The 53,854-nt window shown below is 67.7% G+C and carries 52 protein-coding genes and 2 pseudogenes; 20 read left to right on the top strand and 34 right to left on the bottom strand.

Annotated elements, in window-relative coordinates; translation table 11 throughout:
• Positions 1 to 77 precede the first annotated feature (77 nt).
• From FXN61_RS13735 to FXN61_RS13755, 5 genes and pseudogenes are all read right to left on the bottom strand, one after another.
• Positions 78 to 914 carry an MMPL family transporter gene (locus FXN61_RS13735; protein WP_167973873.1) on the bottom strand — a complete coding sequence of 279 codons (837 nt, stop codon included), beginning with the start codon at positions 912 to 914 and terminating at the stop codon, positions 78 to 80.
• Between the two features lie 635 nt (positions 915 to 1,549).
• The gene (locus FXN61_RS13740; protein ID WP_167973875.1) at positions 1,550 to 1,966 is read right to left on the bottom strand and encodes a hypothetical protein; all 417 of its coding nucleotides are present in this window, start codon (positions 1,964 to 1,966) and stop codon (positions 1,550 to 1,552) included.
• A gap of 305 nt (positions 1,967 to 2,271) precedes the next feature.
• A pseudogene (locus tag FXN61_RS13745) lies at positions 2,272 to 2,967 on the bottom strand (IS3 family transposase); the annotation flags it as partial.
• A 208-nt stretch (positions 2,968 to 3,175) separates the two neighbouring features.
• Entirely contained in the window at positions 3,176 to 3,499 is a 324-nt protein-coding gene (locus FXN61_RS13750; RefSeq protein WP_167973877.1) for a transposase, read from the bottom strand.
• Between the two features lie 257 nt (positions 3,500 to 3,756).
• Positions 3,757 to 4,950: an oxygenase MpaB family protein gene (locus FXN61_RS13755; protein ID WP_167973879.1), complete on the bottom strand. Its 1,194-nt coding sequence runs from the start codon at positions 4,948 to 4,950 to the stop codon at positions 3,757 to 3,759.
• A gap of 184 nt (positions 4,951 to 5,134) precedes the next feature.
• Here FXN61_RS13755 and FXN61_RS13760 point away from each other — a divergent pair, with 184 nt between their 5' ends.
• Genes FXN61_RS13760 through FXN61_RS13770 form a run of 3 tightly spaced genes read left to right on the top strand, consistent with a single transcriptional unit; the run spans position 5,135 to position 8,390 of the window.
• Complete coding sequence (locus FXN61_RS13760) at positions 5,135 to 6,751, top strand: succinic semialdehyde dehydrogenase (RefSeq protein ID WP_167973881.1); 1,617 nt, start codon at positions 5,135 to 5,137, stop codon at positions 6,749 to 6,751.
• Complete coding sequence (locus FXN61_RS13765; RefSeq protein ID WP_223165421.1) at positions 6,748 to 7,218, top strand: DUF4334 domain-containing protein; 471 nt, start codon at positions 6,748 to 6,750, stop codon at positions 7,216 to 7,218. Before FXN61_RS13760 ends, FXN61_RS13765 begins: the two co-directional genes overlap by 4 nt.
• A gap of 8 nt (positions 7,219 to 7,226) precedes the next feature.
• The gene (locus tag FXN61_RS13770; protein ID WP_167973883.1) at positions 7,227 to 8,390 is read left to right on the top strand and encodes an acyl-CoA dehydrogenase family protein; all 1,164 of its coding nucleotides are present in this window, start codon (positions 7,227 to 7,229) and stop codon (positions 8,388 to 8,390) included.
• Here the strand turns inward: FXN61_RS13770 and FXN61_RS13775 are convergent.
• Together FXN61_RS13775 and FXN61_RS52020 are read right to left on the bottom strand one after the other, a co-directional pair.
• Entirely contained in the window at positions 8,353 to 9,726 is a 1,374-nt protein-coding gene (locus tag FXN61_RS13775; RefSeq protein WP_312877710.1) for an AMP-binding protein, read from the bottom strand. The two genes, FXN61_RS13770 and FXN61_RS13775, sit on opposite strands and share 38 nt — an antisense overlap.
• Positions 9,727 to 9,740: 14 nt before the next feature.
• On the bottom strand, positions 9,741 to 9,953 hold the full coding sequence (locus tag FXN61_RS52020) for a hypothetical protein (RefSeq protein WP_246291461.1): 213 nt from the start codon (positions 9,951 to 9,953) through the stop codon (positions 9,741 to 9,743).
• A gap of 212 nt (positions 9,954 to 10,165) precedes the next feature.
• Between FXN61_RS52020 and FXN61_RS13780 the strand changes: the two are divergent.
• Positions 10,166 to 11,358: pseudogene (locus FXN61_RS13780) on the top strand (TetR/AcrR family transcriptional regulator).
• A 332-nt stretch (positions 11,359 to 11,690) separates the two neighbouring features.
• On the opposite strand, the gene FXN61_RS13785 reads toward FXN61_RS13780, so the two are convergent.
• Positions 11,691 to 11,846, bottom strand: coding sequence for a hypothetical protein (locus FXN61_RS13785; protein ID WP_167973885.1), 156 nt, complete (start codon positions 11,844 to 11,846; stop codon positions 11,691 to 11,693).
• Between the two features lie 53 nt (positions 11,847 to 11,899).
• Entirely contained in the window at positions 11,900 to 12,784 is an 885-nt protein-coding gene (locus FXN61_RS13790; RefSeq protein ID WP_246291443.1) for a peptidoglycan-binding domain-containing protein, read from the bottom strand.
• 736 nt (positions 12,785 to 13,520) lie between these two features.
• On the opposite strand from FXN61_RS13790, the gene FXN61_RS13795 reads away from it, so the two are divergent.
• From FXN61_RS13795 to FXN61_RS13805, 3 genes are all read left to right on the top strand, one after another.
• Entirely contained in the window at positions 13,521 to 13,643 is a 123-nt protein-coding gene (locus FXN61_RS13795) for a hypothetical protein (protein WP_376770642.1), read from the top strand.
• 598 nt (positions 13,644 to 14,241) lie between these two features.
• The gene (locus FXN61_RS13800; RefSeq protein ID WP_167973889.1) at positions 14,242 to 14,904 is read left to right on the top strand and encodes a DUF4386 domain-containing protein; all 663 of its coding nucleotides are present in this window, start codon (positions 14,242 to 14,244) and stop codon (positions 14,902 to 14,904) included.
• Positions 14,905 to 14,937: 33 nt separating this feature from the next.
• The gene (locus tag FXN61_RS13805; RefSeq protein WP_167973891.1) at positions 14,938 to 15,681 is read left to right on the top strand and encodes a DUF4386 domain-containing protein; all 744 of its coding nucleotides are present in this window, start codon (positions 14,938 to 14,940) and stop codon (positions 15,679 to 15,681) included.
• 9 nt (positions 15,682 to 15,690) lie between these two features.
• On the opposite strand, the gene FXN61_RS13810 is transcribed toward FXN61_RS13805, so the two are convergent.
• Genes FXN61_RS13810 through FXN61_RS13830 form a run of 5 tightly spaced genes read right to left on the bottom strand, consistent with a single transcriptional unit; the run spans position 15,691 to position 20,136 of the window.
• Positions 15,691 to 16,095 carry an HPF/RaiA family ribosome-associated protein gene (locus FXN61_RS13810; RefSeq protein WP_167973893.1) on the bottom strand — a complete coding sequence of 135 codons (405 nt, stop codon included), beginning with the start codon at positions 16,093 to 16,095 and terminating at the stop codon, positions 15,691 to 15,693.
• Between the two features lie 4 nt (positions 16,096 to 16,099).
• Positions 16,100 to 17,644 (bottom strand): glycoside hydrolase family 130 protein, encoded by a 1,545-nt coding sequence (locus FXN61_RS13815; protein ID WP_167973895.1) that lies wholly within the window; start codon positions 17,642 to 17,644, stop codon positions 16,100 to 16,102.
• Positions 17,641 to 18,651, bottom strand: a complete 1,011-nt coding sequence (locus FXN61_RS13820; protein ID WP_167973897.1) for a glycosyltransferase — start codon at positions 18,649 to 18,651, stop codon at positions 17,641 to 17,643. Before FXN61_RS13820 ends, FXN61_RS13815 begins: the two co-directional genes overlap by 4 nt.
• Positions 18,648 to 19,781, bottom strand: coding sequence for a glycosyltransferase (locus FXN61_RS13825; RefSeq protein WP_167973899.1), 1,134 nt, complete (start codon positions 19,779 to 19,781; stop codon positions 18,648 to 18,650). The genes FXN61_RS13820 and FXN61_RS13825 overlap by 4 nt, the downstream gene beginning before the upstream one ends.
• Positions 19,782 to 19,830: 49 nt before the next feature.
• Entirely contained in the window at positions 19,831 to 20,136 is a 306-nt protein-coding gene (locus tag FXN61_RS13830) for a hypothetical protein (RefSeq protein WP_167973901.1), read from the bottom strand.
• Between the two features lie 582 nt (positions 20,137 to 20,718).
• On the opposite strand from FXN61_RS13830, the gene FXN61_RS52025 reads away from it, so the two are divergent.
• Both FXN61_RS52025 and FXN61_RS52030 read left to right on the top strand, forming a co-directional pair.
• A complete protein-coding gene (locus FXN61_RS52025; RefSeq protein ID WP_246291445.1) occupies positions 20,719 to 21,501 on the top strand; it encodes a helix-turn-helix domain-containing protein in 783 nt (260 codons plus the stop codon).
• Positions 21,498 to 21,830 carry an integrase core domain-containing protein gene (locus tag FXN61_RS52030; RefSeq protein WP_246291447.1) on the top strand — a complete coding sequence of 111 codons (333 nt, stop codon included), beginning with the start codon at positions 21,498 to 21,500 and terminating at the stop codon, positions 21,828 to 21,830. The genes FXN61_RS52025 and FXN61_RS52030 overlap by 4 nt, the downstream gene beginning before the upstream one ends.
• Here FXN61_RS52030 and FXN61_RS13840 read toward each other — a convergent pair.
• Positions 21,802 to 22,266, bottom strand: coding sequence for an IS110 family transposase (locus tag FXN61_RS13840; protein ID WP_167973903.1), 465 nt, complete (start codon positions 22,264 to 22,266; stop codon positions 21,802 to 21,804). The genes FXN61_RS52030 and FXN61_RS13840 overlap by 29 nt on opposite strands.
• A gap of 335 nt (positions 22,267 to 22,601) precedes the next feature.
• On the opposite strand from FXN61_RS13840, the gene FXN61_RS13845 reads away from it, so the two are divergent.
• Positions 22,602 to 22,997, top strand: a complete 396-nt coding sequence (locus FXN61_RS13845) for a MerR family transcriptional regulator (RefSeq protein WP_312877712.1) — start codon at positions 22,602 to 22,604, stop codon at positions 22,995 to 22,997.
• 6 nt (positions 22,998 to 23,003) lie between these two features.
• Here FXN61_RS13845 and FXN61_RS13850 read toward each other — a convergent pair whose 3' ends face one another.
• Together FXN61_RS13850 and FXN61_RS13855 are read right to left on the bottom strand one after the other, a co-directional pair.
• The gene (locus FXN61_RS13850; protein WP_167973905.1) at positions 23,004 to 23,921 is read right to left on the bottom strand and encodes an NADP-dependent oxidoreductase; all 918 of its coding nucleotides are present in this window, start codon (positions 23,919 to 23,921) and stop codon (positions 23,004 to 23,006) included.
• A 92-nt stretch (positions 23,922 to 24,013) separates the two neighbouring features.
• Positions 24,014 to 24,220 (bottom strand): Lrp/AsnC ligand binding domain-containing protein, encoded by a 207-nt coding sequence (locus FXN61_RS13855; RefSeq protein WP_246291448.1) that lies wholly within the window; start codon positions 24,218 to 24,220, stop codon positions 24,014 to 24,016.
• Here FXN61_RS13855 and FXN61_RS52035 point away from each other — a divergent pair.
• Positions 24,219 to 25,301, top strand: a complete 1,083-nt coding sequence (locus tag FXN61_RS52035) for an integrase core domain-containing protein (RefSeq protein ID WP_188135022.1) — start codon at positions 24,219 to 24,221, stop codon at positions 25,299 to 25,301. The genes FXN61_RS13855 and FXN61_RS52035 overlap by 2 nt on opposite strands.
• Before the next feature lie 17 nt (positions 25,302 to 25,318).
• On the top strand, positions 25,319 to 25,474 hold the full coding sequence (locus FXN61_RS13865; protein ID WP_246291450.1) for a proprotein convertase P-domain-containing protein: 156 nt from the start codon (positions 25,319 to 25,321) through the stop codon (positions 25,472 to 25,474).
• A 390-nt stretch (positions 25,475 to 25,864) separates the two neighbouring features.
• Here the strand turns inward: FXN61_RS13865 and FXN61_RS55290 are convergent, their stop codons facing one another.
• The gene (locus tag FXN61_RS55290) at positions 25,865 to 27,154 is read right to left on the bottom strand and encodes a NucA/NucB deoxyribonuclease domain-containing protein (protein ID WP_167973911.1); all 1,290 of its coding nucleotides are present in this window, start codon (positions 27,152 to 27,154) and stop codon (positions 25,865 to 25,867) included.
• Positions 27,155 to 27,304: 150 nt separating this feature from the next.
• On the opposite strand from FXN61_RS55290, the gene FXN61_RS13880 reads away from it, so the two are divergent.
• Positions 27,305 to 30,184 carry a BTAD domain-containing putative transcriptional regulator gene (locus FXN61_RS13880; protein ID WP_167973913.1) on the top strand — a complete coding sequence of 960 codons (2,880 nt, stop codon included), beginning with the start codon at positions 27,305 to 27,307 and terminating at the stop codon, positions 30,182 to 30,184.
• A gap of 375 nt (positions 30,185 to 30,559) precedes the next feature.
• Here FXN61_RS13880 and FXN61_RS52045 read toward each other — a convergent pair whose 3' ends face one another.
• The gene (locus tag FXN61_RS52045) at positions 30,560 to 30,982 is read right to left on the bottom strand and encodes a transposase (protein ID WP_246291452.1); all 423 of its coding nucleotides are present in this window, start codon (positions 30,980 to 30,982) and stop codon (positions 30,560 to 30,562) included.
• A gap of 272 nt (positions 30,983 to 31,254) precedes the next feature.
• Positions 31,255 to 31,515 carry a transposase gene (locus FXN61_RS13890; RefSeq protein WP_167973965.1) on the bottom strand — a complete coding sequence of 87 codons (261 nt, stop codon included), beginning with the start codon at positions 31,513 to 31,515 and terminating at the stop codon, positions 31,255 to 31,257.
• Between the two features lie 117 nt (positions 31,516 to 31,632).
• Between FXN61_RS13890 and FXN61_RS13895 the strand changes: the two genes are divergently transcribed.
• The gene (locus FXN61_RS13895; protein ID WP_167973915.1) at positions 31,633 to 31,857 is read left to right on the top strand and encodes a hypothetical protein; all 225 of its coding nucleotides are present in this window, start codon (positions 31,633 to 31,635) and stop codon (positions 31,855 to 31,857) included.
• Here FXN61_RS13895 and FXN61_RS13900 read toward each other — a convergent pair.
• Positions 31,847 to 32,743 carry an SMP-30/gluconolactonase/LRE family protein gene (locus FXN61_RS13900; RefSeq protein ID WP_167973917.1) on the bottom strand — a complete coding sequence of 299 codons (897 nt, stop codon included), beginning with the start codon at positions 32,741 to 32,743 and terminating at the stop codon, positions 31,847 to 31,849. The two genes, FXN61_RS13895 and FXN61_RS13900, sit on opposite strands and share 11 nt — an antisense overlap.
• A 310-nt stretch (positions 32,744 to 33,053) precedes the next feature.
• Positions 33,054 to 35,813 carry a sensor domain-containing protein gene (locus FXN61_RS13905; RefSeq protein WP_167973919.1) on the bottom strand — a complete coding sequence of 920 codons (2,760 nt, stop codon included), beginning with the start codon at positions 35,811 to 35,813 and terminating at the stop codon, positions 33,054 to 33,056.
• A gap of 461 nt (positions 35,814 to 36,274) precedes the next feature.
• Here FXN61_RS13905 and FXN61_RS13915 point away from each other — a divergent pair, with 461 nt between their 5' ends.
• A complete protein-coding gene (locus FXN61_RS13915) occupies positions 36,275 to 36,622 on the top strand; it encodes an MmcQ/YjbR family DNA-binding protein (protein WP_167973921.1) in 348 nt (115 codons plus the stop codon).
• On the opposite strand, the gene FXN61_RS13920 is transcribed toward FXN61_RS13915, so the two are convergent.
• Positions 36,619 to 36,999, bottom strand: a complete 381-nt coding sequence (locus FXN61_RS13920) for a VOC family protein (protein WP_167973923.1) — start codon at positions 36,997 to 36,999, stop codon at positions 36,619 to 36,621. The two genes, FXN61_RS13915 and FXN61_RS13920, sit on opposite strands and share 4 nt — an antisense overlap.
• Before the next feature lie 56 nt (positions 37,000 to 37,055).
• Here FXN61_RS13920 and FXN61_RS13925 point away from each other — a divergent pair, with 56 nt between their 5' ends.
• A complete protein-coding gene (locus FXN61_RS13925) occupies positions 37,056 to 37,454 on the top strand; it encodes a VOC family protein (protein WP_167973925.1) in 399 nt (132 codons plus the stop codon).
• A 4-nt stretch (positions 37,455 to 37,458) separates the two neighbouring features.
• On the opposite strand, the gene FXN61_RS13930 is transcribed toward FXN61_RS13925, so the two are convergent.
• The 3 genes from FXN61_RS13930 to FXN61_RS13940 form a co-directional block, all read right to left on the bottom strand.
• Positions 37,459 to 38,385 carry an ABC transporter permease gene (locus FXN61_RS13930; RefSeq protein WP_167973927.1) on the bottom strand — a complete coding sequence of 309 codons (927 nt, stop codon included), beginning with the start codon at positions 38,383 to 38,385 and terminating at the stop codon, positions 37,459 to 37,461.
• A 256-nt stretch (positions 38,386 to 38,641) separates the two neighbouring features.
• The gene (locus tag FXN61_RS13935; RefSeq protein WP_167973929.1) at positions 38,642 to 38,779 is read right to left on the bottom strand and encodes a hypothetical protein; all 138 of its coding nucleotides are present in this window, start codon (positions 38,777 to 38,779) and stop codon (positions 38,642 to 38,644) included.
• Positions 38,772 to 41,609: an alpha/beta fold hydrolase gene (locus FXN61_RS13940; RefSeq protein WP_167973931.1), complete on the bottom strand. Its 2,838-nt coding sequence runs from the start codon at positions 41,607 to 41,609 to the stop codon at positions 38,772 to 38,774. The genes FXN61_RS13935 and FXN61_RS13940 overlap by 8 nt, the downstream gene beginning before the upstream one ends.
• Before the next feature lie 358 nt (positions 41,610 to 41,967).
• On the opposite strand from FXN61_RS13940, the gene FXN61_RS13945 reads away from it, so the two are divergent.
• Positions 41,968 to 42,966: a TerC family protein gene (locus FXN61_RS13945; protein WP_167973933.1), complete on the top strand. Its 999-nt coding sequence runs from the start codon at positions 41,968 to 41,970 to the stop codon at positions 42,964 to 42,966.
• Here the strand turns inward: FXN61_RS13945 and FXN61_RS13950 are convergent.
• Positions 42,963 to 44,165, bottom strand: coding sequence for a metal-dependent hydrolase family protein (locus tag FXN61_RS13950; protein WP_167973935.1), 1,203 nt, complete (start codon positions 44,163 to 44,165; stop codon positions 42,963 to 42,965). The two genes, FXN61_RS13945 and FXN61_RS13950, sit on opposite strands and share 4 nt — an antisense overlap.
• 89 nt (positions 44,166 to 44,254) lie before the next feature.
• On the opposite strand from FXN61_RS13950, the gene FXN61_RS13955 reads away from it, so the two are divergent.
• Positions 44,255 to 46,117: a S9 family peptidase gene (locus tag FXN61_RS13955; protein ID WP_167973937.1), complete on the top strand. Its 1,863-nt coding sequence runs from the start codon at positions 44,255 to 44,257 to the stop codon at positions 46,115 to 46,117.
• A 42-nt stretch (positions 46,118 to 46,159) separates the two neighbouring features.
• On the opposite strand, the gene FXN61_RS13960 is transcribed toward FXN61_RS13955, so the two are convergent.
• Together FXN61_RS13960 and FXN61_RS13965 are read right to left on the bottom strand one after the other, a co-directional pair.
• Entirely contained in the window at positions 46,160 to 46,816 is a 657-nt protein-coding gene (locus FXN61_RS13960; protein ID WP_167973939.1) for an RES family NAD+ phosphorylase, read from the bottom strand.
• Positions 46,817 to 46,844: 28 nt separating this feature from the next.
• Positions 46,845 to 47,429 carry a DNA-binding protein gene (locus FXN61_RS13965; RefSeq protein WP_167973941.1) on the bottom strand — a complete coding sequence of 195 codons (585 nt, stop codon included), beginning with the start codon at positions 47,427 to 47,429 and terminating at the stop codon, positions 46,845 to 46,847.
• A gap of 156 nt (positions 47,430 to 47,585) precedes the next feature.
• Here FXN61_RS13965 and FXN61_RS13970 point away from each other — a divergent pair, with 156 nt between their 5' ends.
• The gene (locus tag FXN61_RS13970; protein WP_167973943.1) at positions 47,586 to 48,755 is read left to right on the top strand and encodes a glycosyltransferase 87 family protein; all 1,170 of its coding nucleotides are present in this window, start codon (positions 47,586 to 47,588) and stop codon (positions 48,753 to 48,755) included.
• Here the strand turns inward: FXN61_RS13970 and FXN61_RS13975 are convergent.
• Positions 48,697 to 49,242, bottom strand: coding sequence for an HdeD family acid-resistance protein (locus FXN61_RS13975; RefSeq protein WP_167973945.1), 546 nt, complete (start codon positions 49,240 to 49,242; stop codon positions 48,697 to 48,699). The genes FXN61_RS13970 and FXN61_RS13975 overlap by 59 nt on opposite strands.
• Positions 49,243 to 49,295: 53 nt before the next feature.
• On the opposite strand from FXN61_RS13975, the gene FXN61_RS13980 reads away from it, so the two are divergent.
• Positions 49,296 to 49,826, top strand: a complete 531-nt coding sequence (locus FXN61_RS13980; RefSeq protein WP_167973947.1) for a hypothetical protein — start codon at positions 49,296 to 49,298, stop codon at positions 49,824 to 49,826.
• Here FXN61_RS13980 and FXN61_RS13985 read toward each other — a convergent pair.
• From FXN61_RS13985 to FXN61_RS14000, 4 genes are all read right to left on the bottom strand, one after another.
• Positions 49,810 to 50,703 carry a hypothetical protein gene (locus FXN61_RS13985; RefSeq protein ID WP_167973949.1) on the bottom strand — a complete coding sequence of 298 codons (894 nt, stop codon included), beginning with the start codon at positions 50,701 to 50,703 and terminating at the stop codon, positions 49,810 to 49,812. The two genes, FXN61_RS13980 and FXN61_RS13985, sit on opposite strands and share 17 nt — an antisense overlap.
• A gap of 346 nt (positions 50,704 to 51,049) precedes the next feature.
• Positions 51,050 to 51,910, bottom strand: a complete 861-nt coding sequence (locus FXN61_RS13990; protein WP_167973951.1) for an immunity 49 family protein — start codon at positions 51,908 to 51,910, stop codon at positions 51,050 to 51,052.
• Positions 51,907 to 52,356 (bottom strand): hypothetical protein, encoded by a 450-nt coding sequence (locus FXN61_RS13995; RefSeq protein ID WP_167973953.1) that lies wholly within the window; start codon positions 52,354 to 52,356, stop codon positions 51,907 to 51,909. Before FXN61_RS13995 ends, FXN61_RS13990 begins: the two co-directional genes overlap by 4 nt.
• A 24-nt stretch (positions 52,357 to 52,380) precedes the next feature.
• Positions 52,381 to 53,854 (bottom strand): DNA/RNA non-specific endonuclease (locus tag FXN61_RS14000; RefSeq protein ID WP_188135025.1); only part of this gene is annotated, 1,474 nt, incomplete at its 5' end.

Raw genomic sequence — 53,854 nt, forward strand, 5'->3', positions numbered from 1 at the left:
GGCGACGGCGTCGTTGGCGTCAAGCGCCTTCTTGAAGGCCTTGTTCGCGGCACGCATCGCGGCGATGTCCTCAGCCGTCATCTTCGGCACTGCCAGGCCCGTTCGACGGCCTGCGGCACCGTCAGACCCGATCGCGTCAGCGTGCGGAACCGGTTGAGCAGGAACAGCGAGTAGTCGATGCCGACGCCGAGGCCGATCATGAGAGCCAGGGTCGACGCCTGGGCGGGCATCGAGGTCAGGTTCCCGGCGAGTCCCACGATCTGCAGCGTCGCGAGCACCGACAGCGCCGCGGACAGCAGCGGTAGCACCGCGCCGAGGAGGCCACCGAGCGCGAGGAAGAGCACGAGGGTGGCCAGCAACAGGCCGAAGTACTCGTTGCCTGTGCTGCCGGAACCGTCGATGACCTGGGCGAATCCCCCGCCTGGAAGTACCTTCACGCCGGCGTCGGTTGCGGGCCGGGCGGCGTCCAGGACGGTCTGCGCCATGGCTTTCTCGAGCTCGGCCCTGCGGACGTCCATGCCGACCATGAACCAGCCGGTGCGTCCGTCCGCGGACAGCGAGCCTTCCTTCGCCGAAGGTGGTTTCACCGTGGTCACGTGCTCGGCGCCCTGCAGCGAGGCCGCGGTCGCTGCCAGCACACCGTCGTCCAGGCGCCCGTCCGGGTCCACCAGGATCACGGTCCCGGAGGTGAGCGGGTTCGCCGACGACGCGGTCAGGTCCCGCACCAGCTGGGCGTCGGTGCCCGGCAGGCTCACGTCGTTGTCCGTCGGTGTGCCGATCACTCGCGCGGCCGTCACCAGCGCCAGCACCAGCAGCACCCAGGCGCCGATCACGGCGAACCGGTGCCGCGCGCACGCCCGGCTCACCGCCGCGACCGCCTGGGAGGCCCGGCCGTCCTGTGCCCCAGCACTCATCGCGACAGCGTAGCCACGGACCCAGTAACTGGTCGGGCGGTTTCACGCGCCTTCACCAGGATGTAGTCACGGTCGAATTGGGGCGCTGACGGCGAGCACGGCGAAGCGCAAGGCCCCCATGCCGTTGGGTCATACGGCCCGGCCAGCGGGCCGGTAAGACGGTCCACTGTGGTCGATCACGCCGTGAAGGTGCTAGTTGCCAGGTGATTGGTATGCACATCAGCCTTGTCGCGTAGCGACCGGATCGTCCGACAACGGGTGGGCGCTGCGGCCGCCCACCCGATCTGCGGCGGCTCGTTCGCGGGCGGGGAACCGTGCAGGCTCAGCCGATCGTCACGCTCCACAGCTCGCGGGGGGTTGAGGAGGATCTCGCCACCAGGCGTCGGCTGCAAGCTCGCTACCGACTCTCGCCCGTGTCCCCACTCTGCGCAGGGAGCGCTGTCGGCTGGGTTCGGTATGGCTGCGGTTGGGTTGTGCTGCAGCGGAAGGAGTTCGTCGCGGATCGCGTGTGTGTAGATGGTGCGCATCGCGGCGAGGAGGTGCTCGCCGGTGCTGTGGCCGCCGCGGTCGGTGCGCCGGCTGGGCGTTGCGATCGCACCAAGAGTTCTGCGCCGCAGTACATCTGAAGCCGGACATCAGCGCGGCGTTCCACGGCGAAGCAACGCAATCAGTGAGCTATTTGGACAGATGATCAGTTGCTGCGCCTCCGGTGCAGCCAAGAGGACGACATTAGCGGTGGTCCGGATGCCGGTCAGATCTCGAAGGCCGGCTGGGATGAAGATCTGGTACCTGCTGTTGATGGTGTGAGGGCTGTCGGCATCAGGTTGCACAGTGATCGTGGGTCCGTGCAACTGGGCGCTGGTGGTGTAACCAGGGCTCCAGCCGAGTACGCGGAGGAGTCTGCGGGCAGGGACTCGGCCGGAGTGGTCGATCGCAGCCATGGCCAACAGCAGGTCGCCCTTGTCGAGGCACCGTGTGGTGTCGATGGAGGCGAGCGGCTGGGGTGGTTCGACCTGGGGTGGGCTGAACAGCGAGGTTGGGTGTTCGGTCATGACTGGGGTGGGTTGAGGATCGGGAAGACGGCAAGCCCGTTCGTGGGTGGGGGAGTGGCAGCCAGTGGGTGTGGCTCACGGGTGTATGCGGATAGTGCGGTCGCCAGGTCTGCGAGAGTGGGTTTGTGTAAACGGCAGTGATGTCGTCGCTGCGAGGGTGGGCGTGGCCTGCGTAGCCGCGGGCGATGGCGGGTCCGTAGTGGCGTTCGACCCAGGTGAGTGTGGTGTGGCGTAGGCAGTGGGTGGAGACGTTGCGTGCGGCGACCTGAGGTTCACCCCGAACGGTGGACAGGGGCTTACGAGAGTCAGGCAGCTGCTGGGAGTGACATCTCGTAGTCACTGGGACTGCGCATCCCGAGCTTGGAGTGCCGCCGCGTGCTGTTGTAGAACTCGATCCACTTGTCAACTGCGGCAACGAGTTCCGTCTTGGTGGCGTAGACGTGCCGGTAGTAGTGCTCGTGTTTGAACGTCGACCAGAACGATTCCGCGGGGCTGTTGTCCCAGCCGATCCCGGTCGCGCCCATCGACCGGCGTAGCCCGTGCCGCAAGCACGCCTGTGCGGTCAGATGCGCCGTGTACTCGCCGCCGCGGTCGGAATGCAGGACCGTGCCACGACATTCACCGCCCCGAGCGGCCACGGCCGCCTCGATGGCGGTGGTGACCATCCCGGCGCTGATGTGGTCGGCGACGCTGTAGCCGAGGACCGTGCGGGAGTGCCCGTCGCGGATCGCGCACAAGAACATCTCGCCCACACCACAGGACAGGTACGTGATGTCGGTCAACCACACGGCGTTGAGCCGGCCCTGGTCGAACTCGCGCTCGACGAGGTCCGGCGGGAACGACGCCGCCGGATCGGCGACCGTCGTTCTCACCTTGAACGTGCGCGGGCTGATGCCCTCGATCCCGACACTGGCCATGACCTTGGCGACGGTCTTGGCGCTGACCACCTCGCCCAGATGCCGCAACTCGGCGGTAATCCGTGGCGACCCGTAGGTCCCTTGAGAGTCCTTGTGCCTGGATGATCTTCACCTCCAGGTCCGCACGGCGTTGACGTCGCGGCGCAAATGTCGTTGCCGCACAACGCTTCACGTAGGCGTAGTAGCCGGAGGCGGACACCGTCAGCAGTCGCGCCATGCGCCGGACCGCGAAGCGTTCGCCCTCGGGCACCGCGACGCCGGCGATGTCATCCGGGGCCGGCGTACTTGGCCATCAGAGCGAACCGTTGCGGTTCTTCTGCATCGCGGCAAAGTACGCCGAAGCTTTTACCAGGAACGTGTTGTCCTTCTCCAGCTCGGCGACCTGCCTGCGCAACCGCAGCAACTCGGCCCGCTCGGCCGCCTCCAGCGGGCTCTCGCCCTGAACCTCGGCCGCGGCGACCGGCGCCGCTCGTCTTTTGACCCAGACACGCAACATCCCCGCGTCGATCCCCAGCTCGCGGGCAACCTCGCTGATCGTGCGACCGGAATCGATCACACGATGCGCAGCCTCGACCTTGTACTCAGCCGTGTGCGACCGGCGCTTACGAGGAGGCATACGGACATCCTTTCAGCAGAACCCTCGGTCCTGCTAACTCGGTGTCCACTGCCCGGGGTGAACCTCAACTGGGGATCTTGGCGGAAGATGATCCGCTGCGAGGCCCGGGTTTCCGCTGCCCCGCATGGACAAACAGGAAGGCTTGCGAGGCAAGGGAAATTGCGGCCAACTGGTGGCACAGTCTGCTGCGGATGGTTCGCTTGGCAGTTCGTCAAGTTACGCGACGGAGGGTGGCTCAAGTGGACGGTGAGGTCGGGTCAGGACTCAGGGCGGTTCGCGGTGGGGATCGTGATGAGAGTGGCCTTTGGTGAGGTGCCCTTGTTGAGGAACAGCATCGCCAGCGCGCGGATGAACTGGTCGAACAGGTAGAATCCGACGGGCATGACGGGCAGCAGTCCTTCGCGGAAAGCGATGTAGGCGGGCCACCCGGTGCGGATGATCGCCGCCGCCGCGTGGTCGCGGCGTAGTCCGAGCCAGTCGCCGATCGCGTTGCTGAGCACGTAGCGGACGAACTCGTTGAGGAATCCGCGGGTGACACCCAGGTCGATCTGCGCGGTCAGCCCGAGCAGATCCTCGGCCAGTTCCTCGCCCTCGCGCGTCGGGGCGAGGATCGGTGTCAGCACCTGCGCCGACTGTGCGTACGCGGCAGCCCAGGTCTTGGGGATGAACTCGTCCTGCACGCCCAGCAGGTGGATGGCGAGCTGCCACATGTGCAGGAACGCGTCCTCTTCCGCGGCCGACATCGGAACGCGCCATTCGCGCAGCTTCCTGTGCACGAAGGTGCCGAGGCTGTGGAAGGTGACCAGGATGTCGCCGTTGCTGATCGGGATCTGCTCGTCGTTGACCGCCTGCCACTGCGGCGACTGGGGCAGCAGGTGTCGCACCGCCGCGTGCACCAGGCGAGTCTTGTTGGCTGTCACCACGAATTGCCCGGTGGGTTCGAAAGCGTTCAACTCGCTCATGTCGTAGCCGAAGGTGAACGTCTTGGCCGCGCGGTCCTTCATGTCGGCGCCGCCCGCGGACCAGTAGACCGACTTGGCCTCACGGGGGATGACCGTGCTCATGATGCCGCTGCCGAGGCCGTACAGCAGGAACAGGTACGTGTCCTTGCGCCGGTTGAAGTCGGCGGCGAGGCGCAGCTTGGTGTGGTCGGCCCAGGGAGGCAGCTTGTTGGCCTTTTGCAGGTGTGTGGCGAGGTTGGCCGGCAGGCCGCTGGGCAAGGGGTCGTTGTTGTTCACCCACGACCGCATCGCGGTGTTGACCATCGGAACCTGGCCGTTGTCGAGAAGATCCGCCAGCAGACGGTCCACCTCGTCGTCCCAGGACCACCACGGGTCGCTGCCTGAGGTACCGCTCGTCGCAGCCGCCCCTGCCGGAGCGGCGCCGGCCACGCTCACCAGGCCCAGCGCGACGCCGAGTGTAAGGACGTTCCTCCTGCTGAGATTGCTCATTTACTTACCTGGCTTCCGTGGTAGGTAGATGTGCTGAGTTTACGGCTCTAGCGCAGCAATCAGGGCTGGTCCTCCTTGATCTGTCGCGAGAATTCTCGTTAACATAGCCAGGCTGCACCAGGCTGCCGTCCAGCGGCAAGCCGATCGCCGACCTGAATCGGTCCGCTACTCCAGAGGAGTCTCGATGGCCGCGGAGCAGACCCGGATCCCGACAACCCCGGTCGCGAGTTCTCGCCCCGCCTGGGTGACCGAAGAGCTGGTCGCACAGTGGTGTGCGTGGGTGCATCGAGACGTGACACGGCATGGGAACCCGGTGCCGGAGCCGGTGACCACTGTCGCGCCTTACGACCTGGCACCGACTCCACCGGTTCCCGCGTGTGCCGACGAAGACGTCGCGTCCGCGGTCGTGAGTGCCGCGCAGGCCCAGCGGGAGTGGGCGCGAACATCGGTTGCGGACCGTGGTGAGATCGTGCTCGCCTTCCACGACCTGCTGTTGGCGCGGCAGGGGCAGGTGCTCGACCTGATCCAGTGGGAGACCGGGAAGGCGCGGTACCACGCCTGGCAGGAGGTGGCGCAGGTCGCGACGATCGCCCGCCACTACGCGCGCCGGGCACGCCATTACCTCGGACCTCGTCGCGTGCGCGGAATGGTGCCAGGCCTGACGAAAGTCAGGGAGTTGCGAGTGTCGAAGGGCGTCGTCGGCGTCATCTCTCCCTGGAACTATCCGCTCTACCTCGGCGCCGGCGACGTGTTGCCCGCCCTGCTCGCCGGCAACGCCGCCGTCTCGAAGGCGGACTCCCGGACACCACTGACCCTGTTGTGGACCCGTGCCCTGATGGCAGAGGCGGGCCTGCCGCACGACCTGTGGCAGATCGTGACAGGTCCGGGGGACGTGGTGGGGACCGCTCTGATCGATTCCGTCGACTTCGTCTGCTTCACCGGCTCGACCGCCACCGGCCGCACAGTGGCCGAGCGTGCGGCGCGGCGGCTCATCGGCGCATCCCTCGAACTCGGCGGCAAGAACCCGCTCATCGTGCGCGAGGACGCCGACATCGCAGCCGCGGCGGCCGGCACCGTGGTGGCCGCTTTCGCCAACACCGGACAGATGTGCATCCACGTCGAACGGGTCTACGTGCACGAGGGGGTCTACGACGCGTTCCGCGACGAGCTGGTGCGGGCGACCAGTGCACTGCGGTTGGGACAGTGCTACGACTACTCGGCGGACATCGGGTCACTGGCCTCTCCGGCGCAGCTCGCGGCCGTCGAGGCACACGTCGATGACGCGGTGGGCAAAGGAGCGACCGTGCTCGTGGGCGGCCGCGCTCGTCCGGACCTCGGCCCGTTGTGCTACGAGCCGACGATCCTCGAAGGCGTCACCCCCGACATGGCCGTTTTCGGGGAGGAGACGTTCGGCCCGGTGATCTCCCTGTATCCCTACGCAGCCGACAGCGATCCCGTTGCGCTGGCCAACCAGGGGACCTACGGCCTGTCGGCATCGATCTGGTCGCGCGACACCCGCAAGGCCAGGCGGATGGCGCTGCGGATCCGCGCCGGCTCGGTCAACATCAACGACGGCGCGGCGGCCGCCGCCGGCAGCATCGAGGCCGGAATGGGCGGTATGGGCGACAGCGGGCTCGGCAGGCGCCATGGGGCCGAAGGGATCCGCAAGTACACCGAAAGCCAGACGATCGCCGTGCAGCGGCTCATGCCGCTGGGCCCGTCGCCGAAGTCGTCCGCGCAGAGCTTTGTCCACCGCACCAACCAGCAGCTGGCCCTGCTGCGCCGCTTGGGGATCCGGTGAGCGACGACACGATGGCACGGTGGGAGGCACTTCGCGCGGCGCCGGTCCCCATCGACCCGGACGAACTCGATGCCCTGTGGGCGGACCTCGAGGTCGTCGTGGCGTCAGCGCTCGTCGGCTCCTGGCACGGCTTCGCCTTCCCGACCGGACACCCCGTCGAACGGATGCTGGCGAGAAGCCGTTGGCACGGCAAGCGGTTCGCCGCGCCGCACGACGCCACACCGCTGGTCTGCCAGGCCGACGACGGCAGCCTCTACTCCGACACCAACGCGGGCAAGGGCGAAGCCAGCCTGTGGAACGTCGAGTTCCGCGGTGAGGTCACCGCCACGATGGTGTACGACGGCATGCCGGTCCTCGACCACTTCAAACGCGTGGACGACAACACCCTGATGGGCGTCATGAACGGCAAGCCGGACGTCGTGCTCGCGAACGGCCGCCACTTCTACTTCGGCTTGGAACGCGAGTGAGGACCCGGATGAGCAGTGTGATCTCCCCCGAACGATCGCTCTACGAGGACGACCACGAGCTGCTGCGCGACACGGTCCGCGCCTTCGTCGACAAGCACGCCGCACCCTACGCCGAGCGGTGGCGGGCGGAGGGCAAGGTCGACCGCGCGCTGTTCGAGGAGGCGGCCAAAGCGGGAATCCTCGGTTTCGGCATTCCCGAGGAGTACGGCGGTGCCGGCATCACCGACTACCGCTTCAACGCGGTGATCGGGGAGGAGTTCTCCCGCAATCCGGTGTCCGACGGGCTTGCCGGGGTCGCGCTGTCCAACGACATCGTCGTGCCCTACTTCACCGGCCTGGCCAATGCCGAGCAGAAGGCCCGCTGGTTGCCCGGTATCGCCGCGGGAAAGCTCATCGTCGCGATCGCGATGACGGAACCGGGAACCGGGAGCGACCTGGCCGGGATCGGCACCACCGCCGTTCGCGACGGGGACTGCTACGTGGTCAACGGTAGCAAGGTCTTCATCTCCAACGGGCAGAACGCCGACCTCGTGGTCACCGCCGTCCGCACCGGCCCTGACCGCCACAAGGGGATCAGCCTGCTGGTCATCGAGGCCGATCGCACCGGCTTCTCACGCGGTCGCAACCTCGAGAAGATCGGGCTGCACGCCCAGGACACCAGCGAGCTCTTCTTCTCCGACGTCCGGGTGCCCATCGCCAACCTGCTCGGCGAGGAAGGGGCTGGCTTCCTCGGTCTGATGCGCAACCTGCCTCAGGAGCGGATCTCGATTGCCGCCAACGCCGTGGCCTCCTCCGAGGGCGTGCTGGAACGCACCCTCGACTACGTCAAGCAGCGCAAGGCGTTCGGCCGGCCGATCGGATCGTTCCAGAACACGCGCTTCGAACTGGCCGAGATGGTCACGGCCGTCCGGGTGAGCCGGAGCCACATCGACGACCTGCTCGCCAGGCACACCCGCGGCGAGCTCAGCGCCGTGGACGCGGCGGCGGCGAAGTTCTGGACCACCGAGCAGTACGTCGACATCGTCGGGCGCTGCCTTCAACTGCACGGTGGTTACGGCTACATGCTCGACTACCGCATCGCCCACGACTACCTCGACTCGCGCATCACCACCATCTACGGAGGCACCACGGAGATCATGAAGGAGATCGTCGGCCGCGATCTGGGGCTATAGGTCCCCGGCGCTGTTCGTCCATGGTGCGAAGCACGTCCTTGGTCACCTTCCCGGCCGCGTTGCGGGGGAGTCCGGCGACCACCACGAGATCCCTGGGCATCTTGAAGGAGGCGAGCCTTCCGTCGAGGAACCCGGTCAGCTCCCGCAGGCACACCTCGGTGCCGGGCGCGACGGTGACGAACGCGACCGGCACCTGGCCCCAGCGGTCGTCCGCCCTGCCGATCACCGCGACCTCCAGCACCGAAGGATGCTCTGCGATGACGTTCTCCAGCTCGGCGCAGTAGATGTTCTCGCCGCCGCTGATGATCATGTCCTTCTTGCGGTCGACCACCCAGATGAAGCCCTCGTCGTCCTGCCTCACCAAATCACCGGAGTGGAACCAGCCTCCCGCGAACGCCTCCGCGGTCTCCTTCGGCTTGTTCCAGTACCCCTGCGTCACAGTGGGCCCGCGATAGACGATCTCGCCAACCTCGCCCGTGGCGACGTCGGTCATGGCGTCGTCGATGATGCGGTACTGGATCGTCGGGATCGGCCGGCCCACGGAGCCGAGCTTGCGCGTCGAGTCCTCGCCGCGCAGGACGCAGGTGATCGGTGAGGTCTCGGTCTGGCCGAACACCGCCACGTTCAGGGCGCCGGGGAACTTCTCGGCCATGGCCCGCAGCGTCGCCCGGCTCGCGGGCGCTGCGCCCCAGCTGATGATGCGCAACTTCAGATCGCGCTCGCCGATGTCCGGCTGGGCACAGATCAGATCCCACTGCTGCGGAACGTTGAACACCACGGTGGCACCCTCGCGTTCGTAGGCGTCCAGCACCGCCCGTGGGTCGAAGGCGCCGAGCGGGTGGATTACGACCGTGCCGCCGACCAGGATGTTCGCCACCATCGAACCCAGACCCGCGATGTGGAAGAAGGGCGCGGTCAGGAAGCCGATGTCGGAGTCGTCGAACATCTCCATCGCCCTGATGCAGGTGAGCGCTTGCAGCTGCAGGTTGCGATGGGACAGCAGCACTCCCTTCGGTCGGCCGGTGGTGCCCGAGGTGTACATGATCAGTGCCGTTGACTCCTCGCCGATGTCGGGCAGCTCAATCGGCTCATGTGCGGACAGGAACTTCTCGTACGCGGCGTGCACTCCGTCGCCGTCCGGTCCTCCGATGACGATCACCGTGCCGATCGACGCGGCGCACGGCACGGACTCGAACAGCGACAGAAGTTGCGCGTCGACGAAGATGGCCGACGGCGTGCAATCGGTCAGGATGTGGTCGAGTTCCAGTGGTGCGAGCCGGAAGCTGAGCGGGACGGCCATGGCCCCCAAGCTGTTGGCTGCGAACACGCTTTCCACGAACCACGGGTGGTTCAGGGTGAGCAGCGCGACGCGGTCGCCTCGGTCACTCCTCGGGCGGCGAGCGCGGCGGCCAGTCGCAACGACCGCTGCGACAACTGCGCCCAGGTCGTGGTCTGCCCGAGGTAACGCAGTGCCGGCTTGTCCGGTCGCATCATCGCGTGCGTGGCGGCGTGCGCCATCCAATGGTGCCGAAAAGACCAGGCTGGAACCGCGGCGATCGGCATGTGACCACTCCTGTCCGCTGCCGGATCGGCGTTGATCGCGGGGGTCAGTATGCCTGCTGCGCGGCTGGTTGAGAAGGATTATGTAAATCACGAATCACGCAGCGGCCGGTCGGCGGAGCGCCGCGCCGGGCAGGTCTTCCTGGACGCGGTTCGTTCCATGGTTCACTGGCGCACATGGGCTTGCTTTCGCGTACGTCCGTTCGGGTGTCGCGGTGACCGCCGAGCCGGCTGCGGCAGTTCGGCCGCGCAACCGCAGGCAACTCATCGTGGACGCGGCCGGTCGAGCCTTCAGTGAGCACGGCTACCACGCGGCGTCCATGGAGGAGATCGCCGCAAGTGTGGGCATCACCGCGGCGGCCCTGTACCGGCACTTCCCGAACAAGTACGCGCTGTTCGCCGAGTGCGCGAACGTCATGGTGGATCGGCTGGTCGCCGCACTCGGCGAGGTGGCTCCCGAAGCGGCCTTGGCGGACGTGCTCGCGGCCCTCACGCGGGTCACCGTCGCCCATCGCGCTTCGGGCGGCGTGTACCGCTGGGAGGCCCGCTACCTCAACCGCGAGGACCGCCAGGTGCTCCGGACGAAGTTCGGGTACGTCGTCGGCAGGGTGACCGACGTGCTGCGGCGCGAGTACCCCCTGTCCGACGAGCACCTGCGAGCCGCGGCGCCCTTGGCGTGATCGGGTCCATCACGATGCATCACACCTCGATCTCACCACGCAGGGCCGAAGAACTGCTGCTGGCGTCCGCCATGCGCGTGGCCGCGACCGACCCTGCGGCCGCCGCCGGTAGCGCCCGCCGCGTCGAACTTCCGACACAGCCCGTGCCCCGCACTCGTCGCGCCGAAATCCTCGCAGCCGCCATCCCCCTGTTCGAGCGGGACGGGTTCGCCAGCGTCACCAACGGCATGATCGCCGAGGCCGTGGGACTGGTTCCCTCCGCGCTCTACCGCTACTTCCCCGGCAAGGCCGACATCCTGGCGGCGGCCTGCCTGCAGGCAGCCGGACTGCTGACCCAGGCCGTGGAACAGAACCTCCGCGGCGTCACCGATCCTCACGACGCCGTGACCGTGCTGGCGGCCACCTACGTGGCCTACAGCTTCGAGCACACCGCACTCACCAGCGTCGCCGACGCCGAGGTCGCCGGCCTGCCGCCCAACGTGAGGCGGCCCCTGATCATCGCGCAGCGCGAGCACATCGCTGTGTGGGAACAGCAACTGCGGTTGGTACGTCCCGAACTCGACTCACGCCAGGCGCGAGCGCTGGTGCACGCCGGGTTCGGCGTGGTGGTCGAGGCCGGACGCAGCGTGCGATGGCGGGACAGCCCTGCTCACCGCGACGCCGTCGCCGCTCTGTTGGTTGGTGCTCTGGGGCTGGTGGGCGGGGAGCTGGGTTCGCGCCGTCAATGATGACGGGGTCTTCTCGTCACGTGGAGTTCAGGCAAGCTCGCGAAGGTCTCCCTTCACCCAGTCGGCGACGAAGTCCCGGACGTGGCGCAGCGGTCCAGTCCGATGTGCTCCGCACCTCCCTCGGCGGCGGTGAAAGTCCGTGCCGGCTGGATGTGAAGGAGCGGATCTTGAGTCGCTGCTCAACATGCGTCAACGGGTCCCGATGGTCGACAGAAGCCCGTCTGATCATGGCAAAACACCTGATCAGACGGGCTTCTATCATTCATTGCGTTTGGCCTCGCTATGATCTACTTCGAGGGCGGTCTGTGGACCACCTGTGGACTCACCGATGTTCACGTCGGTGATCGGTTCTGGTCGTAGGCCATGATCAGCGCAGGTCCTTTGTCGGTCTGGATGACCTCATCGGTGCGCGCGTAGAACGCAGCTGACTTCGTTGAGAACCTTCCTGCGGGAAAGATCAAATTGCCGTCCGTTGAAGCGTCGCTCACGGGTTTCCCCTTTCGCGAAGTGTCAATGATCGGGGTGGCGTCTGGGCTTCTGGTCAGTGCGTGCGCTGGTAGTCCTCCCATGTCCGGATCGGGATCCGGGGCCCGTCGTCGGGGCGGTGGTTGGCGAGGCCGTTGAAGCCGAGGTAGTAGTCACCGACCTGGTTCTGGGCCTGGGTGGCCTGGTCGGTGTCGTTGATCGCTACAGCGTGGATGTGCCACGGCCAGTCGCCCTGGGCCGGGCTGCGGACCCAGGCGGCGAAGCCGACCTGGCGCAGCGCACGGGCGACGGCGGTGCGGGTGTCGGCGGACATGCCGTCGACCTTGATGTCCACGACGCCGCCGCCGTCGTGGGTGCCGGCGGAGGTCGGGTCGCCGCCGGGGTTGTAGGAGCCCTGCGACAGCACGAGGCGGCGCCCCAGCAGACGTTCGGTCTCAGTGAGCATCGCCTGGGTACGGGTGTCGACGACGTACCCGTCACGCTGAACCTTCGGGCCTGGTTTGATCACGCGGGAGACGGTGAACCGGCCCTGTCCGAGCGTGGCCAGCGAACTCGCGCCGGGCAGCCCGTTCGCGGCCAGTCCGGTGTATCCGAGCGAACGCTGGTAGGCTGCGTACGCCGTGATGGTCGTGGTTCCGAAGTAGCCGTCGACCCAGCGGGCGTCCAGCAGATTGCGTGCCTGGAGTGCCCGCTCGACGGCCAGCACGGAATCCTTGGCGCCTGGGGTCAGCGTGTCGTCGGCGCGCCGGGGATCGATCTGGGCGGCCAGGACGGTGGCTTCCATGTTGACGACGGGCAGCGCGGCGGCGGTTTCGGCCGGGGACGGCAGCGCCCGTGGGGCTACGGCTGAAGCCTGCGTCGCGCTCAACGTCAGGCAGCCCAGGACAGCGAAGGTCGCCAGCGCCGTAATGGCGCCCTGGGTCTTCATCTTTGTCTTCATGCGGTGTTTCTTTCCGTTCGGTCAAAGCCCGGCCACGGCCTCGGTCCAGCGCCGGGAATCGTGTGCGTGCGGCTTGTCATGGAGGTGCATTTCCTACGGCCAGGGGGCAGCGGGTCAGCCACACCGTTGGTCGATGTGACCGCCGCTGACGTAGGAGCCGTGGAGACGTGGCGGCTGTACGAGGCGCCAGGTCAGCAGCGGAGGCCGGTCAATGCGGTGGAGTCCCCGGAGGCGGACAGGGTGGAGGCCTGCGCGGCTCCGGCGGCGCCTCCGAGGACGGGCACGGCGAGGGCGCCGCAGTGGCCATTTTGGACATGGTTGTTCCCTTGTTCTGGCAGTGGGGACAGCGCGAGCGCAGTGCCTTTGGACAAGGCTCGGACATGGCGCTGACAAAGCTCTGACACGGCGATGAGCAGAGGTTGTTCCTTCTGCTGGCAAGAGGCGACGGGCCCTGTTCTCCCCTGCCGTTGCGCTACATCCCCTGTCCGCCCTGGACCGTCCTGGGGTTGCCCCCGGATGCCGGGACACCTCGAGTCCTGACAGCGCGTGCTGTTGGGCAAGAGGATGTTGTTATGGCTCGTCCGTCGAAGTATCCGGAGTCGTTCCGCCGGGATGCGGTGGAGTTGATGCTGGCCAGTGATCGGCCGATCCGGCAGATCGCGGAGCAGCTGGTGTTTCGCATGAGACGTTGCGGTCGTGGGTGCGGGATGCGCGGCGGGCGAAGGACCCGGAGCAGGTGGCGCAGGCCGAGCAGGCCCTGGAAACCGCGGCGATGCGCAAGCGCCTGGCGGAGCTGGAGAAGGAGAACGAGATTCTCCGCAAAGTGGCCGCCTATTCTGCGCGCGAGATGGATCGATGATCTACCGCTGTCGGTTCATCTCCGAGCACCGCGCCACCCCTGGAGTGCAGCGGTTGTGCCGGATCCTGGCGAAGTGCTGGCAGCAGAGGAAGAACTCGTCGTCGCGCTCGGGCCGACCTGATCACGGAAGCGGGAGGGCCCGCACAGCGCATGTGCGGGCCCTCCCGGTCTGTCATCCGCAGTGCGAGGGACCGGAGTACCAGACAGTCCACACACCACTGATCGTCACTCCACCGCCCCAGTCGATGCACCTGCCCGCGGCGGACACTTTCACCGGACCGGCATAGGTGGTGAAGCGGTTGTCGTCGTTCTTGAGATGTTTCCGCTCACAGCGCCGGCTGGCATGTCACGCGGGTTGGGCGCCATTCGCCGGCCTTGCCGGGACGGTCGTTGCGGCCGGTTCCAAGTTCTCACCTGCGTGGTCGCCGTCTTGAATGGACAGTCGGGCGATTCTGGCGGCCGAACTTCGTCGGTGGCAAGGGGACTTCGATGAGGAACCGCGCTCGAGAGTCATCCGGGCACTCCGCCTCACCGGGGAACAAGGCCGACCGGTCGCTCCGTCACGCGAGCGTTGCCGCGGGGGGCGGGGTTGCTGCTCATGTCCGCACTGGCGGGCTTTGCCAAGTTCGTCGCTCTGGACGGCCTGGTGAGCAAGGGAGATCCGGCACAGACAGCCACTAACATCACGGAGTCCGCCGACCTGTTCCGGTTCGGTGTCGCGTGTCTCTTCGTGGTGATCGCGCTCGACATCGTCGTGGCGTGGGGTCTGTACCGCGTGTTCAGCCCGGCGGGCAAGAACCTCTCGATGCTCACGGCGGCGTTCAGGCTGGTTTACACAGCGGTCTTCATGGTGGCGATCGGCCAGCTCCTCAGGGGGCTGCGCCTGCTCGGCGACGACGGTTACCTCGCGGTGCTCGGCGCGGACCAGTTGCACGCCCTGGCACTGCTGGAAGTCACCGCGTTCAACGATCTGTGGATGGCGGGTCTCGGTCTGTTCGGGCTGCACTTGATCCTCATCGGCTATCTGGCCTATCGATCAGGTTATGTACCAAGGCTTCTGGGCGCTCTGCTCGTTGTCGCGGGACTCGGCTACGTGATCGACGGCTTCGGCGTGATGCTGTCCGAGGGCGCTTGGACCGATGTCGCGTCGTACACCTTCATCGGTGAGTTCCTGCTGGCGCTGTGGCTCGTGATCTGGGGTAGTCGACTCGCCATCAGCGAGTCACAGCACCACGAAGACCCTGTTGCCACAACACGATGACAGATTCTTCCAACTGAATAGAGAGTGAATCCCATGTCAGCACCCGAGAAGCCGCTCATGCCGGCCGTCGCCGATCCGGTGATGCCGCAGAGTGGGCCGACAACCGCATCGACCAGGAAGACCGCAGTCCTCGTGGGGGTGTTCTTCCTCACCGCCACCACCGCGTTCATCTTCGCGGACATGCTCATCGGCGGAGTCCTGAGCCGGCCGGACTTCCTGACCGGTGCATCCGCCGACACCAGCAGCCTGGCCACCGGCGCATTTCTTCTGGCTGGCCAGTTCGGGGTGGTGGGTATCGCGGTTCTGCTGTTCCCCTTGCTGAAACGCCACGGTGAGTCGCTGGCCCTGGCACATGTCGGTTTCCGGGTCGTGGAGCTTGCCGCGAGCTTGTTCTACCTGGCAGTCCCGCTCCTGGTGATCGAACTCGGCGCCGGGTCGCGCGACGGCACCATCGACCCGTCCGCTTCGACCGGTCTCGGCGCCCTGGTGCAGGCGCAGCACAGCGCGGCGACTCTGTTGATCTACCTGGTCACCACGGCGGCAGGCATGTGCATGGCTGTGTTGCTGTACCGATCGCGGTTGATCCCGCGCCCGCTCGCGATTCTCGGCCTCGTCACCTATCCCGCGCTGCTGGCGGGCTGCGTACTGGACATGTTCGGCGTCGTCGACGTGACACAGGGCATCGGGCTCGTCGCATTGGTGCCGGGTGGCGTCTTCGAGCTGGTGCTCCCGATCTGGCTCTTCGTCAAGGGATTCAGCTTCCCCTCCCAGAACTGAGGATCGGCCTCAGCCTGGGGAGTGCTGGGGCTGATCGAGCTCAGGCAGTGCGGGGACAAGCCTCAGCGCGCGGTTGTGGCGCGGTTCGGTCCGCGTCTTGGCCTCGTCGACCTGACGGATCAGCTCGTTGCGGACCTCGTTGAGCGCGGCCGGCAGATCCGGCTCGGACGAGGTGGCGACGAGGTGCAGGCGGGGAGTGCGGTTGATCCAGCACTCCAGGGTGACTCGTTGCTCGACGCCGCGGCGGTCCTTCACGCTGATCTCGAGGTCGACCTGGTCGTCGTGGAACGAGCGCAGGCGCGAGCCAAGTGCGGCCAGACGTTCCACGACCCAGCCCCGTTCGTTCGAGAGGAAGCCGGTGGCGAGGTGCAGCCGGTTGGTGATCACCGCGGTGTCCTCTGGCAGTTCGCTCATCTGCTCACTTGTCCTTTGTGGAGTGTTGCTCTGTTGCTGTCGAACGACGATGCGAGGTTCCTGCCAGCGCGTGCTGAAGCTCGTTCTTCCCGGTCAGGGCGGTGATCAGGCCACGCAGTGACGTGGTGGCCAGCCCGATGGAGGCGTCGCTCGCGCCGTAGGGGATCACCAGCGTGTCGTCGTGCAGCAGGGCGCCGCAGGAGTAGACGACGTTGGGCACGTACCCGTCGCGTTCGGTGACGGAGGGCAGCAGCAGCGGTTCTGGCAGGGTCGCCAGCACTCGTTCGGGGTGGTCGAGGTCGAGGAGCATCGCGCCCATCGAGTAGACCCGCATGGGGCCGACGCCGTGAGTCAGCACGAGCCAGCCCTCGGGAGTCTCGATGGGCGAACCGCAGTTGCCGACCTGGATGAGGTTCCAGTCCCGGCCGGGCACTTCCACGGGTTGTGCGCCGTTCCAGGTCCTGATGTCGTGGGAGGTCACCACGGCCGAGCTCTCGCCGTCGCCGCGCGTCAACGCCGCGAACCGGCCGCTGATCTTTCTGGGGAACAGGGCCATGCCCTTGTTGCGTGCGGCCGAACCGGTCGTCTGCGTGACGTGGAAGGTGCGGAAGTCCTTGGTCTGCAACAGTTGTGGCGCGACATCGGTTCCGTCGTAGGCGGTGTAGGTGGCGTAGTAGGTCTGCTCGCCGTCGTCGTCGGTGAAGTGCACGAACCTGGCGTCCTCCATGCCCTGACGTTCGGACGGGCCGGTCGGCCACAGCACCCGCCCTCCGATGACGGTGTCGTCGGGGAACTCCGAGGTGTAGTTGCACGCGGCGATCCACCGGATCAGCTCGACGGTCCGGTGTGCCTCCTGACGGGCGACCAGACTCGGGTGCAGATCGGCCAGCACCAGGTCCAGCTCGGCACCGGTGAACCGCGCGGGCAGCCACCGGTTCAGCACGGCGGAGACCTCGTCGTCCTGGCCGAACTCGGCGAGCTTGCCCTGGAACAGGCTCTTCTCGTACACCGCCTCACCGTGCAGGCCGGTGGTGACGACGTTCGGGGGCGTGTCGACGGTGAGCGCACCACCGGGACCGATCACCCCCGTGCGGAAGCCGATCGAGGACAGATGGCCTTCACCGATGCCGCGCACGCTGAGCACGAATCTCAGCTGTCCCTGTGCCATCCCGCTCTGATCGGGGTGCGCGACCATGGACGGGTTGCACAGCGCGGCGCCCTCGATGGCGTACTCATGGGTGAAGTACGCGCCGATGAGCAGTCTGCGGGACTCGGACAGTTCGACATCTGCGGACAGTCGGTGGCTCACGCTCGCGAAGTGATCGGCGAAGGTCACTCGGACGTCCCGGTGCCTGCCGGCGAACATGCGGACCGTGCGATCCAGCACGGTGCACACAGTCTCCTCGTCCAGCGCCATCACCCGTCGGATCACGGCCGCGGACCGCGACTCGTGCTCCGGCCGCTCCTCTCCCGGTACGAACAGCTTGGCGATGACGCGGCGTGGGTCCGGCCGCAGCCGCAGCGAGGCGCGAGTGACGCCGGCGTTCATCCGGTGCTCCCCAGCAGAGTGCGTCGGTGTTGCAGCGTGGAGATCAGCGCCAGCGTCGACTCGGCACCCTGGTTGCGGTTGGGGCCGTCGGGGGTGAGTCCGTCGTAACCGCCGCCGGTCTCCTTGTCGCGCATGGGCACGCCGAGGTCGTTGCCGCCGTCGAACCACGCGACCGCGTGGCGGACACCCGCTTGCCACCTCAGGTCGCCGGTGACCTGGTGGGCGCGAGCACAGGCGTCAGCGAGTGCGGCGACCTCGATGGGTTGCTGGTCGAACGCCGGGCGAGGTTCACCGATGCGCCAGCCACCCGCCGGGGTCGGCGAAAGACGGGCCTCGGGGGACTCGACGGTCAGCAGCCAGTCCAGCAGTCGCAGGCCGTCATCGCGGATCTGGGGATCGGCGAGGAGGTCGCCCGCGGCGATCAGCGCCTCGGGCAGCGCGGCATTGGCGTAGAAGAGTCGTTGTTCGGGCCACGGCCAGTCCAGTGTGTCGGCGGGTTCGCCGACGTACGAGGAGATGTCACCGAGCAGCTTGGTCGCGAGTGCGTGATCGGGAACCGCGCCCAGCACCTCGGCTGCGCCAAGCGCCGCAAAGGACATCGACCGCACCGATGGCGGCCGGTGATGGGCACTTCTGTCGAAGCAGGCCAGTGCGGCCTGGCGGATCCAGGGCACCGGGCATCGGGCGGACGCGGTGCCCAACCCCCACAGCGCGCGTCCCCACCAGTCACCCAGCTCCGGCTCGTCCCGCCAACCGCGGTCGGAACCGAGCCGGTTGTGGAAGCGCCCGTCATCGCTTTGGGCATGGGCGATGAAGGCCAGATAGCGCTCCACCAGAACGACCAGATCGGCGGACAGCTCCGGTTCCCGGCACAGGACGACCAGGCCGCGGGCGACATCGTCCAGGCAGTAGCCGTGTTCCCGGCGGGGCAGGGGACCGTCGGCGTGCTCGTACAGACCCGTGTCGTCGCTGAGCCGGATCAGGTGCGCGAAACTCGGGCCGGTCACGTGGTGACCACGACTCGGGCGGCGAGCACGCGCTCCGTCAGGCGGCGATACCGGTTCGCGACCGCCGACCAGCTCAGTGCCGGAGCGAGACGGGCCGAACGGTCGCTCATCCCGGCCGCGAGTCCCGGTTCGGTCAGCACCCGCCGCAGCGCCGCGGTGATGGCGCCCGGATCGCGGTGGGGCACCAGCAGCCCGGCTCCGTCCGCCAGCAGCTCGACGGCGTGCGGGAACTCGGTCGCGACCACCGGTTTGCCGGCGGCCAGGGCTTCGATGAGCACGCCGGACGTGACCTGCTCGGACGAGTCGTAGGGCAGCAGGACGACATCGGCTTGGCCGACCAGTTCCGCCAGTGCGTCGACCTCGCGGTAGGTCGGGTCGAACTCGACCAGGTCCGCGACGCCGAACGCGGCCGCGCGGTTGCGCAGGTTGCGGCGGTAGGTCTCGCCCTCGTGCGCCAGCACCTTGGGATGAGTCTGGCCGGCCACCAGGTAACGGGGCTTCAGGTCGCGCAGCGGGCCCAGTGCTGAGATGCCCCACTCGATGCCCTTGCCACGCCCCAGCAGACCCCAGGTGAGGATCATCGGCCGGTCGGCGGACGGAACGTGAGCGGGTGGTTCGACGGGGAGCGCGCCGTGTGGAATCACGACGACCTCATCGGGCCGCTCGACGGCGTAGCCGTCCACGAGCCGCTGCCGCGCGGCCTCGGACATGGTCACCACAGCGTCGGCGTAGCCGACGACCTCTTCGAGCACCTGCCGCTGGCCAGGGGTGGGCGTGGTGAGCACCGTGTGCAGGACGATGATCACCGGCACCCGCAGCCGGGCGAGCACGCCGAGCACGTCGTCGCCATCGCGGCCGGCGTAGATCCCGTACTCGTGCTGGACCACGACCATGTCGCAGCGGTTGAGCGCTTCGGCCGCGTCCTCGACCGCGCCGGGAGTCATCTGGTGCACCATCCGGGTTTCCGCGGTGGCGGCCGGCTCGTGGTCCGGCTCCGTGAGGACGCGGACCACGCGGCCCGTGCTTCCCGGCGTCACCGCGGTCAGATGGCGCAGGAGAGAAGCGGTGAACGTGGCGAGTCCACATTGCGTGGGCGGATACGTGCTCAGAAAACCGTAAGTGCGGACCACGAAGCGGGCCTTTCGGATTGTCGGAAGCAGATGCTCCACTGTGGACGGGTCAGGCGAGGGGTCGCCGCGCCTGGTCCGGGATGTGACCGTGCAAGCTCAGCCTGCGCATCTCGACGTGCTCCCGGCGCGCAGACAGCGTGATGCGATGCCCGTCCAGCGCCGTGAGGTCGATGGTGCGCACGGGGCGTGAGACGAAGCCGTCGAGCTGAGCCCGCCGCCATCGGTCGGCGAGGTGGTAGTAGCTCAGCCACAGGGCGTCGCCCAGCTCGGCGAGCAGTGTGCGCGGCGAGCGCCGAGGCCGCTCGGAGACCGGGTCGGTCGATGGAGCGATGGGAAGGTGGGATGCCGACATCATGTCGGGGACTCCCGTCCCCGGCCGGAAAGCAGCCGGTTCAGTTTTTCGCCGAGTACGACATGAGCTTGACCACCCACGTACGAGGTGTTCCCGACAAAAACAACTCTACACCAATTCTGATTTGATCAACCAAATGGACTTCCTTGATTTTCTGCTACGTCCCTCCGCAGGTGGGAGCTCCATCCGGCGATCCGTCAAATGTCAAGCAGAAAATATCGTGAGCCCGTAACATGAGGTTAAACACGAAATTCGGCAGAACGTAAACTTTATTCGGCTCGTCGGTGGGCCGCGATGTACCGATGCGGACAACCGAGGTGTTGACCACCGAGCGGCTGCTGTTGCAGCAGTGGATGGCCGAAGATGCCCGGCTGCGCGCTCGGGCCGGGCGGTGGGCGATCCAGCGCACCGCCGATGACGAGGTGATCGGTGGCGCCATTCTGCTCCCGCTGCCTCCTGGCAACGAGGACTTCGAGATCGGCTGGCAATTGCGCCCCCGATGCCAGGGGCAACGGCTACGCCTGTGCGTGCCGAGAATACGTCGGCGCAGTTCAGCAGGCGTCGGCGCGCTACCGGTCATCCGGCATGATCGCGGCCGTGCTGGTCCGCTTCGCCTACCTCGCTGTCTCTCACGCCTTCGCTGCGCTATGGCTGTTGCACATGAGTGATCGTGAGAAGGACGTCGAGATTCTGACGCTACGCCATCAGCTCGTGGTCTTGCGTAGACAGCTCGGCGATCAGCGCCCACGACTGCGGTCTGAGGACAGGGCGTTGCTCGCCGTCTTGCTCGTGCCCTTGGCTCGGGTGGGGTTGCGCCGGCTCCGGCTGCTGTTCAGCCCGGACACGGTGCTGAGGTGGCATCGCGACTTGATGAAGCGCCGCTATGCCCGTGCGAGCGTGAACCGAAGACCTGGACGTCCGCGCACTGTCGCCTCGATCCGCCGCCTCGTCCTGCGCCTGGCAAACGAGAACCCCTCGTGGGGATATCGACGCATCCACGGCGAACTCGCGCTTCTCGGTGTCGCGATCGCCGCCTCCACGGTGTGGGAGATCCTCAAGACTGCCGGCATCGATCCGGCCCCGCGCCGGGCGACCGTTACCTGGGCCGACTTCCTGCGTTCGCAGGCTGAGGCGATCCTGGCGATGGACTTCATCGAGGCTGTCACGCTGACCGGGCAGCGCCAGTACATTCTCGCCGCCATCCACCATGCGAGTCGGCGCGTATGGATAGTCGGCACCACCGCACACCCACCCATGCCTGGGTCACCCCGGTCATCCGCAACCTGCTTATGGACCTCGAGGACGCTGGACACCTCGCGCGGATCAGATTCTTTATCCGTGACCGCGACGCCAAATACCCCGCGTTGATCGACGAGATCCTCGGCTCCGCGGGGATCGCCGCAGTACTGACCGGCGACCGGATGCCCCGCATGAACTCGATCACCGAACGCTGGGTCACGACATTCCGCGCCGAACTGCTGGATCGCATGCTGATCTGGAATCAGACCCATCTACGGCATGCACTGCGCGAGTACGAGCGGCACTACAACGAGCACCGGACCCACCGATCGCTCGCCGCCGCAGCACCCCTGCGGACCTTGCCCCAGCCTCTCAAACCCAGCCAGATCGAACGCCTCACCGTAGATCGAGAGGACCGTCTCGGCGGAGTCATCCACGAGTATCACCATGCCGCTTAACCTGCACGGATGCGGTTTTCGGCACGCACAGGGCGGTGAGCATCCGCAGCTCGACGACCAGTTCCTCGTCCGCCCGCACCACAGTCAGGTCACGGCGCATGCGAGCTTGGTCGGCAATGACGTAGGCATCCTTGGCATCGGTCTTGCCCGCGCCCCGGTACGTGTTCGCAGCCCGATTCACCATCATGCCGGGCACGTACACGACCCGCTGACCACGGGCCAGCAGTAACGCAACCAGCAGAGCGGACTCGCTGCTGTGCAGGTCAATGGCCCATACCAACTCCTCAGCCAGGGCACTTACTTCGCCGATGAGCGCCAGCAACGCGGACTCGTCGTTGGCCACACGCCGCGAGAACAACCTGTCGCCGCCAGCGTCCACCACCACCGCATGGTGGTGCTGCTTGCCGATGTCCACCCCGACCCATGCCCGGTCCAACCAGGTCTCCTCACACCCCGATGTCCAGTCCCGAGACGGCGTCGCTGGCAGGTCCCTATTCAGCCACAACAGCGCAGCTCTCAATCAGCAGCCGAGTCGTCCGTGAGGGCCAGGCGGCCAGTCGTAGGGAGCCACCTACGCAGACCACTGAAAGCCACACCTGGCCCTCCCGGGACATCCAGACCGCTCACCGACCCGGACAACATCAAGATAGGGACCACTGATCAGTTAGGACTTACTCGTCTAGGGCTTCTGCAGACCATCAGCGATGACATGCGGCACTACCTCTCCCCACCTGGCTTCCCGTCCACCGCCCGCGCCGTAGATTGGTTGTCGTGACCACGACGTCCTCCGCCGCGACGATGAAGATCGGGGAACTGGCCCGGCTGACCGGGGTCAGCGCTCGTTCGTTGCGGTACTACGAGCAGCAGGGGCTGATGCACAGCACGCGCTCCGTCGGCGGGCAGCGGCACTACGCGGCGACGGAGGTCGAACGGGTCGAGATCATCCGGCGGTTGTTCGACGCGGGGCTGAGCAGCAAGGTGATCGCCCGGTTGCTGCCGTGCGTGGACAGCGACGCCAAGGACGTCGCCGAAGACGCTTTCGACACGATGCACGAGGAGCGCGACCGGCTGACCGCCGACATCGCCCGGCTCGTCGAGGCCAGGGCCGTCCTCGACGAGCTGATCGAGATCAACACCCGGCACCGGGCCAGGATCGGTGCCGGGTGAGCGTACTCAGAGGCTCATGTCGATGACGAGCTTGCCCGTGGCGTGCAGGGACTCGACGAGTGCCAACGCCTCGTGCGCGCGTTCGAGCGGATACGTCTGAGTGATGTGCGGGTCGAGCTTTCCGATGACCATCAGCTCGGCGACGCGTTCGAGCCCTGCCCGGTCGAGGCGGCGGTGGACCATCACGCCACCGAGTTCGGTCACGGACGGGTCCCCGACGGAGATGAGCTTCGCAGCCAGTGGGGCGATCTCGCGCAGCGACTCGCCGCCGACGTTGTCGACCGCGGCGTCGAAGCCGTCCGGGGCCTGTGCGCGGAGCCGGTCCACGACGCCGCCGCCGGTGTAGTCCACAAAGGACGCACCGGTCGACGTGACGAGATCCCGCTTCGCCGCGCTCGCAGTACCCGTCACGACCAGGCCTCGGCCCTGGGCCAGCTGGGCCAGCGCGATGCCGACGCCGCCGCCGATCCCGTTGACCAGCAACGAGGATCCGGCGGGCAGGTCGAGCTGGTCCAGCACGTCCAGCGCGGTGGTGCCGGCGACGGGGATGGTCGCCGCCCAGGTGTCCGGCAGCGCGCCTGGGATGCGGGCCGTGGAGTCGCCGAGCAGTAGCGTCGTTCCCGCGTACGTGCCCGAGCCGGTCAGCGCGAACCCAGTGACCCGGTCGCCGACGGCCAGGCCGGTCACCTCCGCGCCGACCGCGAGCACGGTTCCGGCCGCTTCCAATCCCAGGACCTGCGGGAAGGGCAGGTGGCCGTTCAACGCGGGGGCGTGTCCGGACCGCAGCTTGTGGTCCACCGGATTCACTCCCGCCGCCGTGACGCGGACGAGGACTTCGGCGGGACCGGGCACGGGATCCGGCCGCTCGAAGAACTCCTGGACGTCGGCCTCGCCGAAAGTCGTGTATCCCAACGCTTTGCTCATCGTGAACAGCTCCTGGAACGTCGAATCACTGACGATTTCGACGCTATGTGTTGACACCAGTGTCAACTTCCACCCGATGTGACGCGGGCATCTCAGTTCTCGGCGTCCTCGAAGATCAGGAACGTCTTGGTCGACAGCACGCTGGGGGTGTTCTGCAGCTGGTCCGGCACGATACGGCGCAACGCGTTGTTGTCCTGTGCCCTGACCAAGAGCATCACGTCGAACTCGCCTGTGGGGTGCCAGAACTCTGTACTCGCCCGCTGAGCTGTGGTGATCGGGTTCTGGTGTTCTGACGGCATGATCATGGGCGTGGCGCTGCGACTGCTGTACCTCGTATTTGTTCAGCTAGGTGGTTGGTTGGTTCTGCTTGGTCGGTCGTCGGCGGCGAAGGACGTGGAGTTGCTGGTGCTGCGGCATGAGGTCGCGGTGTTGCGCCGTACTCATGGCCGTCCGCGTCTGGATTGGGCTGATCGTGCGGTGCTGGCCGCGTTGGTGCGGCGGTTGCCTGTCTGGTTGCGGGAGCACCGATTGATGTCTCCAGGCACGGTGTTGCGGTGGCATCGGCGCTTGGTCGCGAAGAAGTGGACCTACCCGAACCGGACTGGGCGGCCGCAGGTCGATGAGGCTGTCGTGGTGTTGATCGAGCGGATGGCGCGGGAGAACGCCGGCTGGGGTTACCGCCGTATTCAAGGTGAGCTGCTCAAGCTCGGCCACCGCGCTGCTGCGTCAACTGTCCGCCGCGTACTGAAGCGTCTGCGAGTGCCGCCCTCGCCGATCCGGGATACCAACACGTCGTGGCGGCGGTTCCTGCGTGCTCAAGCGGCGAGCATGCTGGCGTGCGACTTCTTCCATGTCGACTGCGCGGTCACGTTGAAACGGGTGTACGTGTTCTTCGTGATGGAGGTAGGTACCCGCTATGTCCACATCCTTGGCGCCACCACCAACCCTGACGGTCTGTGGACAACCCAGCAGGCTCGCAACCTCTTCATGGGTCTTGGCGATCGGGCCAACGAGTTTCGATTCCTGGTTCGTGACCGGGCCAGCCAGTTCACGGCGTCGTTCGACTCGGTTTTCGCTGACGCTGGTATCGACGTTGTGAAGATCCCGCCGCGGTGTCCACGAGCTAACTGTTACGCGGAACGGTTTGTCGGCACTGTTCGACGAGAGCTCACTGACCGGCTGCTGATCATCAACGAGCGTCACCTCAAGTCAGTGTTGAACCGCTACGTGTCCCACTACAACCACCGACGACCACACCGAGCGCGACACCACACGCCACCACGACCCGATCAGCCGACCGGAGATCCAGGATGTAGATCTGTACGTCGTCGGCGAGTGCCTGGCGGCTTGATCAACGAGTACGAAGCTGCAGCAGCTTGATCCGCAGGTCAGGCCCGTTGGGCCATGTTTTGGCACCCCACACGGACGACATCGACACGACCTACCCGGTGAACCTGTCCGCCGAGGCCCGTGGCGGCACGTGGACGCTGCGGGTGCAGGACGCGTCGACCCAGGACGTCGGCGTGAACGACACCTGGACGCTTACGGTGTGAACTGCTCGGCGAGCAGGGCGTTGATCTCTTGACGCAGGAGGAACGCCCGCTCGACGAGCCGTTTGCGGCGCAGCCAGCCGGTGACCTCGGCGTTGCACTTGCTGGCGTTGCACGAACCACAGGCGGGACGATGTTGTCGAGCGTGTACCGCCCGCGGCGCGACAGCGCCTGGACGCAGTCCTTCTGCAGCGCTTTGCCGGGTGCGCCGCCGGCCCACGCGGCCTTGAGCGCGCCCCACTGCTCGGCGGAGAGGTCGTGCTCGACGGCCGCCATCCGCGGCGTTTGCGCTTCCGGGTGGCGCGTGCTCTCCTGCTGCCGCCGACCGCCATGGCCCAACCGTGGCCTGGACGTCCTGCGGTGGAGGGGCGACGCGCCCCTCCACCGGTCAGATCAGCCGACCACGTTGACCCAGAACTGGTCGCGGAACCTGTAGAGCATCCGGTCGACCGCGTAGAAGGTCTGCAGGTCGGTTCCGGCCTTGCCGTTCTGCTGGCCGTCGGCGTACTTCACCGAGTAGTCCCAGTACTCGTGGGCCGCGCCCTCCACGGTCGAGGCGAACGGGTACTCGTCGCACTCCTCGTCCGGGTCGTGTGGGGGCAAGAGCTTGCACGCCGCCTGCACTACGGCACGGTTCGGGCCTTCCTCCGACGCCGCGATCCGATGCAGCCCCGGCTTGTTCGGGTCGCCATAGAAGTACTTGCCGGGGATCTGCTTGATGTGCGGCTCGCGCGGGAACGTCGTGTCCGGCGCGTCCTGGGCCTGGCGGACGTGGTCCGCGATCTCGGGGTACAGCGGCCGGTACATGAACACCCATGGGATGACGTCGATGTTCATGCACGCCTTGGGGTCGTTGAGGAAGTACGTCGCGGAGTCGCACCGCAACCCGATGTCCGGCGTGTTGTCGCCCCACTCGACGCCCGCCTCGGGCGTGGTGACGCCGGTGGTGATGTGCCACTTGTGGTTCGACACAAGGTCTTCCTTGGTGGTCTGCGTCTCGTCGGAGGTGAAGCGCCAGCCGAACCAGGTCCCGAGGCCGACCTCGCGCTTCCAGTCCGCCACCGACATGGTGATCGGGGTGGCGTTGGTGCTGCAGCCCGGATCACCCGCCACGGGGCTGCACTTCGGACCCGCCTTCAGCATGGTGGTCATCTCGTTGCCGAAGTCGCCCCAGCCCTCACCGGCCATCGTCGGCTGGAGGTAGAACGAGCTGGTGCGGGTCTTGTAGCTGCCCACCATCGCGGCGATCCACTTCAGGCTCACCTCGCCGCTGAGCGTGGTGCCCCGGTAGGCCTTGGCCCGCAGACCGGCGCGCTGGCACCAGAACGAGCGGTGGAAGACATGTCCCTCCTTGGCCACCGCGCGAGGGTCGCGCTTGCAGAGTTCGAGGAGGTACGGCGGGATCTGGGCCGCGTTCAGGTCGGCGGTGCCGATCCGGTTTCTGATTTCTTCGATCGCCTGCTGGAACTCAGGAGTGGTCCGCTCCGGCGACGGTTCCGCGCCTCTGGCCGCGGCGGCCTGGAACGCGCCGTCGACCGTGGCCGGGAACGTCGGCGCCGCACTGAGCGGAGTTCCGTCCAGAGCGGTGATGACGACTCGGAGCGGTGGCTCCGCCATGGCGCTCGACGCGCCGATCCCGACGGCCAGCAGACAGGTGGACAGTATTGCCAACACACGTTTCACGAGCTCCCCCTTGTTGCTCACGTGTTCGAGTGAACCCAACCTAGCGAGCAGGGCAGCACGTCCAACCGTAGCGCTGTGACCAGGTCATCCGGGTGTTCCTGCGGCAGTTGTGCCGGTAGGTTGGGAAGTACCTCGGGGGAGGGGGAGCCGATGACTGGGGACTTCGGCCGGACGCTGCGCGCACGGCGGCAGGCGGCTGGACTCACACAACGAGAACTGGCGCAGCGCGCGGGCATGAGCGTGCGCGCGGTGCGCAACCTGGAGAACGGACGCACGGCCGCGCCGCGCGGAGCGACGTCACGTCAGCTCGACGCGGCGTTGGAGACGGCCTGCGGGCCGGAGCTGTGGATCGGTGTGCTGGGACCACTCCAACTGCGGGTCGGCGGCCGGTCGGTTGAGGTGCGTGGGACGAAGACCGCGACACTGCTCGGGTTGCTCGCGCTGCAACCGAACTCTGCGGTGCCACGCGAGGAGATCGTGGACGTGCTGTGGGACGGCAGACCGCCCGCGTCGCAGGCGCAGCTGGTGGGAGTCCACACCGGACGGTTGCGGCGGCTGGTCGGTCCTCTGCTGCAGGCGGTGAGAGGCGGCGGTTATCGGCTCGCCGTGGACGCCGCGCAGTTGGACCTGTTGCGTTTCAACGACATCGCCGACCGTTTCGGTTATGCCGAGGCGCTGGACTGCTGGCGAGGGCCTGTGCTCGGCGGCAGGCTGCGCCAGCACCCGGCAGCGGTGGCGCTCGCCGATCGTCGGGTCGCGCTGGCGCTCAGCTACGCGGACATCGGCCCACCGGCCGACGTGATCGCCATGCTGCGGCCGTTGCTCGCCGACGAGCCGATGCACGAGGGACTGCACGCCCGCATGGTGCTCGCGCTGGCTGCGTCCGGGCAGCAGGTCTCGGCGTTGCAGCACTTCGAACGGGTGCGGTCGATGCTGGTCCGTGAGCTCGGTGTCGAACCGGGGGAGGAGCTGCGCGCGGCGCAGCTGAAGGTGTTGCGGGGCCAGACGGTGGTGGGAGAACGGAACTGCCTGCCTCGCGACCTGCCCGACTTCACCGGCCGCGACGACGAGCTTCGTGCCTTGCTGGACGACCCGTGCCCGGTGACCGTCATTGACGGGATGGCGGGGATCGGCAAGACCGCGCTGGCCGTTCACCTCGCACACGCGCTCGCCGGGCGCTATCCCGGCGGCACGCTGTTCCTCGATCTCGGTGCCGGACACGACCCGCTGTCCGCGTGTGACGCGCTGGAAAGCCTGCTGCGCCAGCTCGGCGTGGAGGGCGAGCGCATCCCCGTGCGGACCGATGACTGCGCGGCTCTGTGGCGCGCGCTCACGGCCGACCGGCGCGTGCTCGTGGTGCTCGACAACGTCTCCGGCGCGGCGCAGGTACGGCCCCTGCTGCCGAGCGGCGGTCGTGCCATCCTCACCAGCCGCACGCGGTTGAGCAGCCTGGAAGGGGTGCGCCAACTGTCGCTCGACGTGCTGCCCGACCCGGACGCGGCGACGTTGTTCGCGCGGATGCTCGGCCGTCCGGTTGCCGCTGCGGAAGTCTTGCGGCTGTGTGGTTTCCTTCCGCTGGCGGTGCGGATCGCCGCGGCCAAGCTACGCGCGCATCCGTCGTGGACGGTCGCGTATCTCGCGGACAGGCTGCGGGACGAGCACCTGCGGTTGGGCGAGCTGCGTGTCGGAGACCGCGCGGTGGACGCCGCTTTCTCCCTTTCGTACCAACAACTTACTGAGCCGCAGCGACGCCTCTTCCGGCTGCTGGGGGACTGCCCGGCGCTGGAGTTCGACGTGGATGCGGCGGGTGCGCTCGTCGAGAATGCCGAACAGCTGCTGCACGACCTGCTCGACGCCCACCTGCTGCTGGAACCGACGCCCGGACGGTTCCGCTTCCACGACCTGTTGCGCCAGCACGCCCGCTCGATGGCGGTCTGCGACGAACCCGACCGCGCATCGGCTCAGCTCCGGCTGATCGACCACTACCTGCACCGGGCGGCCGGAGCCGCCGACGCGCTCGAACCGACCAGGCGTCGCTGGGACACCGGCGGGACCTCGCCATTCGCCGGTCCGGCCGAGGCGATGGCCTGGCTGGTGGTCGAACACGAGAACCTGGTCGCGGTCGTCGCGGCCGCGTCGTCGCGTGGCCTGTGGACGCCCTGCTGGCAGCTGGCACAGTGCCTGTGGCGGTTCTTCTTCTTGCGCGGGCACCTGCGGGACTGGGTCCTCACCCACCGGCTCGCTCTGGCGGCGGCGCGGCGTTGCGGTGATCTCCGTGCGGAGGCCGAGACGCGCAAGAACCTCGGGCTCGCCCACTGGCGCCGCGCCTCGTTCGCCGAGGCACTCGACCACCACTACCAGGCGTTGCTGCTCGACGAACGCGAAGCCGACGTGTGGGGACGGGCCAAGACGCACAACCACCTCGGCTTCATCCACGCACGCATGGGTCACCACGACCAGGCCGTCCACCACCAGCAGTCGGCCGTGGCGTTGTATCAGGACGCAGGTGACGACTGCGGTCAGGCCCGTGCCCAGATCGGTCTCGGCGACGCCCATTTCCAGGCAGGCTCGATCGATGCCAGTCGTGTCTGGTTCGCTCGCGCGCTTGATCTCACCCGGTTGGCCGGTGACCGCTGGGGCGAAGGGCTCGCGTTGATCGGTCTCGGCTTTGCCCGCCGGGAACACGGGCGTCCGCTCCTGGAACGCGCTCTCGTGTTGACCCGCGCGTTGGGTGACCGCTGGAGCGAATGTCTCGCGTTGACCGGGCTCGGCATCCACGATCACCTTGCCGGTGCTACGGATCGTGCGGTTTCCCAGTTGCGTGGGGCGGTTTCGCTCGCGCGTTCTACCGGGGATCGGTGGGGGCTTCGGCTCGCGCTGTCCGCGGTGGGGCGGGTGCTGTCTGATCGCTCTGAAGCCGTTGCGGCGCATGAGGAAGCGCTCGAGCTCACCCGTTCGCTTCGGAATCGTCATCTCGAAGCGGAGGTGCTTGCCGATCTCGCTGCCGTGGCCGGCATGTGTTCGGCGTAGTTCCGGATGCGTGAGTCTTACGTTCCTGCAACCCTGGTTCACGGTCCCGCACCCCGGGTTTTACGTTCTGCGTCGGGTTGGCGTGTGCTCGCTTCCGTCGGGGTTGCGTCACGCGGATCCGTTCCTCCGCCGCGTTGAGACTGGGCCTTGACTTGGAACCGCATGGGCCCTGTGTTCGATTTTGGGCCGGCGTTGTTGGCCGGCTTCGCCGGCAGATTGCACGAGGTTGGAGGTGCTGGTGCGGTCTGTGGCAGTGTGGCTGACCTGTTCCACCCACGTAGCCCTGTGCGTGCCGGGAAATACGTCCGTGCAGGTCAGCAGGCATCGATGGATAGCGGTCATCATCCGGCATGATCGCGGCCGTGCTGGTCCGGTTCACCTACCTCGCTGTATCCCACGCCTTCGCCGCGCTGTGGCTCTTGCGCATGACTGATCGTGAGAAGGACGTCGAGATTCTCGCTCTACGCCATCAACTCGCGGTCCTGCGCCGGCAACTCGGCGATCAGCGTCCACGGTTGAGGTCTGAGGACAGGGCGTTGCTCGCAGCCTTACTGCTGCCCTCGCCCGCGCGACGTTGCGTCGGCTACGGCTGCTGGTCAGCCCGGATACGGTGTTGAGGTGGCACCGCGACTTGATGAAGCGCAGCCACTTGAACAAGGTCATCGGGTGAACTCCGAAGTCCTTGGCGATCTGCTCGACGGTCACGCCGGGCTCGCGGTCACGGGCGACCCGCACGACATCGTCGCGGAACTCCTGAGGGTAGGGCTTGGGCACAGCGACATCCTCCCAGCTCACCATCACGGCAAGCCAACTCAGATGTCACCTACTCGTGCAGCAGACCCCATCGCCTGGGCGAGGGCGGTTGTCGCATCTGGCGACATGGGCATGGTTGCCAACCCGTCAGTTACGCGAGCTCGATCCGGGCTCCCGACCACGAGGTCACCGTGCACCTCTCCAACTTGAATGACGGTGTGCACTGTGGGAGTCCAGACCGTGTTCGAGTTGCACAGGTGGCGCAGGGCTGGCGGCTGCAGCCGATCATCAGGTGTCTCCGAGTCCATGAGGGCTGTCTAGCAAGGCTGTGCCGCTTGAAAAGTCATCGCTGCACGTGCGGTGGCGTATCTGTACTCGTTGATCAGGCCGCCGAGGATCGGTCGACGGCGTACCGGACTCCGGCTGGGTTGCGGGATCGCATGGTCCGGTCGTGGTGGCATGAGTTGTCGCGCTCGGTGTGTTCGGCGGTGGTTGTAATGGGACACGTAGCGGTCCAGCACTGCATTCAGGTGTTGCTCGTTGATGATGAGTAGTCGGTCGGTGATCTCGTGTCTGATGGTGCCGACGAATCGTTCGGCCGAATCGTTCGGCGTAGCAGTTTGCTCGCGGGCAGCGTGGCGGGATCTTTATGACTTCGACGCCGGCGTCGGCGAGGGACCGCGTCGAACGAGGTGGTGAACTGCCGGCTCGTGGACGCCGAACGCGAGTACCGGCTCGCCGAGGAGCTCGGCGAGCCGGCCGCGGGCTACCGCCTCGGTGCGTTCATGCTCGACCACGGCGATGAGGACGAAGCCGCCGACGTGCTCGAGCGGGCCGCCTCGTGCGGTGATCTCGATGCCTACTCGACACCGAGTTCGAGGTCGTCGTCGATCCGTGAGCGCACAGTGATCAGCTGTTGACGACGACCACCTCGTACTGGTCGGCTGTGGGCGGGAAGCCGGTGTCGAACTTGGCGTTGACGACCGCCAGCCGGCCGCCGAACTTCGCCGCGGTGGTGACCGACTGGAAGGTCGGGCTGGTGATGACCTTTTCCAGGGTGCCCGCCGTGGCGTGGTGGTCGAGTCGGAAGCGGCTGACCTGGTTGTTGTGCACGACCCACATCGTGCGGCCGTCACGGACGATTCCATCGGCGCCGGGAACGCTGACACCCTGGATCGTCTCGCTCGCGCCGGTGCGTGGATCGACCTTGTTGAGTTCACCGCGGGTGCTGTGCGCCACGATCAGCGACCGCGAGTCGGGCGAGGTGGTGATGCCGTTGTTGTTGAACTGGCCGCTGGTATCCCCGGCCGGACCGGTCAACGCCAGTGTGCGGACCTGGCCGAGCCTGCCGGAATGGCTGATAGGCACGAAGTAGAGCTGTGCCTGCATCGAGTCGGTGAACCAGACGCCGTCGGAGGTCAGCGTGACATCGTTGATCATGCCGGCGTTGGTCTCGGCGAACTGGTACACCGCAACGGTTTTGCCGGTTCGCAGGTCGTAGACGTAGGCCTGGCCGGTGAATCCGCCTGCCACGAAGAGCAGGTCGTGCCGGACGTCGGCGGTCATGCCGACAGCTATCCGGCCGGTCGGCGCGTCGATGAACAAACTGGCGGTGCCGCGCCTGACGTCACCGCGGTAGATGTCGCCGGCGAAGAGGTCTCCGGCGTAGAAAGTGGTTCCCCTGCCTTCGGTGATGCCCTCTGCCGACTTCGCGCCGGGAAGCACGATGAGCTTCTCGGGCAGTGTCGCCACGGCTGGTGTGGCCATCCCCAGGATCAACATCAGTGCCAGAGCTAACGAACGCATCAGACGGACTCCTGTTCGTCGAAGATCCCGGCAACCATCCAACCGCACTCACGGGTTGATGGCGAGGACCTAAAATGTCGCAATGAGTCCAAAGTGGACGGCACCCGCACCGAATGTCCGGCCCGAAGAGCGCGGGTGGCGTGAGTGGGGCACGGAGGAGTTCGGCGATCTTCGGAACCTGCCGTGCGACACGTGCGCTGTGTGCGGCGAACGCCTCAGCCGAGGTGAACTCCATCAGGATGAGCACGGGACCGTCATCGTCGTTGCGCGTCGGGTGCACCGAGTAGCGGGGCGTCGCGGCGGTGGGACTTCACGGCTCGGCCAGCGGTGCCGGCTTCCCCAGGTGGAATCCCTGTGCTTGGTCGCACCCGAGCGCCCGCAGGATCTCCAGCTGTTCCACCTGTTCCACTCCCTCGGCGATCACCGTCAGATCGACGGCGTGGGCCATGGCGATGATGCTCGTGACGATCGCTTCCGCCTCGTCCGAACGGCCCAGCCCCGCCGTGAAGGAGCGATCGATCTTGAGTGTGTCCAGCGGCAGGGTGAGCAGCTGGGCGAGGGAGGAGTAGCCGGTGCCGAAGTCGTCGATCGCGAGCCGTACGCCCAGATCGCGCAATGCCGTCAGGGTGCGGGCGGCCTGCGCCGGGTCGCGTGTCAGGGCGCTTTCGGTGATCTCCAGGCACAGCGAGCTGGGGTTCAGCCCTGCCGTGTGGGTGGCGTGCCGGATCGTGGACACGAGCCACGGGTCGTCGAGCTGGCGAGCGGACAGGTTCACGGCCAGCGGGAGTTCCGGCGCTCCCATAGCGATCTCGCGGGTCGCGGTGTGCAGCATGTGGGCGCCGATGATGTTGATCAGGTCGCTTTCCTCGGCGAGCGGGATGAACTCGCAGGGGGAGATGAGGCCGTAGCGCGGGTGTGTCCAGCGCAGCAGTCCCTCGACGGCCGTGCGCCTGTCCGTGCGGAGATCGACGATTGGCTGGTAGGCGAGCCACAGTTCGTCAGCTTGCGGTGCCATGCGCAGGTCCTGCTCCAGCTGAAGGCGGCGCTGGATGCTTTCGCGCAGTTCCACGTCGAAGAACGCGATGCGGCCCCGGCCCCTGGTTTTCGCCTGGTACATCGCGAGGTCGGCGTCGCGGAGCAGGTCGGAGCCGTCGCGGGGGTCGCCGGGTTCTGCGATCACGATGCCCACGCTCGCGTCGACGTGCAATTGCCGTCCTTCCACCGAGATCGGCAGGTTGAGCTCGGCGCGGACGTGGTTCGCGAGGGCGGTCACCTCGTCTGGGCCGGTCACACCGTACGCGATGATGGTGAACTCATCGCCGCCGAGCCTGCCCACGACGTCGCCGCGGCGAGCGCTTCGGCTCAGCCGTGTGCCGACGACCCGCAGCACCTCGTCTCCGGCGCTGTGGCCGAGGGAGTCGTTGATGACCTTGAACTTGTCGAGGTCGATGAACAGCGCCGCGGTCAGCCCTGACCGGTGTGCTCGTGCGGCGGGACTGAGTCGGTCGATGGTCACCGCGCGGTTGCACAGGCCGGTCAACGCGTCGTGCGTCGCATCGTGCTCCAGCCGGCTGTCGGTCATGCGGCGTTCGGTGATGTCGGTGAACGACACGACCGTGGCCGATGGCAGACGTCCGTCCTGGGCGAGTGCGCGGGCGCTCAGCGACAGCCAGACGTGGGTGCCGTCCGGGCGTCGCGCGCGGAGGATCCGCCCGTGCTGCGCTGTGCCGGTCGTGCGAGTGATGGCCGACGGGAAGAGCTCGGGCGGGATCGGCTGGCCGGTCTCGTCGTGCAGCTCGGTCAGCGACGCCGCTTTGCCGATCACCTCCGGGGCGCGGATGCCGAGGATTCGCTCGGCCGCGGGGTTCACGGACTCGATGAGGCCAGTGATGCCGACGACGAGCACACCCTCCCCGATGGCGGCGACCACTGCGGTGAAGTGGTGCTCGGCGCGTCTGCGGGCGGTCTCGTCCGCGCAGATCAGCACGTATCCGACGTCCATCCTGGCGACCGACACCCGCACGGCCAGCGGGTCGCCGTCGGATCTGCGGTGCACCGCGTGGATCACACCTCCGGCCTCCAGCACCGCCGCCGGGTCCAGCGGCGCACCGATCACCTGGCCGATGGGCTGCCCGATCGCGTCGGCCGCGCGCAGGCCGTAGACGTCCTCCGCGCTGGGGTTCCAGCTCGTCACGACGCCGTCGGACGTGGTCGCGATGAGCGCGTCGCTGACGTGCTCGGCAAGCGCGGCCTGGTAGCGCAATGCCGCTGCGGCCGCCTTCTGCTCGGTGACGTCCCGCATGATCACCTGGAACGCCGGGCGGCCTTCCCAGGTCGTGCGCACCGAGACCGACTCGATGTCGGTGGTGCCGCCGTCGAACCGGATCAGCACGGCGTCCGCCGGATCGCTCGTCGCGCCTGGCTCGGTCAGCTTCGCGATCCGCCGCAGCATTTCCGGCTGTGAGTCTGGGTGGACGAAGTCGGTGATCGGCCGCCCGAGGACCTCGGCGTCGGACCGCGCCCGCACGAACTGGATCGCCGCGGGGTTCGCGTAGACGAGCCGGCCCGCCTCGTGCACCACGATCGCGTCGGGGGAGAGGTCCACCAGCAGCCGGTAGCGGTCGGCGAGATCCGCCAGTTCCCGCTGCTGGGCGTGCCGCCGGGTCACGTCGGCGGCGACGCCGACCAGGGCCCGTGCGGACCCGTGGGTCGAGACGCGGGCGCGGAACTGGAGCCAGCGCGGGCCGGCCTTGGACTCGAGGGGCTGCTCCAGCTCGAAGTCTTGCCACGCCGGCGCCGTCTTCGCGGCCACGGTGAGCGGTGCGACCAGCTCGGCCAGTCTTGCGCGCACGGTCTGGGTGTCTGTGCCGGGTACGCCGATCACTACGTCGAGGCCCGGCATCCACCCGAACTCCTCCGTGCCGAGGTCCAGCCACCACACCACGGCGGTGCCGACCGAGAGCGCGAGCTCGACCAGCAGCTCGTGGTCGAACCCGGCATCACCGATCAGGCCGCTCACGTCTTGGCTCCCAGATCCGACGTCTTCCCGGATGCGCGGTGGCGTGACCATCGTGAAGTCCTACTACACACTTGACCAGAGCCGCATCGGTCTGGCGTAAACGCGCTGTGCCGTTATATCCGGTCGTCTGCTCCGCTGGACGATCAGGGTTCGCTCGTAATGTCCATTGTGGACGAATGAGTTCCCCTCTGCGAGACCGATGTCGCGGTTACCCTGGGAGTAGAGGTGTCGGCCCTCGGTGTGGGGGAGCTGGATATGGTCGCGCGAGGTGTGGGTATCTGCGGAATCGGCGTGGTCAGCGCGTACGGGTGGAGCCGCAGGTCGCTCTGGGAAGGACTGATGAGCGGGAAGCCCGCCGCCGTCGTCGTCCCCGAGTTGGGCCGGTTTCCCGGCGACAAGGTCTGGGCGGCGCGTGTCGGCGGCGATGGCGGACTGGACCGACGAGGAACGCGCGGCGTTCGCGCAACTGCTCACGCGTTTCGTCGCGGTGTTCGGCGCGCGATAATCCCGTGATGACACTGGACGAGTTGATCGCCTACTGCGCAGGGAAGCCGGGCGCGGAGGAGACGTATCCGTGGGGCGACGCCGAGCTGGTGTGCAAGGTGGGCGGCAAGGCGTTCGCGTTCATCGGGCTGGACGCGCACACCGTCGGGCTCAAGTGCGGGGCCGACGCCGAGGCCGCCGCACCGTGGCGAGAGCGCTTTCCCGGTGACATCACGGTCAGCGGGTACGTCGGGCGCTACGGCTGGAACACCATCGCGCTCAAGGGATCGGTGCCCGACGACGACCTGCTGGAGCTGGTCGACGGCTCCTACGAGGCCGTCGTCGCGCGGTTGCCGAAGCGGAAGCGGCCCGTTTAGCGTTCTTCCGGCTGCAGGATGCCGAAGATGTTGCCTTCGGTGTCCTTGTAGTAGGCGAGCAGGCCGACGCCGGGCATCTTGTCCTTGGGCAGCGCCACCGTGCCACCGTTGACGTCGATGGCCGCGATGGTCGCGTCGATGTCGATCACGCTGATCGTCATGACGTAGCCGTGGACGGGCGCGTCGGGCTCGGGGTCGGGACCGCGGCGCGGCAGCAGGCCGCCGTTCACACCGGGCTGGTCGTCGTCCCCGGTCGTGATGATCCAGTAGGGGATGTCGCCCCACTGTTCGATCTTCCAGCCGAAGACGGACGAGTAGAAGCGCCGCGCGCGATCGGGATCTGCGGCGTGGATCTCGAAGTGCACAGGACGTGACATGAGACGGCACGCTACTCCGGACAGTGGTTGTCCGCATTCCGTTCTACGGTGCCCATATGGCTACCGAATTCCAGATCTCGATGGACGCACACGACCCGTCGAAGCTGGCCGACTTCTGGGCGCAGGCACTCGGTTACGTGGTGCAGCCGCCGCCTCCCGGCTTCGATTCGTGGGAGGCGTTCGCCGAGGCGAACAACATCCCGCAGGACAGGTGGAACGACTATTCGGCGATCATCGACCCGGAGGGCAAGCGCCCGCGGTTCTTCTTCCAGCGCGTGCCGGAGGGCAAGACGGCCAAGAACCGCGTCCACCTCGACGTGAACGCGGGTCTTGAGGCCGTTGATCGGCTCGTTGCCCTTGGTGCGAAGAGGATCCAGGAGTTCGACCAGGGCCCGATGGGCCACTGGGTCACCATGCTCGACCCCGAGGGCAACGAGTTCTGCGTCCAGGGGTAGAGCGCTAGCTCGTGATGTCCTTGGTCTTGAACCGGCGTGCCGCGAGCAACGTGAAGATGCCGCCGTAGACGAGCGCGGAGAAGGTTCCGCGCGTCATCTCCGACCAGTCCACATCGGTCGAGAGCAGGTCGGCCCACGCCATCGCGTAGTGCGTCGGCAGGTAGTTGCGCAGGTCCCCGAGCGGCTGAATCTGGTCGAGGATCTGCGACAGGATCGACACGAGCACCGTGCCGCCGACCGCACCGAGCGGTGCGTCGGTGGACACGGACAGGAACAGCGCCAGCCCCGCGACCCAGAACAGGTTGATCGCGATGTAGCAGACCGCGAGCGCGACGCCGAGCACGCCGTCCGCGAACGGCGCCGCCTCGCCGGTCGGGCTCACGACCTCGCCCGCGCCGTACCAGATGATGCCGACTGCCAGCGCCACCGCCGGGAGCAGGGCGAGGGCGAAGAAGCTGAGGATGCCGCTGCTCATCGCCTTCTGCCGGAGCAGGCGGTGACGCGGGATCGGCGCCGCCAGCAGGTACTTGAGGCTCGACCAGGACGCCTCGGACGCGATCGTGTCGCCGAAGAACAGTGCCACGATCATCGGCAGCAGGAAGCTGCCGCTCACGAACAGCGTCAGCACCACGAAGTTGATGCCGCTGGCGGTCGCGAGGTCCACGAAGCCGCCGGAGCGGCGGTTCGGGTCGGACTGACCGATCTCGAAGCTCAGCGCGAGGATGAACGGCAGCAGCACCAGGAAGCCCAGCACGAGCTGGGTCCGGCGGCGCCGGATCTGCCGTTGGAGCTCTACGCGGATCCTCAGGGTCCGGCGGGCCTTGTAGCCCGTCGAGGAACCGTCAGGTGCCACTTCGGTGTGCTGGTGGGCGGCCGCGTCGGTGAGCTCGGTGATCGCGCCGGGGTCGGTGTGGACGTCGTGCTCGTTCACCGGTCCCCCTCCTGCCGGGTCGGTGCCTTCGTGCGGTTCGGGTTCGCGGTGAGGGCGGATTTTGCCGTGCGGAAAGGTTTCGCTGTGTGGATGGGTTTCGCCGTGCGCGAAACGCTGTCGTGAACGGTCCGTTCGCGATGCGCTCGGTCGGGAATTGTCAGTGCCGGCTGGGAGAATGAATCTTGGGGTCCCCCTTGCGCGGCGGGCGGCGTGTGCGCCGGAACGGAGGGGACGCCTGCGGGAGCCTGCGTGGTGCTCATTCGGCACGCTCCTCGTCCTGCGTCTCCGCGATCTCGCCCGCCACGTCGAGACCGGCCTCGGCCAGCACCTCGAGCGCGCCGGAGTCCGGGGCGCCCGCCGTGGCGGACGCCGCTGCCATCAGGAAGTCATTCACCGACCAGCTCCAAGAACGCGTCTTCCAGCCTGCGTCGCGGACCCGCCTGGTCCACCGCCACACCGGCGGCGATCAACGCCGACAGCGCGGCGGCGCGCGGGACGCCGTTCATCGACGCGTGCACGGCACCCTCGTCCTCGTGCACGTCGTGCACGCCTTCGAGGCCCCGCAGGACGTCGGCCGCCTTCGACGGGGAGTCGACGCGGAACGTCGCCTCGCCGCCGCCTGCCGCGATGTCGGCCACCTCGCCCGCGGCGACGAGCTTGCCCTTGTGCATCACGACCACGTGCGAGCAGGTCTGCTCCACCTCGGCCAGCAGGTGCGACGACACCAGCACCGTGCGGCCCGCTGAGGCGTAGCGGCGCAGGACCTCGCGCATCTGGTGGATCTGGGGCGGGTCGAGTCCGTTGGTCGGCTCGTCCAGGATCAGCAGGTCCGGAAGACCGAGCATCGCCTGGGCGATCGCGAGTCGCTGGCGCATGCCCTGGCTGTACGTGCGCACGCGTCGGTGCACCGCGTCGCCGAGGCCCGCGATCTCCAGCGCCTCCTCGATGTGCGCCTCCTCCAGCGGACGGCCCGTCGCGGCCCAGTAGAGCCGCAGGTTCGCCGCGCCGGAGAGGTGCGGCAGGAAGCCGGAACCTTCGACGAACGAACCGATGCGCGACAGCACGGGCGCGCCCGGCGTCACCTTGTGGCCGAAGACCCGGATGTGGCCTTCGGTGGGATGGATCAGGCCCATCACCATGCGCAGGGTCGTGGTCTTGCCGGCTCCGTTGGGGCCGAGCAGGCCGAGAACCTGCCCGTGCTCGACGCGGAACGACAGGTCGCGAACCGCCGTCAGGCCACCGGGGTACGACTTGGTCAGGTTCGAGATGACCAGCGGCACCTCGGACAGCGAAGAGTCCGAGTCGTGCGCGAGACGGCGGCGGAACATCGCGATGACGCCGGCCGCGATCAGCACCAGCAGTGCGATCACGATGCCCCACAAGGCACTCATCGGGAAGCCCGTCGTCACGTTGCGGCCGGCCACCACCGGCACCGAGAGCTCGTCGGAGGCCAGCGAGATGCGGTACGCGGCGGGCTGTTCGGCGTTCGCGAACGCCTGGTCCGTCGTCGACACGACCAGAGCCAGCTTGTGCTCGCTCTCGATGGGGCGCACGGTCGGAGGCAGCGTCACGGTCACCTCGGCGGCGGAGCCGTCCGGAGGCAGGGCAACGCGGAACGGGGCGACGGCCGAGCCGGGCAGCACGCGCGTGCCGTCGGCGGAGACGTCGTAGAGCTTCGCGAACAGGATCGCTTCGCCGGACGTCTGGTCACCGCGGGCGACGCGCAACCGGGCCGTCGACGAACCTGTCAGCAGCAGTTGCGAGTCCAAAGCGTCCGAGGTGAACACCGCGGCTTGGCCGGGCAGGTCGATCGACAGCCGTGACGCGATCGACGACGACCGCGACAGCGCGGAGCCGAGGCCGGGCAGGTTGCTGATCGCCGCGGGGTTGCCGCCCGCCGGGTTCACCGCGACCTGTTCGCGGCCGGTCAGCTTCACCGTCTTGCGCTCGGCGGAGGAGCCCGCGGAGAGACCGGGGTAGGAAGGCGCGACGACGGTGCGCAGCGAAGGTGTGCCGGACGAGCGGAACGCGCCCTGCACCGTGTACTCGAAGCCAGTGCCGGGGTCGGTTCCCTTGCCCCGCAGGTGGAAGTCCATCCAGTCGGCGATCTCGCCGCGCAGGGAGGTGCCGGGGCTGCCGCCGTCGTGGCCGCCCGCGTACCAGACCGTCTTCACCTTGCCGCCGGCCGCGGAGATCTGGCGCGCGGTCGCGTCGGACTGGTCGAGGCCGAACAGCGTGTCCTGCTCGCCCTGCACCAGCATCGTCGGCTGGGTGATCTTGTCGGTCACGGCGACCGGGGACGACTTGCGCAGCAGTTCCAGCGTCTGCTGCGAGGCGCGGCCCGTCGTGGCGACCTCCGTGTAGGCGGTGCACACCTCGGGACGGAAGCGGCCGCACGCGCCCAGCGACGGCGTGGGCGGCTGCTGGCCGGCGGCGCCGGAGCTCCCGCCTGGCTGTTGCTGAACGGCGGGCTGGTTCGCCTCGGTCTGGCCCATCTCGGGCGCCTCGCCCGTGGGGGACGAGAGGTCGATCGACGTCATGCCCGCCGAGAAGAAGATGCCCGCCCACGAACGCTTGAAGACACCGTCCTCGCCGAACGCGGTGGCGGCAGGCGTGGCGTCCGGGCGCGGAGTCGCCAGTGCCGAGTTCGGCAGCAGCGCCTGCGCGAGGTCGTTGTAGGTGATGACGGGGACGAGCGTGTCCACGCGCTTGTCGACGCCGGCGAGCAGCAGTGACAACGCACCGCCGTAGGACGCGCCCGTCACGCCGACGCGCGGGTCGCCGCCGGTGTCCTTCTGCACCTCGTCACGAGTGCCGAGGAAGTCGAGGAGCTTCTGCGCGTCGCGGACCTCGCGGTCGATCGAGTTCAGCGCGATCTGGCCGGTGCTGCGGCCGAAGCCGCGCGCGGACCACGTCAGGACGACGAAACCGCGCCGGGCGAACTCCTCGGCCTGGGTGTGCACGCTGCGGAGGCTGCCGCCGAAACCGTGCGCGAGCATGATCGCGGGCGCGGGCGTCTGCTGGGGGAGGTAGAGACGCGTCTCGATGTTCACCGTCTGCGGGCTGTCGGGGCCCTCAGGTGCGTCGATGATCGCTTCTCTGAACGTCACGGGCACGGGGTCGTCGCCGGATCGGGTGAAGTACACGCCACCTGCGATGAGGGCGAGCACGACGACCGCTGCGGGGATTGACCACCTGCCGCGAATGCGGGAGAGGCGGGGCACGGTGTTGACGATATGCGAGTTTTGCTGAGAACGACCTGTCGGGATCCGGCCCCGGTCTCAGCAAGAGTGGATCTTCAGCCGAGCTTCAGGTGGCGGCAGGTTCCGATCCGAACGACACGCTGTGTATTCCCGTTGCACCTGCTTGCGTGGGTCTGCTCACCCTGTGTGGCGCTAACTGCTCTTCGTAGAGCACAATATTGACGCAGCATGGAGGGGAGTACTCCCTAAGCGGCGGTGTCGTCAATACGGAGCTCGGCGTGGAGCTCCCGGTGCCGTCGGTCGTACGAGAGATCATCTCGGCGGCGGAGGAGACCTCCGGGTTTATTTGGCGTGCGCTAAGAATCCCGGAGGTTGGGTTGTGAACGTCCCCGCATGGATGTGGATCGCGACGATCGTAGGTCTGCTCGTTCTGCTCGCTGTCGACCTCGTCATCGTTGATCGAAAGCCCCATGAGGTGACGATCGGTGAAGCAGCCCGCTGGGTCATCTTCTACGTGGCGATGGCGGCCCTCTTCGGCCTCGGCATCTGGTACTTCTCCGGTGGGCAGTACGCCACGGAGTTCTTCGCCGGGTACATCACCGAGTACTCGCTGAGCGTCGACAACCTGTTCATCTTCTTGATCATCATGACGACGTTCAAGGTGCCCGCGATCCACCAGCACAAGGTGCTGTTGATCGGCATCCTCCTCGCGCTCATCATGCGCGGCATCTTCATCGCGGCGGGCGCGGCGCTCATCAGCCAGTTCAGCTGGGTGTTCTTCATCTTCGGCGCGTTCCTGATCTACACGGGCTGGCAGCTCGCCCGTGAGAACCACGACGAGGATGAGGAGTACAAGGAGAACCTGATGCTGCGCATGGTGCGCAAGGTTTTCCCGGTGACCAACGATTTCCACGGCTCCAAGTCGTTCATCAGGATCGACGGCAAGCGCTTCGTGACCCCGATGTTCATCGTGATGGTCGCGATCGGCTCCACCGACCTGCTCTTCGCGCTCGACTCGATCCCCGCGATCTTCGGCCTCACCAAGGAGCCGTTCCTGGTGTTCACGGCCAACGCGTTCGCGCTGATGGGCTTGCGCCAGCTGTACTTCCTGCTCGGTGGCCTGCTCGCGAAGCTGGTCTACCTCTCGATCGGCCTGTCGGTGATCCTCGGCTTCATCGGCGTGAAGCTGATCCTCGAGGCGCTGCACACCAACACCCTGTGGTTCCTCAACGGCGGCGAGCCGTTCCACGTGCCGACGATCGGCATCGAGGTCTCGCTGTCGGTGATCGTCGGCGTGCTGGCGATCACGACGATCGCCAGCCTCCTCAAGGTGAAGCGCGACCCGGAGTCCGCGAAGCACGTTGGTGCCAACCACTAACTGATGGCGACGCCGTTCTGGTAGACGGCGCGGACGGCCTGCTTCAGCGTTCCGGCCTTCACGTGCTGCTCGGCGTCACCCTCCACGAGAACGAGATCGGCGAGCTTGCCCGGTGCGAGCTCGCCGAGCTCGTTTCCGAGGCGCATCAGCTCTGCGGCCGACGTGGTGGTCGCGTAGATCGCCTCGGCGGGCGACATGCCGTACTCGACCATGAGCGTGAGCTCGTTGAGGTTGTCACCGTGCGGACCGACGCCGGAGTCGGTGCCCATCGCGATCTTCACACCGGCCTGGTGAGCCTTCTGGAACGCCTGGAAGTGCTGCGAGACAACGGCTTTCGCCTTGTCCAGGATGACGTCCGAGATCGCCACGCCGGCCGCGGCCTGGTCGAGCACCATGCGCGGTGCCATCAGCGTGGGCACGAGCCACGTGCCGTTCTTGATCATCTCTTCGACGCCCTCGTCGGTGAGGAACACGCCGTGCTCGATGGACCTGACGCCGTTGCGCACCGCGGTGAGGATGCCGTCGCCGCTCATCGCGTGCGACATGACAGCGATGCCCGCGGCGTTCGCCTCCTGCACGATCATCGCGATCTCCTCGTCGCGGAAGTGCGCGTGGCGAGGGTTGCTGCGCGGTGACATCACGCCGCCGCTCGAAGCGATCTTGATGATGTCGGCGCCGTGGCGCACCAGCGTGCGGATGACCTTGCGCAGCTCCTCCGGACCGTCGGCGACGGTGTTCGGCAGGCCGGGGTGCAGCGGCGGCGAGATGTGTGCGCCGCACTGCATCCAGTCGTCGTTGTGGCCGCCGGTCTGCGACACCATGTTGACCGCGATCTGCATGCGGGGCCCCTGGATCAGGCTGCGCCGGACCGCTTCCGCGACACCGAGGTCGGCGCCGAGCGCGTCGCGGACCGTCGTGATGCCGCACTGCAGGGTCGCTCGCATGTTCCCGATCGCCTCGTAGAACGGCAGCGAGAACGGCGTGTTCAGCGACCGCACCAGGTCGGCGCCGCTGAACATGAAGTGCACGTGGCAGTCGAACAGTCCTGGCAGGATCGTGTGGCCGGTCGCGTCGACCACGGTGTCGCCGTCGAGTCCGATGCCCACGTCGACGATGCGGTCGTTCTCGACCACCACGTCGCCTGGCTCCGTCGTCGAGCCGGTGAAGACCCTGCCCCCAGAGAACACGATGCGCGTCATACGCGGAAATCTATGCGGCGAGTCAATTTCTGTGATCCGTCAACAAACAGTTATGAGCTTTGCTAACAAGCTCTGTTAGCGTCCTGCACGTGCGCCCCGAAGACCTGTCGCTGCTCACCACACCCGGCACCGTCGCCGTGTCGGGGAACCTGGTGCTGGTCAGCATCTCCACGCCCGATCTCGACTCGAACACCTATCGGGGCGGTCTGCACCGGGTGTTCCCCGATGGCACGACAACACCGTGGACACACGGTGATCGTGACAATGCGCAGCGCATTTCTCCCGACGGTCGTCTGGTCGCGTTCCTGCGCGTCACTGGAAAGTCGAAGCCGCAGCTCTACGTCGTTCCGGTGGACGGCGGCGAGCCGCGCAAGCTGACGGACCTCCCGCTCGGCGCCGGTGCGCCGGTGTGGTCACCGGACTCGTCCCGGATCGCTTTCGTGGCCCGCGTGCCAGAGGCCGGCCGCTACGGCACGACCGATGACGGTCCCGAGGCAGAGGCGCCGCGCCGCATCACGCGCCTGGACTACCGCGTCGACGACGTCGGCTTCCTCTCCGACCGCCGCCCGCGGCTGCACGTGGTCGACCTGGACGGTTCGGTTTCCGAGCTGACCGACGGCTCGCACGACGTCTCCGACCCCGCCTGGATCGACGACTCGACGCTCGTGTTCGTGGCGCCGCGCGACCTCGGCGCGGTCGAGACCCTGCACGCCGACCTGTACTCCGTGCCTGCCATCGGTGGCGCGGTTTCGCTGCTGGTGCGCGGTGCCGGCGAGTCCTCGATGCCGTTCGTCGTCGGGTCTTCGCTGTACTGGCTGGGCACCGACTTCACCGGGATCGACGCCGTGGCGCGCAACCACGGCCTGTGGCGTGCACCGCTGGACGGTACCTCCTCACCGGTTCGGTTGACCGACGTGGAAACCGTTGACGTGGAAAGGCTTTCCGGCCAGCCCGTGGCCGATGCCGACGGCGTGCTGCTCGTAGTGCGCAACCGCGGTGCGTTGGAACTGCGGCGGATTCCGTTCGACGGCGGCCCTGGCGAGGTGCTCGCCGGTGCTGAGGCGGCGGTTCGCTCGTTCGCGACGGACGGCTCCACCGTGGTCGCCGTCGTGTCCACTCCGGACAGTCCCGGCCAGGTCGAGTTCGTCGGAACCGGTGTGCGCACAGCGTTTTCGTCGGTTCCGGCACGCCAGGTCGTGGAGCTTGCTGGTTCAGCCTCCGACGGCTACCCGGTGCACGGCTGGCTCGTGCTGCCCGAGGGTGAGGGCCCGCACCCCGTCGTCCTGGCGGTGCACGGCGGCCCGTTCATGTACCACAGCTGGGGTTTCTTCGACGAGGCCCAGGTCTATGCCACCGCCGGTTACGCCGTCGTGCTGCCGAACCCGCGCGGTTCGGCGGGCTACGGCCAGTCCCACGGCCAGGCGGTGATCGGCAAGTTCGGCACGGTCGACGTCGACGACGTGCTGTCCCTTTTGGACGTAGCCCTCGCCCGTGACGACACCGATGCCGAGCGCGTCGGCGTGATGGGCGGCTCCTACGGCGGCTTCATGACGTCGTGGCTGTCCGCGCACCACGGCGAGCGTTTCAAGGCCGCGTGGAGCGAGCGCGCCGTCAACGCCTGGGACTCCTTCTCCGGTTCGTCGGACATCGGCTATTTCTTCACCGACGCCTACTGCGGCACCGATCCCGAGGCCCAGCGCGTGATGTCACCGCTGACGTACGTCGAGAAGATCAATCTGCCGTTCGCGGTCGTGCACTCCGAGCACGACTGGCGTTGCCCGCTCGAACAGGCCCAGCGCATGTTCGTGGCGCTGCGCCGGCGCGGGGTCGAGGCGGAGATGCTGATCTTCCCCGGCGAGGGGCACGAGCTGACCCGGTCCGGGCAGCCGCGGCACCGCAAGCAGCGTTTCGACGCGGTGCTGGAGTGGTGGGGCCGCTACCTCAAGGCCTGACCCGCCCGTGATCGAGCCGGCTCGCTCCGGTGCGTTCCGCGATCACCCGAGCAGCGTGTAGTTCAGCTCCTCGCACACGCGCGCCAACGGTAGATCCAGACCCGGATGGTCGAGCGGCAGCAACACGTCCGGAGCGGCCGGCAGCCCCGATGCGGCAGGCGGGTCCCACAGGCAGATGGCCGGGTCACCGGAATCCATGGACGACCGGTACCAGAGCCCGTCCAGCTCCGGATACGCCGCCCGGATCGCACGCGACCATGCTTGCGTCACCAGCTTGGGGCCCGTGGAGATTTCCTGCGAGGCGCCGACGCGGGTGGGCCACAGGCCGCCCAGATCCAGGAGCCGCAACGTGCGCCGAGGCCGCAACACCACGAGAAACGGGCTGCGCGTGCGGCGGTCGACGATCGAGGTGGCCTGGAAGACCTCGGCGATGGACGTGCGCACGGACAGTCCGAAGTACAGGACGCCGTTCTCGTGGTCCTGGACCGGGCTGCCGTCGTCGGCCGGCTGTTGCGCGTCGAAGCGGGCGTGGGGGAGCGGGCCCGTGTAGCGGAACGTGTTCCAGCGCTGGGGGTGGGAGCCCTTGGCCGTGAAGACTCGCACCAGGCGGGTCGCCCGGTGCACCGCCACCACGTCCTCGGTGCGGCGCAGTTGTGCTTGCAGCACGGCAGGGGCAGGCGGCTGTGGAAGCCGTGACATTCGGGTCCTGTCGGGTGTTCGGGAACGCTCAGGCGGGGGTGCCGAGCACGGAGGCCAGGTCGGCGACGCGGCGCGGGTCTCCTCCTGCGAGGAGCCAGTCGCGCGGCGTCGCGGGCTTGCCGTCGACGAGCAGGTCCTCCTGGAGGGTGGTCATGAACGCGGCGACGACCAGCGCTGGTTGGTCTGACGGGATCTCCGCCAGCACGGTTTCCAGGCCCGGCAGCACTCCGCTGCCCGCGAACTGCCACGCGGGCAGCCGCCAGCTGCCCCTGTCCTTCCAGCCCACGAGCCTGCCGACGCCGAGCCGGTGCCGGATGCGGCTCGTGTCGACCTGCAGCTGGCGCGCGGCTTCGGCGACGGTCAGCGCCGAGTCGCGCAGCACGGCGTGTGCCACGACGGTGCGGGTGCGGGGGCGCGCGTCACCAGGGCCGGCCGGGGACAGGTCTAGACCCACCTCGGCGAGCGCTGACTGCTGGTCAGGAGTGAAGTAGGTGGCCGGTTCCGGGTGTGGCGGAGCGAGCCTGCGCGCCGCGTCGGTCACGAGGGCGAGGAACTCGTCGGGGCTCACTTGCAGGCCGGCCTTGGCCAGCACCGTCTCCAGTGCGGGACTCATGCGCACAGACTATCTCGTGCGTGCGCATTTGTGCGCCCTACGAACGGCTTAAGCAGAAACGTTCGACATTGCGCTCTCACATGGCGACGCTACGTGAGATTTCCCGGTCCGGACCGGTGACGTGGGCCTCATCTGGCACATCGATACCATTCCCCGATGCACCTGGACCGCACCGCCAAGCGGGTCGTGGTGGCGTGGGCCGCCGTCATGGTCGCCACGCTCGCCTACGTCATGATCCGCCCACCGGGGTGGTCGCTCGACCTGCGCGTTTACCGCAACGGCGGCGACGCGCTGCTCCAGGGCCTTCCGCTCTACGTCGAGGGCTTCGCCAAGCCGCTCGGCGGCCCTGACCTGCCCTTCACCTACCCGCCGATCGCCGCGGCGCTGTTCAGCCTGCTGGCGCTCGTGCCGCTCGGTGTCGCGATCTTCGCGGTGGCGGCGGCGAACCTGGCGATGCTCACGGCGCTGTGCCTGATCGCGGCGCAGCGCGTGCTCGGCTGGGGTCCCGAGGCCGTGAAGTGGGGCCTGGGCGCGGCGGCGGTGTCGTCGATCTTCGACCCGCTGCGCGAGACGCTGTGGTTCGGCCAGATCAACCTGCTGCTGGCTGTGCTGGTGATGGCCGACTGCCTGCTCGAACGCACCCGCTGGTGGCCGCGGGGCGCGCTGATCGGGCTGGCCGCCGCGATCAAGCTGACGCCGGCGTTCTTCGCGTTGTACTTCGTGGCGCGACGGCAGTGGAAGCCCGTGTTCGTGTCGATTGGCTCGTTCTTCTTCTTCGGCCTGCTGGGGTTCCTCATCGCGTTCGGTGACGCGAAGGAGTACTGGACGCACGCCCTGCTCGACCCGAGCCGGGTCGGCCGCCTGACCTACGCGTCGAACCAGGCGATGCGCGGCACGCTGGCGCGCTTCGGGCTGGACAACGGCGCTCAGGTCGCGGTGTGGATAGTGCTGTCGCTGCTGGTCGTGGCGACGGTGTGGTGGCTGGCCTCGCGTCTCGGGGACGTCGAGGCGTTCTTCGTGGTGGCGCTGGGAGGGTTGCTGATCTCGCCCGTGTCGTGGGGACACCACTGGATCTGGATCGCGCCCGCGCTCGTGCTCCTGTCGCGGCCCGCGTTGCGTCGCCACTGGGCGTCGTGGGCGATCGTGGCGGTGTTCGCGATCGGCCCGCACTGGCTGTTCCCGCGCGACAACGACGTCGAGCAGCACTGGGCGTGGTGGCAGCAGGTGATCGGCAACCTCTACGTGTTCGTCGGGGTCGCCGTGCTGGTCACACTCGCTGTGCAGGTCGTGCGAGACCGCCGGCGAGCTGCTTCAACCGCAGGCTGAACAGCACCATCACCACGCCCCACAGGATCGCGAACACGCCGATGGTGATCACGAACGCCAGCGCGCCCGCGGCCGGGTTCACGGCCAGGATGATGCCGAGCAGCACCGTCAGCACGCCGGTGACGACGTAGAACCACTCGTTGGTCATCACCTTGCGCAGGCGGATCGCGTCGACGATCTGCAGCACGCCGGTGACCAGCGCCCACGCCGCGATGAGAAGCAGCAGCGCGGTCGCCGTGATGCCCGGCCAGAACAACGCGACCAAGCCCGTCACCAGGCCCAGCACGCCGATGAGGCCGAGTGCCCAGCGAGCGGGCCACTCCTTGTGGGTGAGGGTCAGGTACAGCATCATCGCGCCGTCGACGAACGCGTACGCGCCCCACAAGATGATCAGGGCGAGCAGGGTGAGTTCTGGCCAGATCAGGGCGGCCAGACCGAACAGGACAGCGAACACTCCGCGCATCGTGAAGAGCCACCACCGTTGCATGGTCAGGATCGTCTCGGCTGTCGCGGGGGTCGGCAACCTGAGACCCTCGATCGGTGCTGATCCGAGTGGCTGACTGGGAGCGCATCCGTTCCGGCGAGGTCACGCTGCAGTTCCGGCGGTGGAAACGGCCGACGGTGCGTGCCGGCGGGACGTTGCGGACGTCGCTGGGCGTCCTGGCGATCGACGCGGTGGACGTCGTGTCGCGGGTGACGCGTGCGGAGGCCGCCGCGGCCGGGTTCCCCACCGTGGCCGCGCTCATGTCCTCTGTGGATGGACGAGAAGGCTCGCTTTACCGGATTCGCCTGCGTTTCGTCGGCGAAGATCCGCGGATCGAGCTGCGTTCATCGTCCGATGTGGACGGACTGGAGCTGTCGGACGCGGCCGTGGCGTTGCTGCGGCTGATCGCCGCGAACCCCGGCGTGCGTGCCGCGGACCTGGCGGCTTCGGTGGGCAGGGAGAAGCTGCCGTTCAAGGCGGACGTCCGCAAGCTCAAGGCGAAGGGCCTCACCGAGTCGCTCGAGGTGGGCTACCGCCTCTCCCCGAGGGGAGAGGCGTACCTGCGAACCCTCAGCTCTGGCCCGTGATGATCGACACCGCGCGCTCCTGGACCTGCTCGCTGACCTCGCCGACCTGGAAGCCGCGCGCCGCCACGTGCGCCACCAGCTCAGGCTCCGGCGGCAGGCCGTACTTGCGCAGGTAGTGCGGTACGGCGCCGGCCCAGATCCAGGTGCCGTCGGTGCGGAAGTTGAGCGGCACGTCCTGCTCGCCGTTCTGCGAGAACTCGTCGAGGTCGTAGCTGCGCGCGGCCAGCACGACCGGGGCCGACTCCAGGTACGTGAGCAGGCCGTCGACCAGCTGCGGGTCGATCGGCTGCCGGTTGACGATGATGCGCCCGTCGTCGTTCTTGCCGTCGTACACGCGCGCCGTCCGCAGCTCGCCACCGAACTGGGGCTGGTCGGGCTGCTGGGCCGGAACCTGGTACTCCTGCTGCGGTTCCGGCTCTGGCTCTGGTGCCGGAAGCGGCGGCAGGCCGACGCGCTGGCGCCACCAGTCCGGGATCATCCGGTCCGGACGCGGGAACGTCTGCAGCTCGTCGCGGAAACCGATGGGCGGCGGCTGGTTGCGCCAGCGCGGCTCGTCCTCGGCGTTGAAGTCGACCGTGAACGCCGCCGGCGCCTCGATCTCGTACAGCGCGCTCAGCCAAGTGCCGCGGTCCGCGTGGTACATGCCCGCGCGCAACTGCCCGAACATCTGCACCACGTCCATCGGCGGCCGCACCGGCCGCAGCTGGCCGTCGGGCCCTGCGAACGCCAGGTCGACCTCGATGTGCCGTCCCGCCGCGCGGTACTCGGCCCGGATGCGCTGCCAGCCTTGAGGTACGGCCGGCAGCATGGCACGGCCGATCTGCCGCACCAGCTGCTGCTGGTCCTGCTCGCTCAGCGGTGTCGCCGGCTGGCTCATGTGGTCCTCGCCCCTTCTCCCCGTGAAAGCCCGCTGATCTTATCGGGCTGCCGCTGCGCGCGCGGGCCGGTCGGTGACTCCGGCCCGTTCACACTGCTCTGAGTGGGTGTGAGGCGCCGCGGTTCCTGTTGACGTTCCATCAGTTGGGTCGTTGCGACTCAGGCGAGCTGACGGCCCTGGTCGTCGAACTCGGTTTCGAGTGCGAGCTGCCGTTCGGGTGCCGCCGGCGGTTCACTCCATTGAGGAGGCCGAACTTCATCGTGCCTAGGAGATGAGGTTGCCCTCGTGGCCGATCTCCACCACTTCACCGGTGTAAGGCATCCCCTCGTACCGGAGCTTCCGCGCGTCAGCGGTCCGACCAGGTGCCGTTCACCAGGTTCTCCGGCAGGTAGCCGGACTCGACCTCGACGGGGAAGCCGTTGTCCCTGCCGCGGATCGCCATCGCGAGCGTGGCGAGCGCGATGAAGCCGTCCGGATTGTCGGCGAAGTCGGCCTGGCGCCAGTAGTCGCGGTGGGCCGTGGTCGCCTGCATGAGCGCGTCGTTGAACTGCTCCGCCGTGCCGCGCAGGACGCGGAACAGGATGTTCGCCGGCGGGTAGGCGACGAGCAGCATGAAGTCGCGCGAGGCGAACTTCGCCTGTTCCGGATCGGTCAGGTCGATCACGGACTCGAGCAGCGCGGGCGGCACCTGGTCGCCACCGAGGTAGCGCTGCAACGTCTCGACCCACGGCTGGACGTAGTCCTCGACCTGGGCACCGCTGCCGCGCAGGGTGTACTTGCCGACCTTGACCAGTTCGGCCACGCGCTTCTCGCTGCGCGTGATCACGGCGAGGAACGCGGCGGTGAGCCAGTCGACCGGGGTGGCGTGGTGGTTGGGGCCGAGCACTGGCAGTTCGTACACCCGGTCGCCCAGTTGGCAGGGGACGGCATCTTCCGATTTGGACGTCCTGGCGAAGACCGCGTTCGCCGTCTGGGACGCGAACACGGCCGCCTGCCACGTCTCTTCCTCGCCCGCGGACGGGTCGAGTGCCGTGAGGTACTCGAAGCGCATGAGGGCACGCCTGCGCGCAGCGCTCAGGGCGTCCGGGTCCGACTCGGCGTCCTCCAGCGCCGACTCGATCAAGCGCTGGAGCGTGTCCACCTGATTGCGGGCGAAATCCAGGTTGATCTCGTGCCGGGGAATCTCGTGCGTCGCGTTGCCGATCACTCGGCGGCGGCTGCTTCGGCGAGCTTCGCGCGCAGCCAGTCCGGCGTGTTCTCCTCCGAGCGCGGGAAGTGCTCGAAGTCGAGGGCGTACGCGTCGGGCAGCAGTGGCGGCTTGAAGGCCGGCTCGCCGTCGTAGTCGTACTCGACGGAGTAGCTGCCGGGCGGGTTGATCACGATGCGGGCCGTGAACCAGCTGCCCTTGCCCTCCTCGTACATCTCCGTGCGCAGGTCGCCGAGCGGATCCATGGCGCTCATCGGGGGAGCGAGCTTGACGTCGCTGCCGTCCTCGGCCGTGACCTCGAGCCGCGCGCTGTCGATACCGACGGTGGAGTAGAACTCGAACCGGATCTGCTGCCATCCGGCCGGAGCTTCCTTCACCAGCGCGGCACAGGCCTGCTGGACCACTTCCTCCTGCTCGGGAGGGCTGATCGGACCGGGCTCGGTCATGGTGAAACGGTTCCTTCCGGTTGCTTACACCTTCCGGGGCGGGACGTTCTTGTAGACCAGAGGTGGCTCCGGCACACCGTCGACCCAGTACTGCACCCGAATTTTCGTCGGTGTCTTCTTACCATCGGGGTACGTCATGTCGATCTGCACGTCGAGCTTCGGCTTCGGCGTCTGGTTGAGCAGGTCACCCCAATGTTCTTCCAGCGCGCGGAAGTTGTTGGCCAGCGTAGTGCCGGCCTGGCGCTGGTTGAGGTCCTCCAGCATCGGGACCATGTTGACGTACTCGCCAGGACCGTCGAACTCGGTGCCCGCGAGGTGGCCGCCGTTCCAGCCGACGTCCTCGTAGAGCGTGACCTCGTGAGGTAGCGGATCGCGGCCGTGCTGGTTGCGGAACTCCTCGATGGTCTTCTTGTTGTGCTCGCGGTACTCGTCGCGGCCCTCGTGGCCGACCGGACCCTGATCCGGGCTGCGACGGGCGTCGTCCGAACCGGTGTGCACCAGTTCGCCTTCCATGCGGTGGGTGCGGCCGTCCGCGTCGGTGTGGAAGTGGTAGATGCTGCCGGCCTGGCCCTTGACGTGGTAGGTCGCGTTCGGGAACGGCTGCCTGCTGTCCGGTCGCCAGTCGGTCTTCTTGCCGGAGGTCGTGTGGACCTCCTTGATGCGCCCGTCGTCGCCCGTGATGAACGTGCCGCGGTCCCGGCCCGCCTTGTCCGTCACCTCGTACCTGGTGTTCGGCTGCAACACGCTCGGCGTGCCGTCGGCCTCGCGGCCGAACGGCTTGCTCTTGAGCGGCGCATCCGGGTGGTTCGCATCGATCGGGACCTTGGGGCGTGGGTCGTTGTCCGGCTCGCTACGCGACGTGTCGGTGTCGTCGGCCGCGCGGTCCTTGGCGTCGGTCGGGTCGAGGTCCTTGTCCTTGTCGTGCGTGCCGGGCGCGAAGCCGTCGTCGCTCGCCTTGGACTTGCTGCCGTCCGGGTGGTGGGTCTCCCACTCGCCGTTCGGCGGGATCTTCGGCTCGCGGGTGCCGTCGGGACGGATCTCGGCGTCGCTCGTGAAGACGCGGCCGTTGGCGTCCGTCCAGGCGGGCTTGGTGGGGGCCAGGACCGGGGCGTCGAGCTGCTTGGACAGCTGCTGGGCGAAGTCGTTGCTGCCCGCGTCGCACCCGATCAGTCGGACGGGCTTGCTGCCGTCGTAACCGCTGCGGCGCAGCATGTCCGCGTACTCGGCGGGCGTGTAGTCGTGGCCGCCGATGCGAGCCTTGCCGTCCGGGGTGATGTGGACGTCGGCGGTGAAGTAGCGAGGGTCGTTGGGGACCTTGTGGGGCAGGTCGCCCATGTCCTTGTCGCCGCCGTGGTGGGACACGCCGGCCGGAGTGGACTCCGCGTGACGGGCGTGCGCCTCTTCCGGGCTCGGGCGGTCCGCGGGCGGGCCGTCCTGGTCGTGGCTGTTCGGGCTGTCGGGGTCGTGTGGCTTGTCCGGGGTGTTGTCGTGCGGCTTG

The organism is Lentzea indica, from assembly GCF_012184385.1.
In the GTDB taxonomy this organism is placed as follows: Bacteria; Actinomycetota; Actinomycetes; order Mycobacteriales; family Pseudonocardiaceae; genus Lentzea; species Lentzea indica.

What these genes read in the sequence shown, in the direction of transcription:
- FXN61_RS13735 (WP_167973873.1), bottom strand. Translation starts at nt 914, where the DNA reads ATGAGTGCTGGGGCACAGGACGGCCGGGCCTCCCAGGCGGTCGCGGCG.
- FXN61_RS13740 (WP_167973875.1), bottom strand. Translation starts at nt 1,966, where the DNA reads ATGACCGAACACCCAACCTCGCTGTTCAGCCCACCCCAGGTCGAACCA.
- FXN61_RS13750 (WP_167973877.1), bottom strand. Translation starts at nt 3,499, where the DNA reads ATGCCTCCTCGTAAGCGCCGGTCGCACACGGCTGAGTACAAGGTCGAG.
- FXN61_RS13755 (WP_167973879.1), bottom strand. Translation starts at nt 4,950, where the DNA reads ATGAGCAATCTCAGCAGGAGGAACGTCCTTACACTCGGCGTCGCGCTG.
- FXN61_RS13760 (WP_167973881.1), top strand. Translation starts at nt 5,135, where the DNA reads ATGGCCGCGGAGCAGACCCGGATCCCGACAACCCCGGTCGCGAGTTCT.
- FXN61_RS13770 (WP_167973883.1), top strand. Translation starts at nt 7,227, where the DNA reads ATGAGCAGTGTGATCTCCCCCGAACGATCGCTCTACGAGGACGACCAC.
- FXN61_RS52020 (WP_246291461.1), bottom strand. Translation starts at nt 9,953, where the DNA reads ATGCCGATCGCCGCGGTTCCAGCCTGGTCTTTTCGGCACCATTGGATG.
- FXN61_RS13790 (WP_246291443.1), bottom strand. Translation starts at nt 12,784, where the DNA reads ATGAAGACAAAGATGAAGACCCAGGGCGCCATTACGGCGCTGGCGACC.
- FXN61_RS13800 (WP_167973889.1), top strand. Translation starts at nt 14,242, where the DNA reads ATGTCCGCACTGGCGGGCTTTGCCAAGTTCGTCGCTCTGGACGGCCTG.
- FXN61_RS13805 (WP_167973891.1), top strand. Translation starts at nt 14,938, where the DNA reads ATGTCAGCACCCGAGAAGCCGCTCATGCCGGCCGTCGCCGATCCGGTG.
- FXN61_RS13810 (WP_167973893.1), bottom strand. Translation starts at nt 16,095, where the DNA reads ATGAGCGAACTGCCAGAGGACACCGCGGTGATCACCAACCGGCTGCAC.
- FXN61_RS13815 (WP_167973895.1), bottom strand. Translation starts at nt 17,644, where the DNA reads ATGAACGCCGGCGTCACTCGCGCCTCGCTGCGGCTGCGGCCGGACCCA.
- FXN61_RS13830 (WP_167973901.1), bottom strand. Translation starts at nt 20,136, where the DNA reads ATGATGTCGGCATCCCACCTTCCCATCGCTCCATCGACCGACCCGGTC.
- FXN61_RS52025 (WP_246291445.1), top strand. Translation starts at nt 20,719, where the DNA reads ATGATCGCGGCCGTGCTGGTCCGCTTCGCCTACCTCGCTGTCTCTCAC.
- FXN61_RS13850 (WP_167973905.1), bottom strand. Translation starts at nt 23,921, where the DNA reads ATGAGCAAAGCGTTGGGATACACGACTTTCGGCGAGGCCGACGTCCAG.
- FXN61_RS52035 (WP_188135022.1), top strand. Translation starts at nt 24,219, where the DNA reads ATGATCATGGGCGTGGCGCTGCGACTGCTGTACCTCGTATTTGTTCAG.
- FXN61_RS13855 (WP_246291448.1), bottom strand. Translation starts at nt 24,220, where the DNA reads ATGCCGTCAGAACACCAGAACCCGATCACCACAGCTCAGCGGGCGAGT.
- FXN61_RS13880 (WP_167973913.1), top strand. Translation starts at nt 27,305, where the DNA reads ATGACTGGGGACTTCGGCCGGACGCTGCGCGCACGGCGGCAGGCGGCT.
- FXN61_RS52045 (WP_246291452.1), bottom strand. Translation starts at nt 30,982, where the DNA reads ATGGTGAGCTGGGAGGATGTCGCTGTGCCCAAGCCCTACCCTCAGGAG.
- FXN61_RS13900 (WP_167973917.1), bottom strand. Translation starts at nt 32,743, where the DNA reads ATGCGTTCGTTAGCTCTGGCACTGATGTTGATCCTGGGGATGGCCACA.
- FXN61_RS13905 (WP_167973919.1), bottom strand. Translation starts at nt 35,813, where the DNA reads ATGGTCACGCCACCGCGCATCCGGGAAGACGTCGGATCTGGGAGCCAA.
- FXN61_RS13915 (WP_167973921.1), top strand. Translation starts at nt 36,275, where the DNA reads ATGACACTGGACGAGTTGATCGCCTACTGCGCAGGGAAGCCGGGCGCG.
- FXN61_RS13920 (WP_167973923.1), bottom strand. Translation starts at nt 36,999, where the DNA reads ATGTCACGTCCTGTGCACTTCGAGATCCACGCCGCAGATCCCGATCGC.
- FXN61_RS13925 (WP_167973925.1), top strand. Translation starts at nt 37,056, where the DNA reads ATGGCTACCGAATTCCAGATCTCGATGGACGCACACGACCCGTCGAAG.
- FXN61_RS13950 (WP_167973935.1), bottom strand. Translation starts at nt 44,165, where the DNA reads ATGACGCGCATCGTGTTCTCTGGGGGCAGGGTCTTCACCGGCTCGACG.
- FXN61_RS13960 (WP_167973939.1), bottom strand. Translation starts at nt 46,816, where the DNA reads ATGTCACGGCTTCCACAGCCGCCTGCCCCTGCCGTGCTGCAAGCACAA.
- FXN61_RS13965 (WP_167973941.1), bottom strand. Translation starts at nt 47,429, where the DNA reads ATGAGTCCCGCACTGGAGACGGTGCTGGCCAAGGCCGGCCTGCAAGTG.
- FXN61_RS13970 (WP_167973943.1), top strand. Translation starts at nt 47,586, where the DNA reads ATGCACCTGGACCGCACCGCCAAGCGGGTCGTGGTGGCGTGGGCCGCC.
- FXN61_RS13975 (WP_167973945.1), bottom strand. Translation starts at nt 49,242, where the DNA reads ATGCAACGGTGGTGGCTCTTCACGATGCGCGGAGTGTTCGCTGTCCTG.
- FXN61_RS13985 (WP_167973949.1), bottom strand. Translation starts at nt 50,703, where the DNA reads ATGAGCCAGCCGGCGACACCGCTGAGCGAGCAGGACCAGCAGCAGCTG.
- FXN61_RS13995 (WP_167973953.1), bottom strand. Translation starts at nt 52,356, where the DNA reads ATGACCGAGCCCGGTCCGATCAGCCCTCCCGAGCAGGAGGAAGTGGTC.